The organism is Radiobacillus sp. PE A8.2, from assembly GCF_045635475.1.
In the GTDB taxonomy this organism is placed as follows: Bacteria; Bacillota; Bacilli; order Bacillales; family Amphibacillaceae; genus JBJGXI01.
The window spans coordinates 1-57,671 of record NZ_JBJGXI010000023.1 but is presented as its reverse complement, the minus strand read 5'-3'; the positions used below and the strand labels follow the sequence as shown (position 1 = coordinate 57,671).

Genomic DNA, 57,671 nt, shown 5'->3' with positions numbered 1-57,671 from the left:
GTACAACTTCTGTTGATGAGAGTGCAATATCCGGAGAAGCACTTCCTGTTGGAAAACAACAAGCAGATGGGGTATATGCCGGTACAGTAAATTTAAATGGCAGTATAACTATTGAAGTATCCAAGACTGCTAGTCAGTCATTGGTTCAAAAAATCATCCATTTAGTACAAGAAGCACAAACGGAAAAACCACAAACACAATTATTTCTAGATAAATTCGAAAAGATTTACGTAAAGGTTGTAATTTTAGCTGTCCTAATCATGATGTTCCTTCCGTATTTATTATTTGATTGGAGCCTGTCGCAAAGTATTTATCGGGCTATGATTTTACTTGTAGTTGCCTCACCGTGTGCTTTAGTGGCTTCGATTATGCCAGCGATATTGTCAGCCATATCGAATGGTGCAAGAAATGGCGTCTTATTCAAAGGCGGCGTGCATCTCGAGCATTTAGCAAATGTGCGCGTGATTGCTTTTGATAAAACAGGAACATTAACAAAAGGAAAGCCAATCGTCACCGATGCATATTTCCGAAACGAAGAAGAAGCACCTATTTTGAAAGCTGTTGCTAACATCGAAGCAGCATCGAATCATCCACTAGCAAATGCAGTTCTTGCTTACTGTCAAGAAAAGCAGATTATGCCTGATCATAAGGTGACAAATGTTAAAGAGATTAGTGGAAAAGGGGTTGTGGCTACAATCGATGGCGAAGAGTGGCGCATCGGGAATGCACAGCTAGTTGGAGAGGACGCCGCCTATTCTTTTAATAACGGAAGCTATCAACAATTAGCTGAACAAGCTAAATCACTCGTTTTTATTGCTAATTCAGATGGCATTGCTGGATTGATTGCCTTAAAAGATACGATTCGGGATGATGCCGTTAAAGCGATTCACGCGATAAAAAAATTGGGGATTCATACCATAATGCTAACTGGTGATAACAAAACAACAGCCGCTGCCATTGCTGCCGAGACAGGAGTAGACGACTATATTGCAACTTGTATACCAGAAGACAAGGTAGCCCACATCAAAAGCTTGCGTGGTCGCTATCATCATGTAGCGATGATCGGTGATGGCATTAACGATGCTCCTGCCCTTGCAAACGCAACGGTTGGGATTGCAATGGGCGCAGGAACAGATGTTGCTTTAGAGACTGCCGACATTGTATTAGTAAAGAATAAGTTAGAGAAGATTGCCAATGCCATACGATTATCTCAACGTATGAGTAGGGTTACGAAACAAAATATAATATTTTCCTTAACGATCATTTCTTTATTAGTCATTTCTAATTTTATTCAAATAATAGACCTACCTTTAGGCGTGGTTGGTCACGAGGGTAGTACAATTTTAGTAATTCTTAACGGACTACGGTTGCTAAAGTAAACAGCAGAGGCTATGTTAGCCTCTGCTGTTTACTTTTGCGCCAAATGCCGCTTTCGCATTAACGCATTTATTTCTCCACCTGTAATAATAATGACACCACTAATATAAAACCAAATCATCAGCACAATTACCCCGCCGAGGCTGCCGTATGTTGCTGTATAGTTGTTAAAGTTATTTATATAATAGGAAAAAGCAAGTGATGTTAGCTGCCACCCAATAGTGGCAAATGCTGCACCTGCAGCAACATTTTTAATATGCACTCGTTTGTTTGGTGCCATCATGTACAATGCTGTTAAAACAATGAAAAAGACAATGGATGATATAACCCAACGTAACGTATTCCAAATTTCTAAAAATCCTTCTGACAATCCAAAAAAAGAAAACAGATAAACACCAATCATTTTCCCGAATATCGGAAGTAAAAAGGCAATGATAATGACGATTAGCATCGCGACTGTTAGAACGATAGCGATTAGTCTCGATATATAAAAAGGTCGATTCTCTTTCACATCATAAGCAGCATTCATCGATCGCATGATCGCATTAATTCCGTTTGATGCTGACCAAAGTGTACCTATAATCCCTACAGATAATAGCCCCCCATTCTTATCATGCATCAGCTGACTAATGTTAGTGTTAATCATATCGACGATCTCCACAGGAGCATAATTCTTGATAAAATTCATGATGTTTACTTCTGGTATAGGAAGAAAACCGATTAAAGTAACCAAGAACAATAAAAATGGAAAAAGGGACAATAAGAAGAAATAAGCAAGCTGTGCCGAAAGTCCAAATACATCATCGTCTAGAACTCGCTTAAATAAATCTTTTACAAAAGCTAATAATTTTTGCACAATTCTCCCCCTTTAGTGAGGGTCCTGCACGCCCTCACTGCTTTTTTTGTGTGCATCGTTCTCCATTCTTTCTATTGTTTCTTCGACTTGCGACAATATAGTTAAAGCTTGATTCGTAACCTGTGACACATTATTGTTCCACGTGCTGTAGCATTCTTTCAGTTGACGAAATGAATCAGCAGGATGTTTCAAATAGTACTTCGTTGTTATACTAGAATTAATGGCTGTATTCTTTACATAATTCCTCGTCGTTGGGTCTAATAAACTTATTAAACCTCCCGCAATTGCTCCAATTACAATTCCTTGTATAAACTTAGGCTTATCCAATAGCTTTCCCTCCTACGACAGCTTGTCATTTTGTGATATATAATTCAATAAACCCTTGCATCCATCCTTCACTAACTCGTATGTGTAATCAAAATTATCAGTGAAATATGGGTCTGGTACATTTGTTTCAGCAGGGGTCGCTGCAAACTCCATTAATTTACCAACTACTACACCTTCCACTTGATCACGTATCGCTTTCATATCAGTTATATTTTGATCATCCATCGCAATAATATAATCAAATTCATCCCAATCATTATACTGTATTTGTCTTGCTTTCATGCCTTCATAGGAAATTGACAAACCATCCAACAGCTTTCTTGTCCCAATATGAGGAGGATTCCCCACATGCCACTTACCAATTCCTGCAGAATCAATAGAAATTTCATTTTCTAATCCTTGTTTACGAACCATATCTCGAAAAACAGCTTCAGCCATTGGTGACCTACAAATATTCCCTAAACATAAAAATAACACTTTAACCATAATAAACACCTTCCATCTTAATCTTCTTTTATTATACTTGAGCCTGCCAACAATATTAAGTAATCCGAATTAAATTAACCTTTACCTTATTAATTACAAGCAATAAGAAGGGCCGCACAACAACATGTTAGCGGCCTTTGCAAATGAACTATATGTATGTATTTGTTTTCATCACGTTTACAAGTTGTTCAGGTGGAAGAGGTCGACTGAATAAATAGCCTTGGTAATAATCACAGTCAAATTGCTGTAAAAAATGCAAAACTGCGGTATCTTCTACTCCCTCGGCTATTACCTTTATGGCAAAAGTGTGCCCCAACTGGATTACCGCTTTAACAATTTCTGCACTCTGCTCTTCTTTTTCAACATTTTTTATAAATGATTGATCAATTTTCAAATGGTTAATCGGAAATTTTCGTAAATAACCAAACGAGGAATATCCCGTTCCGAAATCATCAATTGATAAGGAAATCCCCATTTCCCTCAAATCGTTCATCGTCTGGATACACTCTTCCGTGTTTTGCATCACACTATTCTCAGTAATTTCTAATTCAAGCCATTCCGGACTCATATTTGTTTCATCAATGATCCGTTTTACTTTGATTAAAAAGTCACTCCGTTGCAATTCAATCGCAGAAACGTTGACAGCGATACTATAGCGCGTGCCATACTCTTCAAACCACAGTTGGTGTTGTCTACATGCTTGCCTGATTACCCATTCACCAATTGAATGAATTAAGCCAATCTCTTCTGCCAATGGAATAAATCTATCAGGAGGGATGAAGCCTTTTTCCTGATGAAACCATCGAATTAATGCCTCAAAGCCAACGATATCACCAGAATTAACATCAACTTTAGGTTGATAATATAAGATAAATTCATCGTTATTCAAGGCTTTTCGTAAATCTAATTCTAATAACAGCAATTCATTATAAGCTTCATTCATTCGCGTCGAATAAAACAAATAATTATTTCTGCCACTAACTTTACAATAATGTAATGCAATACTTGCATAATTAATGAGTTTATTGATTGAAAAGCCATCTTTGTGGGAGCGACTGATTCCAATCGAACACGTAACAAACAATTCATCGCCATCAACAACGATTGGTCGTTTCACTTCACTTTGAACACTAGATAAAAGCTGTGTTAATTCCGCTTTCGAAGCATTCTTGTAGACAACAATAATATATTCATCCCCACCAAAATGATATAATTTTATGCTATCACTCATTAATTTTTGAATGCGTTTACCAATTAATTTAATAACCTGGTCCCCAGCTGATTGTCCAGACATATCATTCACATAATTAAGTCGATCCAAATCACAATATAATATAGCAAATGGTTGGTTGTTCGTCTTACGTATGTATTGATCCAATTCTTCCTTCAACTTACTACGATTCGGCAAGTTGGTTAGTGTATCATAATAAGCAAGATATTCAACCTGCTTTTCCGCTTTTTCCAATGAAGTTATATCCATAACTGTGCCAATCAAGTGCACCACTTTATTTGATTCAACAATCGGCGAAATTGCAGCATAAAGAAAATAATCCTTTATCTTAAATTTCATCGATACTTCTTTACCAGTGAAAGCTTCATCATATTTTGCTTGAAGGAATTGTGAGCCTTCCATTCCATGCAACTGTAATAAATTCTTACCTTCTACTAATTCTGTAGTAAACCCTATTTTTTCAGCTAACTGCCCCTCAACCATTGGATAATAGTACTCATGCGTTTGCTTGTCTTTCTCCACTTTAAACACATAGTTTGCCAGATTGCTTAAAATTCTTCGATAATCATTATTTATTGCATCAAATAGCTTTTCTTCAATCTCTTTCTTTTCTGTAATATCCGTACGAAATGCAACAAAAGCAGTAATTCCCTGCTCTTCACCAAGTAATGGAACTATAGTCGTTTTCACCCAGAAATAGGAACCATCTTTTTTTTGATTCCTTATATCCCCTTCCCACACATCACCAGCTAGAATGGTCTCCCACAATTCCTTATAAAAGCTACGATTATGGAATCCAGAATTTAAAAGCCTATGACTTTGGTGCAGTAGTTCTTCTTTTGAATATCCTGTCAGTTTACAAAAGTTATCGTCAACATAAGTAATAACTCCATTTTTATTGGTAATCGTAATCGTGGTCGACTGAGCAATTGCATATTTTAACTCGTGAAAAATATTAAATTGCTCTGATATAAAGGATTTCATTTTACTGATTTGCTTCGCGGTCATAGGTACGTCTGTTTCCAATTGCTGAAATAGTTGGTTTAGTGTAGTACGATCAAATGCAGAGTCTAGGTTAAGCAGCGTCATATAATGTCACCTTTATCAGTTATTTGTGAAATCCTTTCTTTTAGTTAGTATATCTATATTTTCTGATAAACAAAAGAGTTTATTGGTTTGTTGACTTTGAATAACAGGCATATTGTAGTAAAGTGTGTTGCATTTTAAACTTTATTATTGAAATAAAATGCGACGTAGTGCTCGTGATTTCCGCTCACGCGTCTAGCTATTCCAACAGCAGAGGTATTAACCGGATTGAGCGGCCATATAAGCGCTTATTTCGCTTGAATTTTCAGTTTCGATGATTTGACGGCCACCACAGCTCTTATTTATCGATATCAACTCGTTGAAACAACAAATTCACCCAAATAAGTGCGCTGGTGGCCGCACAATTCTAATAACGCCTCTTTTGTCACAGATAAGCGCAGTCGTGGCCGTCATCGACAGTCAGTACAAGCCTCCTCTACAGCTCCTGTTTAATGTTACGTCGCATACTAGATCTATTTCGCCGTATTATATTACACTGCAAATTTCAAAAACGAGTGCATCCACAATGGATGCACTCGTCAAATTAATTTATCGAAATATAACATCATGTACAGAACCAAAATTTAACTGATATTCGCCAGTGCCAAAAGATGTTGTTGCTTGATTATTTCCTTCTGTTTCTGCCACTTCACTCGTAGCCACTTCTTCCTCCAGTAACTCATAGTCTTCATCAGGCATCGTGATGGTCACATCTGCGTGATCCGCCTCTGATAACGTTACTGTATTAGAATCTTGCACATACCAGCTGCTTTTAATTTTGCTTAAATCAAGATGCATTTCATCTACATACGTGCGCACCTCGACATTTATATCACCGGGAAGAGATAATGTCACATCATAGGCTGCGTTATAATTATCTAACAGTCCATGGCGATCAGGAGCGTCTAGTAATTGGACATACAGCGTATCGCCGACTTGTTCGAAGGTAACAATTTCATTATTATTTATCTCATCAACGTTCGTTCCGGTTTGGTATGTTCCAAACAGATGAATTGTATCTGTATCATTAGGCTCCAACGATACATTCGAATTACTCGAATTTATCACAATCTGCACAATGCTCTCATTAACCTCCTTCTCTATTGATGGCAATACTGCTTGCTTCACTTCTGCATGCACTTCATTGTTGATTAGCTGAACAAGCCCGGTAGAGATTGCGATAAATGTTACTAAGGAAACAGCACCGAGAGCAATGATAAATAAAATTGATAAAATATCATATTGTACCCGCGGTTGCTCTTGTTTCGATAAGATTATATAGACAATAATCTCTAAACCTAATGCAATTAAGACGATTGGTAACCACATCATCGATATGTTTATAATGTCTATGTTTGTAAACTGCGATAGCAAAATGAATACACCTAGCATAACTAGAGCCAACCCCATTGAGATCGAACCAACACGCCACTTCCTCATTTCTTCGCCTCCTCGTTACGGCTTGAACCTGACAACAGCTTGACGCCTCCACCAATTAGCAGCAAGCAGACGATAACAACTTGAAAATACTGTTCATAAGCCCAAATGTTAAAATCAAAGTAACTTGCAGTCATCGGAAGCACTATACTGTCTAATAGATAAAAGAGGCCGAGTACCACAAGCCCAATTCCAACCCATTTTTGATGATTAACAAAATAACTGACGATTGGAATATCTTCTAACTCCTCATATTCGGCTCTATTCACTTGCTGCAACGCATCGAAAAAGCTGAAAAACCATATAATCGGAATTAGGAATAAAAAGATTGAAAGGCGCAATACATCTAGAACATAGATTGATAATAAAAATGCTATCATCAATTGCAAGCCTCGCTTTTGTAATCCAAGGTACATGTGACCAGCGCCAGGAAACATCGATAAAATCGTTGCTAGCATTTTACTTTTTTTGCCTTCCTCACGAAACCGGTCTAAATCATCCATAATCGTGCTATCTTCAACAGTCTCTCCGTTTTGTTTTTTATTCAAAAGTTGGATTACATCAAACAAGCTGTAAATCCATATAATCGGAAGCGCCAGTAAGAAAATTAGAAAGCCACCCTGATTTGTCATAATACTAACAAAAAACACCATCGTTCCTAGACCAATAAATCCAGCCAAAAAAGTCAGACCTCGTTGGTTTAGTCCCAAGTGAAAATGACCTACACCTGGTACAAATGATAGTAATATCGTAAAGAATCGTTCGTTCTGATCGGTGGAATTTGTCCTCCCATCATCTATTTGCACCTGCGTATTATTTGATACACCATTAATGGTAGAGCCAGATAGCAATATAACCAGCATATCAAGTACGCTAATCCCCCAAATAAGTGCCGCAAGAATGAGAAAGATTAATGCTATATCCCCTTCATAAAATGTAACTAAGGCTATAAACCCTAGCCCAATCGATCCGAAAAAGCTTAAAGCATATAAAAACCCACGAACTTTTCGCCCTAAATACATGTGACCGAAGCCCGGTATTAACGCTAAGAAAAAAGCTAATAATGGTGATTTTCTCATCTATTTATCTCCCCTTTCAATTGATCTAACCAGCTGGTTGTTGTATTCATTAACTGATCAGTGATCGATACCTCATCTTTTACCGATGTTTGATCGGAAATTGTTAGTACATTTTGGAATGCACCGGTTAGCATAAGCACTACTGTTAATCCCGCTGCTAATAAATAATGCGCAAACGTCTGTTTTTTCCTCGCTTTGGATGCTGGTGGATTTGATGATTTAGCATGATAACAAGCATTTTGGTTTGTAATTTTTGCAACTGTTTCAGACGTAAATGTTTCGGATAAACCTATCTCTGGCATACTCCAATCATCTATGGCACTTACATACAACTGGAAACATATATCACAATCGTCTAAATGAGTTTCGACTAGTTTGTTTTCCGCATCTGGTAATTCTCCTTCGACAAATCGAGCTAGTTGCTCTTTACTCACGTGTTCCATTAAAAATCATCCTCCTTCCAATTTGCTTTCATCCATTTTCTAGCGCGGTACAAACGCATTTCAACATTTTTTCGTTCAAGGTTTAATTTTGCAGCTATTTGCTCATAAGATAGCTCCTCTATGTAGTAATACCAGACTACGCTCCTTAATTTATCAGGAAGTTTATCGACGGAATTTCTCACACGTATTTTTTGTTCTTTTTCGAGTAGCTGTTGCTCCGTACTTTGAGTACTTGGCAGACTATATAATTGATCACTTAAGTTTAAATCTTCTTTACTTCGTTGCTGCTTTCGTTTCGCATCAATTGCTTTATGAAACGCAATTCGGCTTAGCCACGTTTTAAATCCTTGTGATTGGTAAGATGGGAGAGCATCTACCATTTTAATAAATGTATCTTGCACAAGGTCTTCAGCTTGTTTTTGATCGCGAACGACACTATATACTACTTTAAAAACGTGGTGTTTATAACGTTCAATTAGTACCCTTAATGCTTGATTGTTACCCGCATTAATTTTTTTAATAAGTAATTCATCTGAAATAGCGCTCTCCCCCCTTCCACTATCGCTTCTATGTACTAGACGATATTTGCACTTCGTACCCCTACAAATTTTAAAAAGTTTGTTGTTTTTTACTTGGTAGTTGAAATAAAATCCGGCGTAACATAGTGCTTGTGATTTCCGCTCCAGGCAGTCGCTTTCCGCGGGCACGGCTTCAGCTAACTCAGAAGCAAAGTGGAGGGACGGAGCGGTGCACATGTATGATAAGTGAATACCTAAGCATTACGCCGGATATTAGCTAATTTCCGTAATAACAACAATCTTTAGAAAACAACCTTTTCCCAAACTAAAAGGTACCGGAATTTTGCCGATACCTCCGCAGTTATATCAATGGTGCAATACATGCTTGTCCTTCATTTTTAGACGAATTAACATAATCACTAACATCGTAGGCTTCTAATGGATCAATGTCCAATCCTTGGATAAACTGATACACCTCATTAGGATCGCGCTTAAGTGGTTCAATCCACTCATTCTCTTTTTCCTTCGGTAAGATTACCGGCATCCGGTCATGGATTGGTTGCATAAATGTATTGGCCGCTCGTGTTAAAACGGTGCACGTATACAATTCCTCCCCTTCATGTTCCCATTTATCCCATAACCCTGCGAATGCAAATAGATGACGATTTTTTAAAGCGATCCGCTTGGCTTGCTTCCCTTTATCAAGGCGTTCCCATTCGTAAAAGCTATCAGCTACAATTAAACACCGTTTCTGTGACATAAGGCGTTTGAAGCTGGGCTTTTGATGGGCTGTTTCACTTCTAGCATTGATCATCTTAAAACCAATTTTCAGGTCCTTCGACCAAGCAGGAACTAATCCCCAAGTTAAATAGCCTGCTCGCTTTTGTTTACCATCATGAATAATAGCTAACACCTTTTGTCCTGGCGCGATGTTATACCTTTGATCATAATTCGGCATCTCAGTAAGGTCATATTCTTTTAGAATTTCTAGATCTTCTGCATGTAAAGTAAACCTTCCACACATAAGAATCCTCCTTATCTTCAGTGACTAAATGCTTGATTACATATTTTTTAACGCTGTATCGACGGCTGCTTGAATTTCTTCTGCTAGCACGGTATTTTTTATATTTTCGTACTGATCCGGATAAATCGGATCACAAATTTGTACATACACTTCTGCTGCTTTTATTCTGCCATTATTTTGCTCCATTATTTTATACGTACCTTCGATTGCAATCGGCACAATTGGAACTTTAGCTTTTGTACCTAATCGTAAGCTACCTGATTTAAACGGATGCAGTGCTTGTCCTTTACTTCTTGTACCTTCTGGAAAGATAACCATTGATTGCCCTTGCTCCAGATTTTCAATTCCTTTGTTGATCACTTGAATGGCTCCCCTGCGATCGGTACGGTCGATAAACACACAATGTATGAGCTCCATCCATTTCGGTATAATAGGAAGTTTCTTAATTTCGTGTTTGGCGATAAATCCAAGTGGTTTTCCTAAATACCCAAGCAAAACAAGAATATCAAACAAACCTTGGTGATTCCCGACAAATAAAACCGGACCGGCCGGGACCTTTTCTTGACCAGTTACGTGCACATTAACACCAGCTTTTTCGATTACATTTCTCGAAACACGACTTGGTGTCTGAAAAGTTCGCTCATTTCTTTCATCTATTGAAATATCCTTTGGAAGGCGTCTAACCTTCTTCAAATCAAATGTACTTCCTAATATTTGAATAATTGCATAAGCATAAATGAACAGACTGCGCAAAATACTCTCTCCTTTGATGTAAACCGATATTACAGACTATAAACCAAAACGCTGATTAATTTTACTTCTATACTTTCTGCCTGTACCTGTAGTTAGTTTTCTTTTTTCCATCAGTAATTTATAGTGTAGCTCTTTTTCCGTTAATTTCTTTTTATAATTTTCTCGCTCACCCCCATCCTCACATGCCGCAATTAAATCTCGTAAGGAGACAAGCTCTTTGTTGAGACGCACTTCTTCTGGAAGATAGCCGGAGTTTTTCATCATATGGTAGCTCGTGCGCATGTCTTCAGGAATAGCTGACAAATCTTCTAGTTGAAGCGGCTTGCCCTTGCCAGGTAAGTGATCCAATTGCCCATCTCTAATTGCTTCCTTGATTTTTTCCTCTGCCATCGTGCTAACATAATCCACGACCATCATCCTTTCTATTGTTAGTTATCTTTAAGCATGTTAAGTTAAGTCTTTTAGTTTTGCTAACCTTTTTTCCAAAGAATTCCGTAATGATACTGCGATTTCATTGACCTGCAATATCGTTTCGATCCCTTTTCGATTTTGTTTGTCATGATGCAGGATCTTGCTAATGTAGGCAGCACTTATTTGACTTGTATTTGTTTTTACGAGCGTTAATTTATCATCTGGATTGACATTACCTTCCTGTAGCACGCGAAAATAAACGCCATTATAACCTGTTTCTGTTACTACTGCTGTAATATCCTTCAGCTCATTAATTGCCGCGATTTTATAACACGGATTACGAGGCTGTGAAACTTGGATAAGCGCCTCACCTAAACGATAGACATCTCCAATATATAAATTGTCTTCCGTTATGCCTTCGATTGTGACATTCTCCCCAAAAGCAGGGATTGTGAAAGTTTTCTCGTAACGATGCTGCCAATATGCATAATGCTCATAAGGATAGAGTAGTAATGCCTTATCTTCTCCGCCGTGATTTTTCATATCTGCTTGTCCATCGCCAGCTAAGCCGATTTTCGATAGCCATAGCGTTTCATTGACAGGATGCTTTACAAATGCCGTGTGTAATTCCTTGCCATTATGCTGATATATTTTTGGTTCACCGATGTTTAATGATTTTATTTCATATCCCACTTTTTAGACCTCCAGTAGTATTAGCAGAAATTACATGAAACACTAATTACTTCTTAATTATATATAATAAAGACATGAATGAAACAAAAATTTAATCTATCTGTCATTTAATAACTGCATGTTTCGTGTTAAAATACTTGCTGAGTATCTCTAATTCTTGGAGTGAGGATGAATAGGAATGCACGTAGATAGCAAAGGCTGGTATGTAGAGCAACTAAAACATACCTGGATTCGCCGCTTCGGAGGACGTAAGATTGAAAAATATAAAATACACGTTCTTGCAAACCTATTAGAAGAGAATCAGACTTAATTACAGTAAGTAATCAAGTCTCTTATGTCGCAAACAACTTGGCTTTTGCCTGGTCTACTGGTGAAAGCCAAGTTTTCCTTTTAATCTAAAGAATTTGGTTGTGCGCCTTATAGTATGATATAAATTTGTACAAGTACTAATAACTCAATGTCATAAATATTATTTAAAATTTGTTAATTTATGATTTCTTTCATTGTTCAATTGGGCAAACTAGACATCATAAGGAATTTGACATCACTGGAGGAACATATATGTTTTCAAATGCTGAAATTGGAATAGATTTAGGTACTGCTAATATTCTCGTATATTCTAAATCAAAAGGTATCGTATTTAATGAGCCGTCTGTCGTTGCAATTGATATCCGCACGAATCAAGTTGTCGCTGTTGGTACAGAAGCGAAAGAAATGGTCGGAAAAACGCCGAAGAACATTGTACCGATCCGTCCGCTAAAGGATGGCGTTATCGCGGACTATGATGTAACTGCTCAACTACTAAAAGAAGTGTTAAAAAAGGTGTCAAAAACAATAGGCTTATCCATGCGTAAACCTACTGTTGTTGTATGTGCCCCATCAGGTGCTACTTCAGTCGAGCGTCGTGCGATCATTAATGCAGTTAAAGGCTATGGCGCAAAAACAGTCCACTTAATTGAAGAACCTGTCGCTGCAGCAATTGGTGCTGATCTTCCTGTAGAAGAACCGATCGCTAATGTGATCGTTGACATTGGTGGTGGAACAAGTGAAGTAGGTATCATCTCGTTCGGCGGTGTCGTATCCTGCCGCTCCGTGCGTACTGGTGGAGACAAAATGGATGAAGATATTATTCAATATATCCGCAAACATTACAATATCCTAATCGGTGAACGTACTGCTGAATCACTTAAAATGGAGATTGGTTATGCCCTAATTGAACATGAAGAAGTGTCAATGGATATTCGCGGTAGAGATTTGGTAACTGGCTTACCGAAGACGATTACTGTTACGTCACAGCAAGTTCAAGAAGCAATTAAAGAATCATTAGTTTCTATTCTTGATACGATTCGTTTAACATTAGAACATTGTCCACCTGAGTTAAGTGGAGATATTGTTGACCACGGGATTACGCTTGCAGGTGGTGGAGCTTTGTTAAAAGGGATGGAACAATGGCTAAAAACAGAACTTCATGTGCCAGTTCATATCGCTCCAAACCCCTTGGAATGTGTAGCGATCGGAACAGGAAAGTCGATAAAAATGATAAACAAACTGCAAAAGGCTACACAATAATAGATAAAACCCGATCACACCTGATCGGGTTTTGTTATGTAAACTGATTGACTACTTTATATAAATATAACTGCTTATCCCATTTCGAGATTGTTTTCTCTTGAGCCATACCAATTTTCTCCGCGACCCTAATTGAAGCATGATTGTCAGGGTCAATTAAGGAAATAAGTTGCGGCACATTCAACTGTTCAAAACCATACCGCTTACAGCCTAACGCTGCTTCTGTTGCATATCCCTTTCCCCATACTTGACGTGTAAATAAATAACCAATCTCCATTTGCACCTGTCCATCAACTTTTTGTGGAACGATGCCACATTGTCCGAGAAATGCACCCGTTTGTTTGTCTTCCACAATCCAAAGACCAACACCGAACTTTCGGTAATTATTGAGCGTCCAGTTTATCCAACGTATAACTTCTTCTTGTGTTTTCGTAGAAGGATAATAGGTCATCGCAACTGGATCAGAAAAAATCTTCGATAAGTAAGCTTGATCTGACTCAAGCATCAATCGCATATTTAAGCGATCGGTTGTAATAATATAATCCATCACTTCTCCCACCTTGACTATTTTTTTAAGCTAGTAATTTACCCGACCTTATGTAAAAATAGACTCATTACAAAAAGGAGGCCTAACTAGGATGGCTAAACTATTTGATAGGATTGATACTGTATTTGTTCAAGTACATGATTTAGAGAAAGCAGTTAATTGGTATGTAGATACATTTGAGTTAACTGTACGTTTTAAGATCGATAACCAAATCGCTGCACTAAACGTAGCTGAAACTCCACTAACCTTAATTCAAACGGATGAAGTGACAACAACCCAAGTAAAACATCCTTTATTTAACTTTTATACTGCAGATATACATAAAGCACATCAAAAATTACAAACAACAACCAATGTCATTCGTTCGATTGAACAAGATGGCGAAGTAACCTTTTTTGAATTTGAAGACTTAGATGGCAACACGTTAGGGGTTTGCTCATTTTAATACTTACCTGATCCCAAACTCCTAAATTACTTGATACATCCATACGCCATGTAAGAAGCAGGTGTAACTGTAGACAACAAGGGCAGCTGCTAGTAATCCATGTAATACTCTTGTTTTAGGGAGCATGTTTTTGATTGCAAGTGTGATGAGCATAACGGAAAGGATCAATTTACTAACTAGAAATAAGTTTGGACTAATGTTATAGACCAATGCCATAAGCGGATTTGCTTCGGCAATGAATGAGTGTTCTAATCCATAATAAGTTATGAGCCCGTCAAATGCATTTAATATAGACAATATTAGGAATAAAAGTTTCATCATGATTAATCACCAAATTTACTTTTTTACCAGTTATGTCCATATCATAAGAAAATAGACTGGTGGATTCAGTCTATTTTCTTAATTATTATTAAAAATTCCACTCACTTAGCGATTGCAACATATAGGTTGATTTCTGTGGGATTGCTTGCATATGTTCCTTTGTAGTAACTCCGGTATAGACGAGTAATGAGTCGATACCTGCACGGATTCCCGCCAAAATATCAGTGTCGTAGTTGTCACCAACCATAATTGTCTCTTGTTTGGAAGTCCCTAATACTTCAAGTGCCTGCTCGACAATAATCGATTCTGGTTTGCCAATGAAAGTTGGTGTTATTCCTGTAGTAACAGCTAAAACAGAAACTAATGAACCAGCTCCCGGCAGAAATCCGCGTTCTGTAGGTAATGCAACGTCGCCATTGGTTGCAATAAACCTTGCTCCTTTGCGAATATTCAAAGCGCCTCTGGTCAACTTCTCATATGTAATTGTTCTATCCAGACCCATCACAACAAAATCAGCATTGTCTTCAACAATTTCTAGTCCTTGTTCTTCTAGTGCAGCAAGTAACCCTTCCTCACCAATAGAGTAAACGCGTGCTCCAGGATGCTGTTCTGATACGTAAGCCGCTGTCGCCATACTTGTCGTAAATACATGTTCCGTCGTTGCTGGTATTCCCATGCTGATTAAAGTATCCGCAACTTTACGTGGGGGTTTTGTTGAATTATTTGTTAAAAACAAATAAGGAATACTTCTCTTCTCCAATTCATTGATAAACTTCACCGCTTCTGGAATAACCTCCGTACCTCGATAAACAGTCCCGTCCAAATCAATTAAGTACCCATTATAGGCTTTCATAAAATTACTCCTTTCTAAATAACTATGTCCAAACCCATTTCTAAGTTTATACTTTTGAAATTTCAAATTTGTTTGTTATTTCATGTACAAGTGTTAGTATAGTATTTACACAATTCAAAGAAAAGAATTTTCCTTAAAGATTCACTTCTTAGACAATCAAAAGTTTTCTATTCGAATCGGTATCATGCTATTATTAGTAGTATGAGAATCAGAAGTAATCAAAATATTATAAAAATAAATATCGTCATTATTTAATTAAATTATTAATGCAAAGAGAGGTATCTTAAATCATGAAAACAAATAAGCCAAAATCGATTATCGTCATTTTTGGAGCAACCGGTGATTTGGCAAAACGCAAATTGTATCCATCCATTTATCGATTATATCGAAGTGGTAAGCTTTCCGATAACTTTGCGGTAGTTGGTGTAGCAAGAAGACCGTGGACAAATGCTGTTTTGCGAGATAATGTCAAAGAATCGATTGCATCATTTAAAAATGATAACATTGATCACGATGCTTTTTCATCTCACTTCCATTATCATCCGTTTGATGTAACGAATATCGAATCTTATCAAGAACTACATACATTATTAAATGACCTCGATGGTGAATATCATACGGAAGGTAACCGAATCTTCTACTTAGCAATGGCACCTAATTTCTTTGGTACAATTGCTGAAAATTTAAAATCGCAAGGACTAACATCTACGGAGGGTTGGTCTCGTTTGGTTATTGAAAAACCATTTGGCCATAATTATCCATCTGCAAAAGAATTAAACGAACAAATTCGCCAAGCCTTTACTGAAGACCAGATTTATCGTATAGATCATTATTTAGGTAAAGAGATGGTCCAAAACATAGAAGTTATACGATTTGCGAATGCAATGTTTGAACCACTTTGGAACAATCAATACATTTCCAACATTCAAATCACTTCAAGTGAAACACTAGGTGTAGAAGATCGTGGCAGATATTATGAATCCTCTGGTGCGTTACGCGATATGGTGCAAAACCATATTTTACAAATGATGGCACTTTTAGCAATGGAACCACCAATTAAACTAACACCTGAAGAAATTCGTAGTGAAAAAGTGAAGGTGCTTCGTGCTTTACGACCTATTGAAGTCGAGGATGTAAATAACTATTTCGTACGCGGTCAATACGGTCAAGGAAATGTAAGTGGTGAGGAACTAAGTGCTTACCGCGAAGCAAATGGTGTCGATCCTGAGTCAAATACAGAAACATATGTAGCAGGGAAGCTATTAATCGATAATTTCCGTTGGAAGGGTGTGCCATTCTATATCCGTACAGGAAAAAGAATGAAACAAAAATCTACTGAAATTGTGATTCAGTTTAAGGACCTGCCAATGAATCTATATTACGACAAGGCATCTAACGTCCACCCGAACTTATTAGTTATTCACATCCAGCCTGACGAGGGACTGCGCTTATATTTGAATGCGAAAAAGGGAGATCATGGTACAGTTTCGATGCCAATTGCCATGAACTACAACAATAGTAGCAAAGACAAAATGAATACACCTGAAGCCTATGAGGTACTTTTACATGACTGTATGCGTGGTGATTCAACAAACTTCACACACTGGGATGAGGTAGCCCTTTCTTGGAAATTTGTTGATATTATTTCACAAGCATGGGAAAACAGTAAAGCGAATGATTTTCCTAATTATGAGTCTGGAACAATGGGACCTAAAGCATCTGACGACATGCTGAAAGAGGATGGATACCATTGGTGGAACGTCTCCAACCGCCTAGATTAATTATTTTAGGCTCTTTTCATAGAGTTTGTTGCTTTTTATGTCATATTTGAAGTGAAATGCGACGTAGTGCTAGATGCAAAGTGGCGATAAAGCTTGATAGACAAGTTCGGTGGTTTGGCGGCCACTAGAGCGCTTATGTGTGACAAAAAGGGCATCATTTGAATTGTGCGGCCACCAGAGCCCTTATTTAACCAAAAGGCACATGAATAGAATCTATTCTTAGTAGATAAGGGCTCTCATGTCCGCTAAATCACCAAATCTGTGATTTCAGGCGAAATAAGCGCCCTGGTGTCCGCTTAGCAGACCTTTCCGGGGCCGACCACAGACCTTCGTACCACACGTTCCGGAAAAGGCGTACTATGAATGGTGCACTTGTACTTTTGAGTGGAAGCACTATCACAAGGTTACATCGCGTTCTAGGATATTTTGCGCATTAACAACAATCTATTAGAAAACAGCCTTATTTTAAGAAAAATGGCCCTGCTCAATCTGAGCGGGGCCATTTTTCTTATTTCATCCATTCTGTATGGAATATACCTTCTTTATCAACACGTTGGTACGTATGGGCACCAAAGTAATCACGTTGTGCTTGTAGCAGGTTTGCAGGTAGTGTCTCTGTACGATAGCTGTCATAGTATGCTAAAGCACTTGAGAATGCTGGTACAGGAATACCACGTTCAATTGCAACTGCAAGCACTTTACGTAATGATGCTTGGTAGCTTTCTACGATTTCTTGGAAATATGGATCTAATAACAAGTTCGCTAGTTCTGAGTCACGATCATATGCTTCTTTAATTTTTTGCAAGAACTGTGCACGGATGATACAGCCTCCACGGAAGATCATGGAAATATCCCCATAGCGTAAATTCCAATCATTTTCTTCAGATGCAGCACGCATTTGGGCAAACCCTTGTGCATATGAGCAAATTTTACTCATGTACAACGCTTTACGGATAGCCTCAACTAGTTCTGCTTTATCGCCTTGATATGCTGTTTTTCCTGCTTCTGGACCGTGTAAGATTTGGCTAGCTTTGACACGTTCTTCTTTCATCGCTGAAATGAATCGAGCAAAAACAGATTCTGTAATGATTGGCAGTGGAACACCTAAGTCTAGGGCACTTTGGCTCGTCCATTTTCCTGTTCCTTTTTGACCAGCAGTATCCAGAATCACATCAACCATTGGCTTACCTGTTTCATCATCTTTCTTCGTAAAAATATCTGCGGTGATTTCAATTAGATAGCTGTCCAGTTCACCTTTATCCCATTCGGCAAATACTTCATGAAGCTCATCTGCATCCAATCCTAGGACGTGCTTAAGAATAAAGTAGGCTTCACAAATTAATTGCATATCGCCATACTCAATACCATTGTGCACCATTTTCACATAGTGGCCTGCTCCATTAGGTCCGATGTATGTTGTACAAGCCTCTCCATCAACCTGTGCAGCAATAGCTGTTAAAATAGGTTCTACAAGGTCGTACGCTTCTTTTTGTCCGCCCGGCATAATTGAAGGTCCTTTTAACGCACCTTCTTCTCCACCAGAAACACCTGTACCAATAAAATGGATACCAGTTTCTTCTAATTCTTTGTTACGACGAATTGTATCTTCGTAGAAGGTGTTACCTCCATCAATAAGAATATCGCCTTTTTCCAAGAATGGTTTTAATTGCTCAATTGTGGCATCTGTCGGATTACCCGCTTTAACCATAAGAAGAATTTTACGCGGTTTTTCTAGTGATGCTACAAATTCTTCAATGCTGTATGTACCTGCAAAATTTTTATCTTTTGCTTCTTCTTTCAAAAAATCCTCTGTTTTTTCTGGTGAACGATTATACACAGAAACAGAATAACCTCTACTTTCAATGTTTAGCGCAAGGTTTTTACCCATAACGGCTAATCCAATAACACCTATTTGCTGTTTTGACATCATCATTCGCTCCTTATGTTTCAAATCTCTCCTATCCATCATAACGCTTTGTAGGAAAATGTCGCAACTAAATGCATAGGTTATTGCATTCATTTCTTACAATTATTTGAACATTATGACAAACTTAGCCTTTATAAAGCAGAGAGTCGAATATCCTCTTCTATAAACTTAGTATAACTATAGAATTACTGCAAGTGTTACATTCACAATCTGTTGGTGTTGTATGTCCATTAATTAGTTGTTAGGATCAAGAATCCAGTGGTTAATCGCGTTGGCTACACCATCTTCTTCATTACTTGTTGTCACCCAATCAGCCGCTCGCTTTACTTGTTCTTGGGCATTCCCCATCGCAATACCAAGACCCGCTTCTTCAATCATGCGAATATCATTTAAGCTATCTCCCATCGTCATCACATGGTCCATTGTTATATTTAAGTGCTCGCACACTTTTTCAATCGCCATAGCTTTATTTATTCCCACTGCGTTCACTTCGACATTCGTCAAACTCGAATTACTTAACTCAATTCGATTGTCTGCTGCAAGCTCCTCAATTATTTTTTGTTTTATGCTATTATCAGTTGTATCAAAGCCAAATTTTAACCATTGATAATCGGCTATATTTACAGGTGCTTCCCCTCTGAAAACCTCTTTCGTTGATGCCATCCAAGCATATGTTTGATATTTTTTATGTAACTCAACCAATGCTTCAATAATAGCGACGTCTATCACTTGACGATCTACCAGTTCTCCAGCAGCCGTCCATATTTCACTTCCATTAGCAGTAACAAAATATGAAGTGAGACCAAGTTCTTTAGCAAATTCATGTGTCGTAATGTAATGCCGTCCTGTACATAAGATCACTTCGACACCTTGCTCACGCGCTTTTTGAATTGCATTATAGTTAGCCTGAGATATCTGATTGCCCTCATTAAGCAATGTCCCATCCATATCAAGCGCAATTAGCCGAATATCTTTTTTATCTGACATAGTTGTCATCTCATCCATCTCCTTTTTTCACGGGTACACCGTTCCTATTTACCAACATTATCTTACCAACAAGTCGGAACATAGACCAGTAATCATCTTCATCTATTGACTTCACTATACTTTTCTGATATAGTTAGTAATTGCCTTCGCATTATAAGGTAATTTGACTATAAAAGAGTGATAAAAATGTTGGATTCTGCTTTTGTTAAAAAGAATTCGCTTAATCACACTGGATCGGCTTCGGAGTCGTAAGGATGTAAGAGAGGTAGGGCTTACGTCGTTTAGGCTAGTAAAAAGATTAAGGTAGAAGTACCGCGGCAATATTAATTAAAAAAAATATACGTACATGAACTTACTTTTTATATACAAGTTACCAAGGGAGTATCCAATTCGGATACTCCCTTTTTCATTCATTAACTGATAAGGGATTTGTAATAAACACTATTAGACTTTTATCCCTGTCGAAATCCCAATCGACAAATATATCATGCACACTTGTACCTAGATTCTCCTCAAAATGACTGTTACTGTGAAAGTGTGTTTTTTCCATTTTACGCTTAGTAAGCTTCAGTTTCTCCTGTAGACCATCCCGAATTAATTCCTTCTCAATACTAACTAAAATCCCTTGCCTGATTACCAATAACGTTCTAGAATTGAGGAAAAAGGATTCAATATAGTCGGGAGTCTTTTGAACCGTACGACTAATATGAACTACTTCTTTTTCAAGATTCATTTTACCGGGATAGTGTTGTGTTACTGGATAGTCACTTTTTGTTTCTTCACTTGTGACTGCAACAAATATAGCTGATTTATTATGTAAGTCCCAGTCATAGTAAAATTCTTGCACCTCCATCTTACACATATGAAGGATATTCGCTTTGATTTCCGGAATTAAATCCTGCATTACTAAATCTCGTGTTTCTTGTAATAAGCTATCCTGCCGTTTTCTTAATAGTATCTTTTCAGTTGGAGACATGAACTTTCGCACATGAAAGGTAATATACTTATTTGCAATTGACACATATACACCTTCTGGCCCTTTGCCAAAATTATCCCGCAATAACTTGCTTAGAAAATTACTTAATGCTGCTGTTTTATCTTTCAGCTCCTCCATTTTTTCCACCTATCTAAAAATTAAATTTTGTATCCTTTTATCTAGTCTTTACATGTTTCGGGAAATTATTGGTAATATTTTTCACTTGTTCAAATACAGATTGTTTCAATATACTGTATATAGGTGAAAGGTAAGAATGCCATTCACTTAGAGGAGAATACTTTTATGAAATTTATTAACGATGAATTGTTGGTGGAAGTGTTTGTTAAAGCTATAACATTGGAATACAATAAAGATGTAATCGATTTACTTGAGAATGAGATTATTGAGAGGAAAATAGATGTTTACGAGGTTTTGGAAGGTAATAATATAGGGTACTAGTAACACAACAGACGTTTCACTTAACTTCGCAACCTTTTACTAAATCACTTTTAGTCCACGGTCAGCTATTTCTTTTTCTAACAAAATAATAAAATCATGATCAAGTCCTAAATGTACAGCCTGTTCATAGGCGTCGATTAAATTTGCATCTGATAGACTATCAAACATAGTTATCACCCTTTTCTTACTTAATTATAAATGAAAATGGCACCCTAGCTTTTGAGAGGGATGTCATTTAAATCAAACATTCAATGGGCTACTATTGCAGTCCATTTCGAAATAAAGTAATTTTATAATTAACGCTTACATATAAAAGACTTACTAGTTAAATATAACATTAATATTTATAGTATTTCAATTATAATCAATTAATATTTATTGTATCTTCGAATGTTTCTTGATTCAAGGTATATTTATTAAGTCAGAGGTGAAAATGAAATGCCCAAACACGAAATAGCAAAAGTACTAGGTGAACGAATTCGAAAACTAAGAAAAGCAAAAGGAATAACCCAAGAAGAGCTTGCACATATGGCTTGCTTACATTCGACATATATTGGTCAATTGGAACGTGGAGAAAAAAATGCCACGTTAGATTCCATCAATAAGGTAGCAAGAGCACTTGATATATCACTAGAGGAACTATTTCGCTTTTCTATCTTTTCTGATAAAAAACAAGAAACAATGAGCCAACTGCTAAGTGAACTCGAAAACATAGAGGAAGAGGATCGTTCTAACCTATTTATGATTATGAATATTTTAATAGATTGGAATAAACAAACTACGTTAAAGAAAAAAACAACTCCGGAATGATACATGAATGGACTTTGCAAGGATCAGTTGCTCTATTTGTTGTATTTGAAGACCATTATCACTATTAATTCGACAGTTAACAATCCATTTAGATTACATATGTCTCTTTAATGAAAATTAATATCTCACTCCGCTTTACAATCCGTGCAGATCAGAATCTGATAATTTCCATCTCAATCGTAAAGCGTACCAAATCCAGTTAAGGCTATTGCTAATTACAAAGTGAAATTCTATTGACGTTAGTCAGTAGAGCTGATAAACTCACCTTATTAAAATGGATGCTTTGATTGTTATCGGTAATACTATTTCCAGTATAGCTTCTATAGACTGTAATAAGTAGCACCGATCTTCACAATACAATCATAGGCAACCACACAGATGTTTTACATACTACCTAGATTGGATGCCATGCTTCCAATCTTTTTCATTTCTAAGAACGTGAGGTGATGAACATGAAAAAACGCGCAGTTGTTAGTGTAATTGGTAAAGATCAAATTGGGATTATTGCAAGCGTCACAACTGTTCTTGCAGACAACAACATAAACATTCTCGACATCAGTCAAACAATTTTACAAGATTTCTTTACGATGATCATGGTTATTGAAGTGGATGATGCCACCAATTTGGAGCCGTTACAACAAAAATTCGCACCAATCGAAGAGAACATGCATTTGAAAATAAGTATCCAATTAGAGGATATATTCCAAGCAATGCACCGGGTTTAATAGGAGGGATATGGATGGGAATTGCTTTTACAGAAGTTCAAGAAACGATTCGCATGGTACAAATGGAAAGCTTAGACATTCGAACTGTGACAATGGGAATTAGTCTTAGCGACTGCGCTAATGCCGATTTTGAGTTATTAAATAAAGCTGTGTATAACAAAATCACAACCTATGCCCGTGATTTAAAGACAGTCGCAGAGCAAGTTGAACGAGAATATGGAATACCTATTATTAATAAGCGGATAGCCGTGTCGCCAATCGCCGACTTATTAGGACATGCAACTACTAGTCAAGCAATTCAACTAGCTAAAACGTTAGATAAAGCAGCTCAAAAGCTTGGTGTTGATTTTATAGGTGGTTATTCTGCACTTGTACATAAAGGAATTAATAAAGGAGAACAAACCTTACTGGAGGCATTGCCAAAAGCATTGGCTTCAACAGAAAGGGTCTGTTCATCCGTGTCAATCGCAACAACAAGAACTGGTATTAATATGGATGCAGTACATCTAATGGGTAAAATAATTAAAAATGCGGCACAACTAACAAAAGACAACAACGGTATAGCTTGTGCGAAACTGGTGGTATTTTGCAATCCAGTCGAAGATAATCCATTTATGGCTGGTGCCTTTCATGGAGCTGGTGAAGGCGAAGCAGTTATTAGCGTTGGTGTAAGCGGACCTGGCGTAGTATTAAACGCACTCAAACGCTATCCCGATGCTGACTTAGGTCAAGTTGCAGATATCATTAAAAAAACAGCTTTTAAAATTACCCGCGCTGGTGAGCTGATTGGACGTGTCGTTGCTGAACGCTTAGCCATACCATTTGGAATTATGGACTTATCCCTTGCACCAACGAACGCCATGAACGATAGTGTCGCAGAAATCCTTGAAGAAATTGGCTTAGAGCGCATTGGCACACATGGTACGATTGCCGCCCTGGCACTTATGAATGATGCAGTTAAAAAAGGTGGAGCGATGGCAAGCTCCTATGTTGGTGGCCTTAGCGGTGCCTTTATTCCTGTTAGCGAAGACAATGGCATGATCCGTGGTATTGAGGATAATGCACTAACGTTATCGAAGCTAAAAGCAATGACTTGTGTATGTTCTGTTGGACTCGATATGATTGCTTTGACCGGGAATGTTTCTGCCGAAACGTTAGCAGCAATCATTGCTGACGAGGCAGCTATAGGTATGATCAACAAAAAAACGACCGCCGTTCGCGTCATCCCTGTACCAGGTAAAGCTGAAGGTGATATTGTTGAGTTCGGCGGGCTGCTCGGTCGAGCTCCTGTTATGGGCGTGAACCCATACAACTCGGATAAATTTATAAGACGCGGCGGTCGGATCCCCGCACCTATTCAAGCATTAACAAACTAAATACTTCGTGAAGGCTGTGTCATTATAATATTAGCTAAGGTACATGAACTTTTGTTCATGTACCTTTTTTATTACCCTATGTCTTAGGGCTTAGTATAAATACATCTTAAGATCATTTTGGGTTGCTTGAAATAACTATATGATAACATATGGAAAAAGGAGGAAATGGATAAAGACATTAGAGGTTGCCAAAAAAGATGCATGAATAGATACTTTTGAACTTATAAATCAGAATTCATTTTATTACGTAAAATAACTTTTATGCCACGTAACCTTGGGATAGTGCTTCCACCCAAAAGCACAAGTGCAACATCTACTCAATCAAAGCGCCCATCATAGTACGCCCTTTCCGTCACAATGTGGTATGAAGGTCGTCGAGTACATAAAAGGATTTAAGCGGACACCAGGGCGCTTATTTTGCTTAAAATTACAGATTTGATGATTTAACGGACATGAGAGCCCTTAACTACTAAGAATAGATTTTATTCATGTGCCTTTTGGTTAAATAAGCACGCTGGTGGCCGCACAATTCAAATGACGCCCTTTTTGTCCCAAATAAGGGCGCTAGTGCCCGCCATGAACCACCTTACTTGTCTTTCATTTGTCGCCACATGGCATCAATTTCACTTCAATCATGAAGTTAAAAAAGCCACAGACTTTACGAAAAGAGCATTATGAAAGACGAAATTTTACACTATTTTAACTCTCGATTGTTCATTTTCTGTTATGCTGAAAAAAACAGATTTAATTTAAGGGGGACGTTACGTGCCAAACATTATTAATTATGCACATAGAGGTGCATCTGCCTACTATCCAGAAAATACGTTGATTGCTTTTGAAAAAGCAATAGAATTAGGTGCCACTGGTATTGAAACAGACGTTCAAATGACACGTGACGGAGAGCTCGTCCTCATCCATGACGAATCATTACAACGAACTACTGGTATAAACTCGTTAGTGAAGGATATTTCCTATGATCTAATAAAAGATGCGGATGCGGGATCTTGGTTTCATCAAGATTTTTCAACAGTACGGATTCCTAAGTTAGCCGAATTATTAGAACTCGTGAAAGATACAAATGTAACGATCAACATTGAATTAAAAAATGGGATATTATTTTATCCAACTCTAGAGGAAAAAGTAATTGAACTCATTCGTACTTATGGGATAACAGATCGTGTTATCCTATCAAGCTTTAACCATTATTCACTTGTAAAAGTAAAAGAGATTGCTCCTGAAATAACAACTGGTGTACTGTTTATGGAGGGACTTTATCAACCATGGAATTATGCCAAGCAGCTTGGAGCCACAGCATTGCATGCAATTACATATGCCACCCAACCAGAGCTAGTTGCAGAGGCTAGAAACTATGGGATTATTTATAATACGTTTACCGTAAATAATAAAATACAAATGGAGCAACTTATTTCAGGTGGCGTCGCAGGGATTATTACCGACTATCCAGATCGTCTCGCTGAAGTATTGGGTTCTAAAGAGGATATTAAATAGAATAGGTTGAATTGGGGCTATTAGTAATAGTAATTCACATTTATGCTAACTTAGCCCCATCGTGTTTTTAATACGATATATATTTTTCTTATTGTCCCACGTTTCATCCTTTAGAATATCAATACTTGCTTCGACGTTAGATAATTGCTCTTTTATCTGTCCGAATTCCTTTGCATTTTCTATTCTCATCCCATCAATCTCTGCTTTTAAGGATTCTTGACCTGTTCTCAAGGAGGATAAGATCTGTCCATGTTCTTTAAAAGTTTCGGTGTGGGAATTCAGAATATCACCTTGTTCTTTAAACTTCTCCGTGTGCGAATTCAGAATATCTCCTTGTTCTGTAAACTTCTCCGTGTGCGAATTCAGAATATCTCCATGTTCTGTAAACTTCTCCGTGTGCGAATTTAATATATCACCATGTTCTTGTAGTGTTTTACTATGTGCTTTCAATATTCCGCTATGTTCGTTTAGCAATTCAGTGTGCGACTTCAATATTCCACTATGTTCGTTTAGCAATACAGTGTGCGATTTCAATATTTCTCCATGAGCGTCTAGTTGCTCACTATGCTTGTCTAATTTCCCGTTAATTTCCTTTAATATCTCTAAAATTTGATTCTCCACCTTTAATCACCTCCTTCATGTCTTAAGTATAACATCGTAACTAACGATTATCGACAGAAACTTTCACAAAACAATCCCCACAACTTTTTAGGTCGCAGGGATTGTTATTAGATTATAAACCGCCACAGCCTTTTTGGGTTTGTTGTTTGATAATTCTGTATCGTTTTCCACCATCTTACAATTCCTCAGAGAATTGATGTTCTTTTTGACTGGGCTTTTTATCTTGTTTCTTTATTTGATTATTCATCACCATTCATCTCTCGTCCACTTATGAAGCTATTCTCTTCGGGGGCGAATCGAACGTTTTGTAAACTCCATTCTTCTTGTCCAGGGTGCACGGTATGGTGCTCTATTTCTTTACTATCAGGTTGTTCAATTTCAACCGTTTGTTCATTCTTTTTATTGTTTTTCATCATGATCATCCTATCCTTTAGAACCTAGACCGTCTTTCGGTCGGTTATGATTACTTCGATTAAATAGTTGGTGTCCATCTGGTAAGCTTTCCTTTGGTGTTTTATTATTCGTTAATGCAGCTTGATTTTGACTTTTTCTTTTACGCATAAACTCATCTCCTTTACCAAGCTTATAAATAGTTTATGACGAAATAGTCTATCTAACATAGGTAAAATATGTCTCACACATAATCTGTAGAAACTAAGGGAAAATAAGGACATAAAAAACTGGAGGGATAAAGAATGGAAAACAACCGCAAGAATATTAACGAAAAGAAAGAGCATAAAGGATTTGAAAACGAAGCACTTACTGATTTTGAAGAAGAAATTGTAGAAAATAACGTTGAAGGCAAAACATGGAACACAACAGATAGAGAATAATCTCGATTAATCAATTTGGTGCATTTCACAATAGTCTTCAACTAGATCTTCAATCTTACTTAGTTCAGGATATTTTCCTGAGAAATCAAACTTTATTTCTTCAATAACCTTGTTTGTATACTTGAATCGCTCCATTTTGGTTGATCACACTATAATCCGGTTCAAAGCGATAATCGTTTCGTTGAATAGGTCCCATTAAATACAACTCCTTTTCAATTTTGAATTAGTATGCCCTGTTATCGTTATAAGTTCAAACAGATTTGTAAGAGTAAACCTAGGTGCTCTATCATGCAGAATTGATTAAAGTACGGCGTTTGAGTAAAGAGATATCACCGCGGCAAAATACGTCCCTTTCCACTGGGAACCACGGAGCGGTTTTCAAGCTATAGAAGTGAGTAATCGTTCAAGGGATATCTGCCGATAGTGAGCCTCTTTCGACAGTTTTGATTATCCAGCCGGACTCTAAAGTTCTTATATACCAATCACCGCACACTGATGGCCGTCAGCGAATCATCGGTCACGCAGAAAAGGCTTATTTTTCACAGCAACAGATAAATTTATTCTTCGTACTTTATTTTAAATAAGCTAGCGGACAATCTAGCCCGCTAGCCATTTATTCTAAATCCAATTCAATCCTAATCTTATCATCTGGAAAGATCGTTTTATTGTAGGATTCCATTTGAATTTCTTTTGGTACAGGAATTTCATCTTCATTCGTTGGTTCTAGAAAGATCCCGCTCACCGTCGAAAAGAATCGTACTTTTTTAGTAAGAAATTCTGTATAATCGTAAAAATCCTCAGGTTGATAGGTATTACCCTGATCATCTACGTACATACCATCCTGTGAAAACCCCATACCCATTCTACCTTCTGGCATTTCGGGCTCCGTGATCACAGTAAAATTTAACGATTCAAACATACGGTCTTCACTCCATGGTTGCTTTAAAACATACGATACAGGCTGTTGCTGTTGTTCGTCCTTCTCTAATGTTAATTCGGTCCCTAGAAAAGTAAACGTCTGTGGCTCATCCAGTTTAGGATCCAATTTAAATGTGTCATTGACAGGTATTGTTTCTTGAATACGGTTGACAGACACCTCAAAATATTCGGGTGGTGCATAATACATCGACTCAAATACAACCCGTTCTGCATACAGTTCATCTCCTATATAATTTCTACCATAAGGAGAAATGGATTGATCTTGTTTAAAGATCGCCTCTTCACTTTGTAATTGGTCAAAAATCATATAAAAATCAGGAGAAGCAAAATCTGCAGTATTTATCTGATATTCCAAATATGTAGCTGTTGGGGCTAATACTATCTTACTAAATGTTATCGGATAACCTGCAATTTCAGCTTCCACATCTAGCTCTTTTTCAACGACCATTTCTTTTTTCACAGGAATGCTTACACTCCATTCTCCTCGAATAGGTTTAAGTTCATAGTTATCCCTTGGAATCATAAAATTCGAGGACCCTTCTGCAACAACTTCGATTAGCTTATCTACTCTAAGTTCAAGTGTCGTTTCGTCCTCACTTAATTCACGAAATGAAAGTCGACCTTTATATTTATTCGATTCCTCTGCTGGAATATCTGAAAGCATATCAATATTCATATGAACACCTGAACTGTCTGTTGTAATCGTCGGTTGGGCGGCATGATCCATCCTAAGCTTTCTGTCCTCATTCAAATCTTCAATTTCATAATAAATAAAGGTTTGCATTTCATCAGCAACAGCATGGGTTACTGTTAATTTTATTCCATTACTTTCTGATGATACGTTTAACGTGTTGCCAATCCCAAATTTCCTTATCTCCTCCAGGCTTTCCTGATCAGCCATACTCATGCCGTTCCACCAGTCAACAGCTTTCCCTACTGTACCTGTAGCAAACAAAATACCTATAACAATAACGAATGAAACAGCAATAGACAGCCAGGCCTTGGGTGATATGCGTTTAATCAAAGAAAAACTAGATGACTCCTGAAGTTCAGTTAATTCCCTCCGACAATCCTCACACCAAAGAAGATGCTCCTCCATCGCCTTGGTTTCTTCTTCTGTTAACTGCTGGTTCAAAAAGGCCTGCATTTTGCTTTTACATTGCTGACAATCCATCGTGTACACCTACTTTTTAATTTTTAGAATCTACCTACTTGAGTCAATTTCATTTCTCGATTATTTTCGTATGGTTTGGTTGCTTTTTCAGAATTCATAATCTAATATGCGTCGTAACTTGGAGAGTGCTTGCACCGCTGCGGAACTTCTGCTTTTAACGCACTACCTGCCATTAGAAAACCTATGCCAGTGGAGGCAGAATACTTCGACTCCTGCGGGAAAAAAGAGCAGGGACGAGACCCCGCAGAACGCAGTTCGAGGAGGCTCGTCGCTCCCCGCGGAAAGCGAAGTATTCTGACGGAACGGTGTCAAAGCACGCACCTTTATTATTACGTTACGACGGATATTACTTCATTTCCGCTATAACAACAGTCTTTAAAAATAGCCATTTTTTATAATTCAAACTCATACTCATCCTTAAGATACAAATAAACGACTAAAATAACATTTTCTAAATCTTCCACACTTCTCCCTGCTATATCCAGGCCGATTTTCGGAAAAATTATAGATGCTACTTGTCTTGTCATTCTATTTCGCTCTAATATTGGCAAACCGAGTAGCCGGTCTGTATACGTTCTTATAAGTTTCCAATCCTTTGGTTGCATTTGATTGATCGTCCACTCTTCCAGTTGCAGGTCTTGTTTAGATAAGCCACGGCGCTCTATTTCTTTCGCGAGTGCAGAAAGCTTCTTCTTTTGTTTTGCTCTTCTTTCATGGACCACAACCGTTCCCGCTACAATATCACCAAGACGTTTGTGCTTGGAATGGAAAAAAATCAGTGCAATCCCTAGTAAATAATTAGCAGGTAATTGATCAATAATGCGCAGCAAATTGCGAATAAAGCTTGATAATAGCGTGATGCTATGACCGTTATCTTGGATTACGCGGATACCAATTACTCGTTTCCCGATCGTTTTTCCACCGAAGAAATATTCTAAAATAAAAAAGTAGCCCCAGTTAATTAGAAATAAGACGAGTATTGATATTCCAATAACAAATGAATTCATTTCATACAAAAAAATCTGTGACCATTGCCCGCTCATAATGATAGACAAAACAACGACAAAGAGAATGTTTGCAACCATAACAATGCCTTGGTCTATGAGAAATGCCGCCGATCTACTACCCAACCCTGCTGATTTAAAGCGCAGCGACACATATTCTGGTGTTTTAATATCTAACTGTTCTTGGTCCATTGAGCTTTCCCACCTTTCGAGATGAATTTTAGCGATCTGAATCCATTTTTTACTGCCTTAGAAATGATTGGGCTAAAACTCAGTATTGTGAAATTGACTAATCTATTTCTATTTTTCCATAAAGCTACTATAATAATAAATAGATAATATCCAAATTTTGAGATAATAATAGATATTACATAAAAAGAAGGTGACAAAATGAATGTAAAGCAATTTATCAAGCAACACCGCACAGATTGGAATCAGCTTGAACAGTTGATTACGCTTCTACAAAAAAGTAAGCATCACTATAACGGGCGTGATATTAACAACTTTGATCGTCTTTATCAAAAAGTTGCTCAGCATTTATCTTACAGTCAAACGTACTTTTCAAATGAAGAAGTTACCAGTTATTTGAATGGTCTTGTTTCCAAATCTCATAATCTATTATACAAGGACCAGGTATCGAGCATGAAGCAAATCCAGCACTTTTTTGCTAGTAAATTTGTTGGATTACTACTTGAACAATGGAAATTTATCGTTATTGCATTTGTTCTATTTACACTAGGCGGTGTTGGAAGCTTCTTAGCGGTCATGGACGATCCATTACACCTACATACCATATTACCCGCAAATATTGCTCAAGGGGTAGATCCGGATCGGCTTGGTGAAAATCATGATGCGATTGATTCGTCTGTTATGTCTGCATCAATTATGACCAATAATATGCAAGTGGCGATCCTCGCTTTTGCTGGTGGGATAACGTTTGGTTTGTTGACAGTATACTTACTAATCTACAATGGGATTATTATTGGAGCCCTTGCAGCATTGTTTATGACATACGATAAATCATATGAATTCTGGGCCTATATTGTCCCTCACGGAATGATTGAGCTAACAGCGATATTTATCGCGGGTGGAGCTGGACTGCTCATGGGTTACAAACTGTTTGTCCCTGGTGCTTATTCACGAGGATTCCAATTAAAACAGCAAGCGAAGCGCTCCGTTCAGCTGTTACTTGGAACGCTTCCTTTATTTGTGATTGCAGGTGTTATCGAAGGATTCATAACCCCGGCACAGCTGTCTTTAGAAGCGAAATATGTCTTTGCCTTGATCACTGTGTTCGGATTAATGCTGTATATGGTTACTGGAAAACTGCTGCTAGGTAAAAAATCCTTACAAAAGACCACGGTTTAGCATGTTGATGTAATACGATACAGCTGCTGCGGCGAGGTGCTCTTCTGGCACCTCGACCATTTGCAATCCTTGTGCTTCCCATTTAGCCTTTTCTCTTTTCTTAATGACCAGCTGTTGTTGCGCGATTGTTTTCGTCATTGCTGCTTGTACACCAGTTGGTTTTCTTTTTGTTTGCACGACTAACTCTTTATCTTCTACGCCAATCATGAAAAATACATGGCGTTGTCTTAACCTTCTTACATACAGCAACGCACTTTCTTCATGCAAAAAAGAGCGCACATCACTAAATAATAATAATAGACTACGTTTCTTTTGCATCGTCTGCACATAATGAAGCACGGCAGCATAATTGGATTCTACTGGATCAACATCGAGTTCATAAATCGAATGTAAAATCGTCTGTAAGTGTGCCATTCCTTTGGCTGCTGGGACAAACACTTTTACATCCTTTGAAAATCCTAACACGGACACGTAGTCGCCGTTTTTTAATGCGGCAGCCGCCACCGTTATTGCTGATTCTAACGCTCTTTCTAAGCGGTTCCCTGTTTCAAGTTCTGCACCCATCATGCGACCACAGTCAATTAAGATTGTTATATATTTACCATGCTCTGGTTCATATTCATTCGTCATAACAGATTGAAGCTTCGCTGTCTGACGCCAATTTATCTTTCTTGGGTCATCTCCAACTACATAGCTTCTTATCTTTGCGAATTCACCTGCACCACTTTGCTGTTTTCGGATTTTAACTCCTTCATAAAGCAAAAATTGCTGGGCATTTTCTAAGAAATGCTTTGTATCCGACAAATCAGGGATGACTTTTACTGTATCCTCAGCCGTAATCGTTGTTTGCTTTTCCCACAAACCTAGCAAGCTCGTATAGCGAACATAAATCTTTTTTATATCATATCTACCTCTTACCGGTGCAACTGTCTCATAATTGATATCTGTTGTCGTTTGTTTGGCAACAGTACCACGCTTAGGAAAAGGGCGTCCAAACGATTGAGGTAGATCATCGACAATACGAAAGTGAGTCGGATATTCTGAGTCATTTTTCAATTCGAGATGTACTGGATAAGGTAAACCTCTCTCTAATTCAGCTGCGATTTTCCTACTTGCATGTAATTGCCCTTTCTTCGGAGAAAACAGCAAGTCAATAAAGCTAAAAACAATCACTAAACTATTGACTATAATTACTACACCCCAAGAAGCACCTAAGTAAGCGCCCAAAAGCAAGCTTACTGAAATGATCATATAGACAAACACGAAGCGCTTTGTCGGTAAGATTCCTCTATCTCGGAATAGTAACCGACCCCACAAGTTCTTCAATGATCTGGTCAACGCTTGATCCCTCCAATTCTACGTGAGGGGATAATTGAATTCGGTGTCTTAATGCTGGTTTTGCAACGATTTTAATATCATCCGGAGTCACATAATCCCGATCCGCTAAATACGCCCACGCTTGTGCAGACTTGCCAATACTAATAGCCGCTCTAGTACTCGCCCCGTAACGAATGGATTCGGTTTCTCTCGTCTTGCGTACAATTTCCATAATATAACGAAGAACACTATCACTTATCGTAATTTGTTCAATTTCTTTTCGTATCGTTAAAAATGTATCAATATCAAGCTCTGGATCTACTAGGCTAGCATCATAACTATTGGTAACAACTTGTTTTAACACAAGTTGTTCTTCTTCAAAAGCAGGGAAATCAATCGTTAGTTTAAATAAAAAACGATCTTGCTGTGCTTCAGGTAATGGATACGTACCTTCAAATTCAATTGGATTCTGTGTCGCAACAACAAAGAACACATCTGACAAAGGATATGTCTCTCCTTGAATCGTTACTTGTTTTTCTTCCATTGCTTCCAATAGTGCTGCTTGTGTCTTAGCAGGTGTACGATTGATCTCATCTGCCAACAGAATGTTAGTGAAAATTGGACCTTTTAATGTTTGAAAACTGCTATCTTTCATATTGTAAATCGTACTACCTGTTATATCACTCGGTAATAAATCTGGGGTGAATTGGATTCGTTGAAACGCTCCGCCGATTAAGCTGGCGAGTGTGCGTACCATTTGCGTTTTACCAGTACCAGGTACACCTTCAATTAATACATGCCCCCCAGAAAGAATTGCTGCCATTAACAATTTCACATTCGTGCGTTGCCCTAAAATGCGTTGTTCATATTTTTCTATCAAGGATGCTAGCTGTGTATTCATCCTTCCTCCACCTCTTTCCTTAATCGATCCAACCGTTTTGTCCATAGTAGATATTCCTGCTTGCTTACTTTTTCTTTCGTTAACACAATAGTTAAGTCATTTACCCAGGAACGAATTTCTTCTTCCGACATTTGCTTCCATTTACGATCAAGTTGGTCAACAAGCTCTCTCCACTGTTTACTGTAAGCAAGTCCCCATCGTTCTTGAAGAACTACTCTTAAATAATCAGATTGAATTTGCAAAGCCTCTTGATACCGGCGACCTCGAAGATACCAAGCACCTATTGCAGAAAGCCGTTCATTACTATATCGCACCGTTTCTTCTCTTGCCACAAGTACAGGTCCAAACCTTCTGCCCTTGTACCAAAGCCACAATAGTGTCACCAATATCCCCTGCAACATCAGCACTAAAAACGCTTTTGGATAAACAGTTAACAAGGAAAATGCTTGTCCACCTTTATGACTGTATTCATCAAACAATATCTGTTCATCTGTTGATTGATTTAAAAGCGATAACAACAGTGGAATATTGTCGTCATCTAATACATTCTGGTTCATTAGCCATTCAGGCGTAACACTTACAATTAAATGCCCATTGCCGAAAGAACGACTAACCGCAATTGCACCATGGTCATCAGACAGTAAAATCTCGTCATCCGCATCCGTGTTAATACGAACAGTAGAAGCTACGGTTGCCTGATATTCTGCATCATTCTTACTAGTAATCTCCGAACTCTCCATAATATCTTCGAGAACCGGAGTTGTTTTTATCCCAAACATATCTTGCGGATTTTGTCGCAAAAGCAAAATGGTATTACCAGCTTCCATAAATGCTTCATATGCTTCCATCTCGTCGGTGTTTTGGATAAATGATGGTTGTATCATGAAGAGTAATTGACCTTGATCTTCTTGCGCTAAAAGATCCGGACGATGTTTCCACCTGTCTACTTCTCCTTGCTGGTCCAAATATGTATACAATGCTTTTGTACCGGTAGGAGCTGGAGATTCCGATACGTAGCTAGGATAATCCTTCGGTTGCTGAAGGTCTATGATATAAGTGATGATGATAAACATACTCAACACCACACCAAACCATATTATTGTTCGTTTATTTGATTTAGAATTCAACCGCCCAGCCCCCTTTCTTACTGTTTCTCATCTTCGTGAACTAGTTGAGTACTTTCGAGCCAATCCATTGCTTCCATGCGTATATCACTGTATTCTTGCTCTTTCATAACACGGTCACCATACGTCACTTGATCAAACACTAATGCAAGGTGATGGAAGTGCTGCGCCGCTTGCTGATTGACACGTAACAATTCTTCATAATACTCCCAATTCGTCTTTGAAATTCTCGCCTCAAGCCAATCTTTTTCATGAAAATATAACAATACAGCGAGAAACAGGTGACGTGTTGATAATGTATAATCAGCCTGAGCCTCGTATTTGTTCGCCTCTTCTACGTGCCTTTGATACGACCAACGCATCTCATCAGCCGATTGAAGTGGTGGATGATCCCGAAACATTCGTTTCCGTCTTCCTGACTGAACCGAAAGCGCAATGACGAGTAACACGATCACAAAAACAACTGCAAGGATGGCGAATAAAAGTCCACCCGCCACACTTGTTGAAGGTGTGATTGAAAACAAACTTTCTAAAAGCTCGCTAAACCACTCCCATAGTCGATCCCAAATGTTTAGCAGCCAGTTTTGTGAGTCATTGTAATATGCTGTATATTCATTCTTAGACAAGATATCTTCTAGTTCTGTTCTTGTCTGATTCGCATTCGCCATCTCTTATCACCTTGCTTTCCGAACCCTTTTTTTACTTATCGTAGTTATCGATTATATTTTGTAAATCATCTGCACCTTCTCTTGCTTTAATATCAAAGAACATAACAGCTAAACCAACAGTAAAAATCATTGTTGTGAATAAAGTACAGAGATTAGAGATGATTGATAATAATACACTGTTCCCTAGTAACAACGTAAACGTTGCTTCTACTGCCAGGGTGATCGCACCAGTGATTAGCATGAAAATGATATACAGTCCAAAGAACGTCCAAGCACGTTTGCGAGTAGCCTCCCAGCTTCTTGTCAAACCAATCGATTCTTTATCGATCACAACGTACCCGATAAAAAAGCTCCAACGTACTAATAAATAACCAAGTCCTGCACCCGCACCTAACAGTAAGCAAAATGCAAAAATCAGACCACCAATTCCACCTAGAACTGCCACCAACGTAATGATAATAAGCGGAATAATAATTAGTCCAATAGTAATAAGTGCAAAGAGTATATTACTTCCGATGATCGCCCAGAAACGTGAAAATGCTTCCTTAATAACCGAAACAGCTGTGTAGGATTCTTCATTTTTCATATGATAGATTGCGAGAATAATAGCCCCCTCTGCCACTGCCGTTGCTGCAAGGGTAACGATGCCAATCAATGTTAAAACAAAATCAGCTCCTGGATTCGAACTGAAAACATCCTCATTTGCTTGTTGATCAAAAGTTGTGGCTAATTGCTGCAACCACGTACCATCACCAGAAAATTCTCTAAAAAAACTCGTTCCAGTAAGTAATTGAACAAAAGCTGTTAACAAAATCATTGGTCCTACTAAGATAAGTAAAATCATAAAAAAATCTGAAAAGCGATTCTTCACTAATTGGAAGGTGTGATCTAAAATTTCTCCAAACCCTTTGGGCTTTGTAAACTGATCATTCATTCTATTTCCTCCTAAATAATTCCTAATATGTATAAAGCTTATTTTATCATTTTTTTATTATGATTTGATGTTTTTTTGTAATTTAATGTAAAGTGGCATTTTTCAGATATTTTGCGCCAAACGGGCTTACATGAATGTGGGCGATTTTCAATGTGTTTAAAATCGCCCTATTACTTTTATTTCGATTTATTTAAAAATGTTTTAGGAAGGTCGGATGAAAAACGTAATAATTTACCACTTGTGGGATGGTGAAATGCGATTACCTGTGCGTGCAGTCCAAGTCTGTTAATATCGTTTCTAGTTGAGCCATATTTTTTATCTCCAATAATCGGATGACCAATATCCTGCATATGCACACGTATTTGATTTTTTCGTCCCGTCTCCAGTTGTACTTCTAACAAGGAACAGTCTTGATTCGATTGGATGACTTTATAATGCGTTACAGCGTGTTGGCCGTCATTCGCTTTCGGACTGGAATACATTTTAAACGTACTCGTTTCCTTTAACCATGATGAAATAGTGCCCTCTCGCTTTTGTACCTTTCCTTCCACTAAGGCAGCATATGTCCGCTCTTTCACCATTTCCTTCCATGCATTTTGCAATTTTTGTTTCGCATACTCATTTTTAGCAAACATCATCACACCGGAAGTATCACGATCAAGGCGATGCACGATAAAAACTCTGTTCTTTGGATCGGTTTGGCGAACATAATCTGATAATTGTCGATATGCCGTTACCGCTTTTTCTTTTGGAGAAGAAATCGATAGTAAACCTGCCTCTTTATCAATCACAACCACATCAGCATCTTCATGTAAAATAGATAATCCTGTGAAATTACGAGCCTTCGCTACCTTATTTTTCATAATCACAACTGTTTGTCCTGGCTTTAATGGATGGTCATGCTTGGTGATTACTTGATCATTAATCGAAACTTGACCACGGGTGAGTATTGATTTTACAGCATTGCGGCTACGATCAGTTAATACTTCGAACAAAAATGGTAACAACTCGATTGGTTCTTTTACGGTATACTGCATAAAATTGTTTCGTTTTTGCTCTGTTTTTTTATTTCTTTTTTGCATGTATAATAAACCCCTTTTGATTTTAGTCCTCGTCTTTAATATCGATATCTTCTGGGATCGGCTCATTTAGATATGCTTGCATATCTGCTTTCAGTTTATCGATTTGTTGCTTATACGTCGTAAATTGTTGTTTATTAATTAAATATTGGTCCCCATCATGAATCGCTCTGATTCGATTTTGCAAAACTAACGCTCTTACGTCAGACTCTTGTAGAGCTAAATGTTCAGCAGTTTCTTTAATTGTTAAATACACAGGAAGTTCCTCCCAGCTACAATAGTCGTCTCCATTGTATCAATATGTATGGTTGAGGTGCAATTTCAGATACGTTTATATACTTTATTTCGTTCTAACACATTACATCCATTTGCAGAAAATGTTTTAATCATCGGTTTGTTTTTAATACTAGTAGCACCTATATAGATGGATGCATTAAAATCTTGCTTTAACATATGTAGCGCTTCTTTGTGAATTTGTTTACTTTTCCCTTTACCACGTTGACTAGGAATAATACCAAAATAAAATAATCTTCCTTCACTTTTCGTACCGGCTTCAATATGAGGCATTACCACACCAATTGGCGATTGCTTTTCATAAACCACGATACACGAATCTTTATAGCTTGCGCCTAATTCGATTTCGACACTCTTCATTTGGTCATCGATATTTAATATGGAAGCATTCGGAGATCCTTCGATACACTGTGCCCATACATTTTTAAATTCCTTTATAGAAATCTTCTCTAAGGATTGATAAGCATATTGATAAGGCATATTTGTTTTTTCTTGTTCTAAAATCTTTTCAAAAATAATTAATTCATCATGCAATTGAAAATGATGTTGTTGTGAAAATTGGTCAACGCGACTAGAAAACTTATCGTTCACTAAAATAGAGAGATTAGGCAATTCTTTATATGCTGGATGGTTTGCATAGGATGCAATTATTGCTAGCAATTCTTCTTCGGTGAGGACTTTTGTGTTTTCGATTGTTGCAAATTTCTCACCCACAACTATTTTTACCTTCTCGTATAATTGATCTTGCATCTTGCATCAGCTCCTATAAATAATAATCGCATACGGACAAGCAGATGGGAATAGGATGGTGTTAGGTAAGGAGGGATTTTAGATGACGAATTATGTGAGTAAATGTTTACCCGGTCTAACTGAATATACAGTAAAAGAAAATGAAAATATATATCAAGTTGTCCAGCAATTCCGAATTCCTTTAGCAGCAATCAAGGCTGCCAATCCTAGAACAGACGTGGAAAACGTTAACGTTGGGGATACCCTTTGTCTCCCGATGCAACAAAACTTTCCAGCATGTGAAAATGGGAAATTTTATTTTATTCAAGCAGGTGACTCCTACTACCAGCTAGCTGTATATTTTTCACTTTCAGTCAAGCAATTAATGCAGGCAAATCCAAATACAGACCCTAATAATTTGCAAATCGGTCAAGCGATTTGCATACCTGTTCACGCTTCTTACTCGAATTGTACTGCTAACGCCACACCTTATCAACTCAAACAAGGAGATAGCTTTTACCATCTATCAAAGGTATTCCAAGTACCACTTGAAGCTATTATCCAACTTAATCCACATGTGAATCCGAACCAGTTAAGTGTCGGACAATTTATATGTCTACCGGTAAAATGGAACTATTATTTTAATCAATATTATCATGTTGCCTTCCGTTATCCATCCGATTGGCAACAAACTTCTTACTTCCCGGTACGCTATCAAGGAGAATCTGGCTATTTTGAAGTGAAGAGTATTATTGCTGCTCGGCCATCAAATCCATCACAGGTAACTTCTATAGGTGATTTAGCAAACAGCTATGCCACCAATCAAAATAATCCTTATGGGAAAAATCCTACCGTTGAGCAGGGTACGATTAATGGGCAATCTGCTGCTATAATTATACCCTCAAATGATCAAGCAGAGGATTTCAATGGTAGATCCGCATTAATCTTACAATATCCAAGGCCATATCCTATTGGTGACGGTATAAGTCATTATTTGCTTATTTACACTAACAAACAATATGTAAAAGGGATTGCTAGTACATTGAAGTTGTTAAACGTCGATACTAATCAGCGATTAATCAAGGAGCAAGCAGCAGGTCTACTGCGAAGGGCATTACGACTGACGGGTCAGCCAGAAGTACATGTTGACTATGACCACACCGAAAATGGCCAGTACGTTATTCATGTGTATGATATCGTGAATAACCATACAGCTACAAGAGGCTGGTATCTTGTTGATCCAATCACAGGAGAGATAACTGATTATATGTAAAGAGAAGCCTGCTCAACTACCCGAGCAGGCTCCCATAAATTTGTACAAGTGTCTAGCTCCGAGCGCCAGAAACTAGGCGACTTCACGAATCGCCTTACGATAAGTCATCATCGATTCGCTCCAGTCGCTACGTTTCTAAGCGGCGCTCTGCGCTTTTCTTAGTGTGGCATATTGCCTTGTGGTGCTTTTGTATAAGCTTGCAGCATAATGTTCATATCTTGTTGATTTAACTGTGGTACTTGGTAGTAACCATTTTTGTTTTGGTACAAGAACAGCTCATAACTCATTTCAATCATGTTTGGTACACTATCCGCTATAATGCGGCGTAATACCGGATTGTTCATCTCTACCCCAGCCATCGTAAGTGCTGAAGCAATGGATTTCGTTTGGCAAAGCATGAATGAAGAATAGCATTCATCCGTTAATTCATTAACCGACTGCTTCGGTTTTTTCGGCTGGCCCGCTTGTAAACCATACGTTACTTCATTGCTTTGCTTCATTTTATATTGCTGTGTTGGTGTTGATGGATCTTGACCAGTTTGGAAACTTTCTACAATCGTATTGTACATTTGTGTAGCAAATGATGATTGACGGTTTAGAATATCCTTTAACTCCTGATCTTGGATATGTTGATCATAAAGTTGATACTGTTCAAGCATTCCGATCATACCACCGATTAACTCATGAGAGTCAAGCAGTTCATGTGCACCATGATTATGACTGATTTGATTTGTTGGCATATTTTGTGGCATTTGATTACCTTGCATTTGGTTTTGATTTGGCAATGTGAAATCCTCCTCATAATTCAGATTCACTTCTATAATCTCCTCAGCAGGCACATTTATGTAAAGAAAAATCCACCTCATTTAACAGGTGAATTTTCCGTAAAGTTTATTACACTACTCCGGATTCTAATATACGAAACGCTTTATCTTCGCATTCAATTTCAGCCATCGCACCATAGGGAATGGTGAACATTGGAGCTGTATGGCCGAAGCTCATATTGAACATAATAGGAATATCTAGCTTTAACTCATCTCTTACAACTTTCACGATTACGTTTTTATATTCCTGATAATATTGATTATCATATGGTTTTCCAAAAATGATTGCTTTTGCTTTTTGTAAAATACCTATTGAACCATAATTACGCAGCCAATACTCTACATAAGATGGATCAGTCTTTTCTTCCGATGTTTCGAAAAACAGAATACTGTTCTCCCATGTTTCAAGTGGTGGCCACACCTCGGTGCCCTTCAACATTTCCAGCACTTCAATACAACCACCGATTAAGCTTCCCTGCACAACACCTTTTCCTTGTAACAATTCATAATCGGTATTTTCATTAACAGTCCTTTGGGTCGCTTTGTTCTTTTGTTCCCAAGCTAAAAATTGGCTCGTCCACACCGGTGAAGGTTCAATGCTGCCAATAGGATCAGACTGGAATAACACGTTGCGAACAGACTGCTTCGTATAGTCAAACATGCTTACATTCTCCGCAAATTCGGCTAAGATAGATGGGCCATAAAAACTCGAAATTCCTGCTTTTAAGCAAATAAAATGCGTGACGGTACTATCCGAATACCCGACAAAAATCTTTGGGTTATCTCGAATTACTTGATAATCTATGTACGGCAATAATCTTACGCTCTCGTTACCACCAATACACGAAAAAATTGCTTTAATCGATGGATCCTTAAATGCGAGCATTAGATCCTCCGCTCTTTTTTCAGGATGATCATACAGGAAATCTGATCCACTAAGCGTATGTGGCATTTCGACTACTTGCAAACCAAATTCAGATTGCAGCCGTTGTTTACCAACCTCATATCGCCAGCGTATCTGCTCATCCCCAGCACCACCCCAAGATAAACTAATTGTTGCTACTTTATCTCCAGGTTGTAGTTTATTTGGTTTTATTAGTTTCATGACGCTTCCCCCTGACTGTAATTATTAGAGCTATATTATAGATTATTGAGGAAAATAGCAACACCCTCAGCTTTTAAATCAGCGCTAAGAGCGTGGGTGCACCCTCTAATAAATTGGAAATATTCCAGACAACAGCTGGAATATTATGTTAACATTAGCTTATTAGGAAAAATGGGAGGGTACCAATAATGGTTAGAAAATTGCTTTTAGGTCTCATTTTATTAGTGTTTTTACTAGGATGTAACTCTAAAGATGAGGTTGACTCTCCAATTTACAAAGGAAAATTCTTGGACATTGGTGTAATAGGTGAATCACCTGATGTTAGAGAACAGAATGTCAATTTCCAAAGAATAACTTTTGATAAATTAAAATCAACTACCCCTACTGATCATGATGCGATTTTCATTATGAAGGAATATCTGGAACAAGCAGGAGAAAATCAATATGCACACGTATATAAACAATTAGACATACCTGTTTTCTTTATTCAATCCACGCAAGCATACCTCCCATTTATACTGGATGATTTGACCTATAAAGAGTCTACTTTTAACGTTGATCAAACGTATGCAACAGGCATTATCAGTCAAGATGATGGATTTAATACTTGGGGATACGGCTTATACAATGATACAGAAAATGAAACGAATGTAAGAGATGTATATACGCGGATATTTACAACGATCGAGGCAGAGTTAAGATAGAACTGGTTCATATGCTCATTGAACTTTCAGCGATAACACCTTTCGAATTTATAACCAACAAAACACTTGGATACATCCAAGTGTCTTGTATTCCCATTATAGTCAGCTACTTACCAACATCTTCTCAATAACCTTCAAAGAAACAAGTGCATCTTTACCTGTAACGATCGGGTCTTTATCCTGAATAATCGCTTCAACAAATGCATCAATCACGCCTGTGTTGGTTTGATTATCGTTCGTTTGGATTGGCTCTAATTGGTATTTAATCACTGTGCCGTCTTTCATTTCGACGATAAGTTGATCTTCTGGATGATGGTAGATTTTGATTATGCCATATTGACAATAAATCGTCGTTGTATTATCTTCCGCACCATAATACGTCCATGAAAAAGATGCTGTTCCTATGCGACCTTTTTTTGTCTTTAGTGCGCAAACAACATTATCACATACTTCAATTGGTTGGCCATTTTCATCAACCTTATCCAGTGCCCCATGGAAGGCATGCACATCTTCTACCTCATCACTTAATAAATAATGAATAAGATCTATTTTATGAATGCCGAGATCTCCAGCAACTCCTGAATGGGAACGTTCTTTTTTAAAGAACCATGTCGCATTTGATTTGTCTACTCCCCAGCTTTCAGGCCCTTGGTGTCCAAAGGAGGTTTTAAAGGTTAACACTTCACCTAATTCTTTTTTATCGATAAGCTCTTTTGCTTTTTTATGTGCTTTTGTTAACCGTTGATTATGATCAACCATTAATTTTTTACCTGATTTACGTTGTGCTTCTAGTATCTCTTCTGCATATGCAATGCTTACTGCTAACGGCTTTTCACAAAGCACGTGCTTGCCGTTTAACAATGCATTGGTAGAATTGATATGATGCGTTTCATTGGATGAACAGTCACTAATTGCTACAATCGTTGGATCGTTGTACAGCTCTTCCACTGTTTCCACTGCACGACCACCAAACTCTGCGGCAAGTTGTTTTGCTCTTTCAAAATTACGATCAAAGAAAACGATCTCATCTACATAAGGATTTGCTTTATATTCTGGAGCATGGCGGAATTTGGTTATAGAACCACATCCGATAATGCCAACATTGATGTTCTTCACAAGATCTCCTCCCTAATCTCTTTTTTGGAATAATACTGCGATAACAATGATTAGTCCCTTTACTAAGCCTTGTAAGTGGGGAGAAATATTCATTAAGTTCATCATGTTATTTAAAACACCCAATAATAATACCCCAAAGAACGTTCCAACTATTTTCCCTTTACCACCTGTCATGCGCGTACCGCCAATAATAACAGCAGCTATCGCGTCAAGCTCATATAAATTACCAGAGCTGGATGAGGAAATAGAATTTAAACGTGAGGTCTCAATTAATGCTGCAATACCAACCATAAAACCACAAAGCGTGTATACGCCTATTTTAATTCGATCCACACGAATCGCCGATAACAGCGCCGCTTTTTCATTACTTCCTAATGCATATACATATCGCCCAAATCTTGTTTTTTGCATGAGAATATACATCGCAAACGTTAAAAACAAGAAAATTATGATAGGTAAATCGATCATACCTAATTCTGTATTTGCGATGTTCGTGAACCCTTGGACATCCCCAGAAATACTACCTCCATCAGCGGTATATAAGGCAATCGAACGGGCGGCTGCCATCATCCCGAGGGTCGCGATAAAGGATGCTATTTTCCCTTTTGCTACTAGTAGACCGTTCATTAAACCTACTACCGCACCGACTGCTAAAGCTGTTAATAATCCTACGAATATACTTCCCGATGCATTTAAGGAAAGCACAGAAAATACACCTACCATAGCAAGCACTGAACCAACTGAAAGGTCAATACCACCTGATACCATGACGACGGTCATCCCTAGTGCAATAATTCCTATCGTAGATACTTGCATAAAAATATTTATGAGGTTTTGTGGATACAGGAAGCGATCATTCATCAGTGCTGCTACGATAAAAATAATTACGAAAGCAATAATGACACTATAGTCACTCCAAATCCATTTTAGATTGAATCCTCGTTTTGTTGTTTGATTTTCATTTGTTTGTAAATTAGCCAACGTTTTCTGCCTCCCTTTTTGCACCAGTAGCATATTCCATTATTATTTCTTCCGTTAAATCTTCTCGGTTAAATCGGCCTGTTATTTCCCCATGAAACATAATATTTATTTTTTCACACACACGAAGTACTTCAGGTGCTTCAGAAGAAAGAATGATAATTGCTTTACCTTGTTCAGCTAAACTCATGATATGTTGATATATTTCATTTTTCGCGCCAACATCAATTCCTTGTGTTGGGTTATCAAAAATTATCACGTCACTATTTACTTCTAACCATTTAGCAATAACAACTTTTTGTTGATTCCCACCACTAAGTGAATCAATCGTTACCTTTGGATCATGTACTTTTATGTTTAATTGGTCCTTATAATGCTGAAATTTCGCTTGCTCACTTTTAGAGCTAATTAATCCTTGTTTCTCAAAGTGGCCCATGGATGATAGACTCATATTTTCGATCACATTTAAATCTTTGATGATGGCATTTTCTTTTCGGTTTTTTGGTAAAAGACCAATACCGGCTTTTACTGCCTTCTGCGGATGATTTATTTTGACAGGCTGCCCATTCACTTCAATGACACCCCTGTATTTTTTTCGGAATCCAAAAATACTCTCAAATAGTTCGGTTCTACCGTCTCCAGCTAGCCCTGTAAAACCAACTACTTCACCTTTTGCTATTGAAAAATTAATATTTTTAAAGAGACCATCAGATGTTAAGTTTTTCACTGCTAACACAGGTTCTCCTTTATCGCCTTTATGATAAAACGCAGCTGTTGAAACAGACTTCCCTACCATTAACTGTGCTATTTTAGCTAAATCTGTGTCTTTCATATTTCCATTTTCAATAAAATGTCCATCCCGCAATACGGTATATCGGTCACATACAGCTTGAATTTCTTTTAATTTATGAGAAATATAAATGATAGATACTCCGGAATCTTTTAACGATCGCATAATATCAAACAGTCGCTCTACTTCATTGTCCGTTAAAGAAGTTGTCGGTTCATCCATGATGATAATTTTCGAATCTCTCAAGAGTGCTTTTGCGATTTCAATCATTTGTTTAAAAGATGCTTCTAATTCACTAACAAGCGTCTTTGGATCAACATTCATACCTAGCTTGGCTAGGACATCACTCGTTTGTCTGCACATTTCCTTTACGTCAAGAAATCCCCATTTAGTGCGGATTTCTGAGCCGAGAAACATATTTTCATAGATAGTCAGATCTGTGACAACATTGAGCTCTTGGTGAATAAAACTAACGCCTTGTTCCTGTGATATGCGGGGGTTTTCCATTTTTATTGTCTCGCCATTCAGCTTAATTTGGCCATCGTCAGGCTGGTGTACACCTCCTAAGATGTTCATGAGGGTTGATTTTCCAGCTCCATTTTCTCCAAGCAATGCATGAATTTCACCTTTTTTCAATGTTAAGTGCACACCATGTAGCACCTCAACTTGATTAAAGGATTTTTTTATACCATTCATATCCAAAATGATATCTTGCTCCATTGATTTCTACCCCCTTAATAAATGATAAGCAACAGTTTGCTCTCACCTCTGTTAAAGAAGGTGAGAGCACCACTGCACATATAGTATAGTCAAAGTCGGAAATACGATAAATGCTTAGCACCTATCGTATTTCTTTGTAACATCCTTATTTTAAAATGCTGCTTCTGGATCGTAATGATCTTCAACGTTATCCATTGTAATTGGTTCAGCTGGAATAACTACCATTTCATTTTCTGCTTCTTCACCATTAGCTAAATCTGCCCCAATTTCTACAGCATCGATAACCATTAATGGCGAATACAAGAAAGTTGCTTTAATTACACCATCTTCTTGAATGATTTCATAAACTTCTTTACTACCGCCAGCACCCGTTACGAACTGAATGTCAGTACGGTTAGCTTCTTTAATTGCTTGGATAACACCTAGTGCCATTCCATCATCTTGTGTATAAACGGCGTCAATTTCAGATTGCGCTGTTAAAACGTTTTCCATTACTTGTAAAGAAGTTTCTGTTGAAAATTCACCATTCTGAGAAGCGATGATTTCAATGTCTGAACCTTCAATAGCCTCACGGAAACCTTCACTACGTTGATTTGTAACTGAGCTTGGTGGCCCTGCGATTTCTACTACTTTACCACTTCCACCTAATTGCTCAACAAAATATTCCCCTGCGTTCGTACCAATTCCTGTGTTATCCCCTTTAACTACGACTGTTGCAGCGTCATTCGTAAGCTCACGGTCAACAATTACAAGTGGAATACCTTCATCTGCAATTTTTTGACCTGCTGGAGATAATGCTTCCGATTCGATTGGTAGCATAACAATAGCATCTACACCTTGTGCAATTAAATCATCAACATTGTTCGCTTGGTCTGCTGTACTGTCAGCTGTTGTAAATACATAATCGTCAATCGTACCTGCTTCAACAAGTGCCTTTGCCTCATTTTCAGCGTTTTGGATTAATGCACCCATCCAACCATGTGTTGCTGAGGGCAATGCTAGACCTAATACAACTTCATCATCCGATCCACCGTTTGAACAACCCACAACACCTACTGCAAAAATACCTACTAATAATAAAGATAAGAAACGTTTCATCCTTAATTTTCCCCCTTATTTTGGAATAAGATTAATTAACCCCGGGTAACCGTTTTCAACCTGAGGCTAACTGACCGGCATTAAAATAGGTTTCAATGTCGGTTCGCTAGTCTCAGTCGGTTACCCCATTGTTGATTCACGAATTACTAATTCATGATCTAATAAAATGCTTTCCACTTCATTTCCTTTAATGCTGTTAATTAACATATTTGCAGCCGTAATTCCCATTTTGTACATGGGTTGTGCAATCGTAGTTAATGTTGGGTTTGTCATGTTCGAAAAAGTGATCTTATCAAACCCTACAACAGCAATATCCTCTGGTACACTTAATCCATTTGCGTTTATCTCTTTTAATACGCCGATTGCCAACGTATCCGAGACAGCAAACACAGCTGTTGGTCGTTCCTTTAATTTCAGAAGCCTTCTCATTGATTGAATGCCATATTCAAATTCCAATTGCTCGGTATGGCAAATAAAATCTTTATTGATAGGTAGTTGAAACTCTTTTAACGCTTTCTCATAACCTTGTCGGCGCTGACGAGCATATAAGAACTTCTCATCTGAATTAATCAGTGCAATTTTTTGATGCCCTATCTTGATCAAGTGTTTGACTGCATTGTAAGCCGCAAGCTCGTTATTAATCGTCACATAAGGAATACAGCCACCTTCTGTGTATTCACTACATTGAACGATTGGATATTGTTCAGCTAGTTCATTCAGCTTTTGCATATTTACTGCTGGATCCATGGAAATGATCCCATCCGCTAGCTTGTTTTTCACCATATTAAAATAAATATTTTCTCGCTGCGGGTTTGAATCTGTCTCACATAAAAGAATGTTGTATTTGTTACTAATCGCCGTATTTTCGATCCCATTAATGATTTCCGTATAAAATGGATTTGCAATACTCGGAATTAATACGAGCAACAAACGGCTTTCCGAATTTCGTAAATTCCGACCTAGCATACTAGGTTCATAGTTTAATTCCTTAATTGCGGTTTCAACTTTAATGCGGGTTTTCGGTGAAACTGTTGCATTGCTATTTAGAACTCTTGAAACCGTTGCAACGGAAACACCAGCTTTGTGCGCAACCTGTTGTATATTTGCCATGAAGTTTCCTTCTTCCAACGAATGTTTAGGCTGTTGAATTAATCTGTAATCGATTACAATTCCAATTATAGTTATTGCGCTTTTATTTGTCAACTGGTAATTTGAAAACGCTTATTTAATTATAATCCAATGTATAATCATTGATTTTATTTCATATTTTATTTATGATTGTATGTAACGGATTACATTAAGCGTTTTCATTAAATAGGGGGAATTATGATGAAATTAGGAGTTTTTACTGTACTATTTGCTGATAAAAATTTAGATGATATGTTAGAACATGTCGCTGCGAAAGGAATCGAGGCTGTCGAATTAGGAACGGGTGGTTATCCTGGTGACGCCCATTGTAAAGTAGATGAATTATTAGAAAGTGAGCAAAAGCAAAAAGAATTTATGGAAAAGATCACAAGTCGAGGATTAATCGTAAGTGCATTAAGCTGCCATGCTAACCCGCTTCACCCGCAAAAGCATATTTCAGACGACGCTGATCAATTATTCAATAAAACCGTACAGTTAGCGAGCAAGCTAGGAATTCCAGTCGTAAACACCTTCTCAGGGTGCCCTGGTGATCATGAAGATGCCATGCATCCTAACTGGCCAGTTGCTCCATGGCCTAACGATTTCCAAGAAATATTAACGTGGCAGTGGGAGAAGAAAATTATTCCTTATTGGAAAGAGAAAGCTGCACTAGCTGAAAAATATAATGTAAAAATTGGACTGGAGCTGCATGGTGGATTTTCCGTTCATACGCCTGCAAACATGCTTCGGTTAAGAGAGGCATGTGGCCCAGCGATTGGTGCAAACTTGGACCCAAGCCATATGTGGTGGCAAGGTATTGATCCTGTAGAATCTATTAAAATCTTAGGTCGTGAAAATGCGATTCACCACTTCCATGCAAAAGATACGATTATTGATCAACCGAATATGAATCGAAACGGCTTAACTGATATGACCCCTTACGGTGATATGAAAGATCGCGCATGGTATTTTCGTACAGTTGGATTCGGTCATGATACAAAGGTTTGGGCAGACATGATTAGTGCTTTGCGTCTATACGGTTATGACTATGTGGTTAGTATTGAACACGAAGATGGACTCATGTCGATAGATGAAGGGTTTACGAAGGCCGTTGAAAACCTTAAACCGGTTATGGTAAAAGAATCTGTTGGAGAAATGTGGTGGGCTTAATTACAAAAGCGTGTGCGCACGTATAGCGCCATATAGTTTGGAGGAAACATGACCTTTTCCTTTTATAGGGTATGAATTTTTGTAAGTAGTTCCTTTTCAGTGAAGACCATACGATATAGTACTCTTTTATTAACAGACCAAATCGATTGATTTGGTCTGTTTCTATGTCTTTGTTCATTTAGAAAGTTGTAAATACTACTTGTGATATATATTAAAGATATACGGTGTGTGAAGTTTATATAATCTAAACTGTCATCAAACTTATCAAAATAGTATTCGGATAATGGTATATATTTTGCTTGATCTATATTAATTTTGAAACTAATCTGCTTTGATTTCGTATGTATTTTAAGATACTTAAATACGTAACTCATGAGGGGGGATTTTATGGCTGAAGGATTCTTTTTGCTACTAATTGTGTTAATAACTGTTGTAATTATCGGTAAAAGAAATAAGAAAAAATAATGAGTGACATGATCGTCGATATATATAACTTGGTTACTTTATAATCATTTTCTATTCCCTCCCTCTAATACTCGATGGAAATTCATTATAATTTTTATCAATTTCAACCTGAAAAATCTAGCATCTTCCTCCCAAGCGTTTAATACTTCAGCCTTAGGTTACAGAGAGAAAAGTCTTATAGACACAAAACACTCCCGATTTAGCAGACAAATTAATCTGCCTACTAAATCGGAAGCATTTCAAAATCCAAACGTTCGATTTACTATTTTTAATGTTACTTGAGGTGCTAAACACCTGTGTTTCAGTATAATATTCACGATTTTTTTGCTCTTTTCAGCCTACCTTAACCCTTGTTCTTTTAACACCTGAAGAAGCAGTTCTGGTCGGTCTGTCATAATCCCATCTACTCCCAATTTAACAAGCTCTCGCATCTGTTCTTTATCATTAATGGTCCAATAATAGACTGCCATATTTCGTTTATGGGCATCTCTTAGGATTGCTTTGGTCGTTAAATCGATATCCACTCCTTTAATCGTATAGCCTAAAGGAATGTGTAACATTTCAAAGGATGCTAGATTATTAAAAACAGGAAGCCCTAATCGATGAAAAGCATAAAACGGGTACATTTCTCCTTCACTGGCAGCTGTAATAACTTGATTATCAGAAAGCTCCCGCAACGCTTGTAGTGTACCCTTATCAAAACTAGCAACTACAATCTGATCTTGCATATCATACTGCTCTACTAGATTCCAAAATACCCTTGCACTATTTTTGCCATCTTCCCCTGAATCTTTAAGCTCGATCACCATTTTTTTATCACCATACTTTGTGAAAATCTCCTCCAAGTTAGGGATATAGGCACCGCTTTCGATATAAGGATTATTTTGTTGGTCGCGTATTGGTTGTCCATTTTCATCTTCTAGACCATATCCAGCATTCAAGGCTTTGATTTCATTGTACGTTTTTTCTCTTACTTTTCCCGTACCATTCGTATTCCGATCGACTGTTAGGTCATGGATTGTTATAAGTTGATCATCTTTTGTTATTGCGACATCAAATTCCAAAATATCAACACCAATTTCGACTGTGTGCTCGAATGCTAAGTTGGTGGAAGATGGCCGTTCCTGATTACCAGCTTGATGGGCGATTACTAGCGGCCCCTGTTGTTCGCTTGGGAACCATGATGCGTCAAGATTCGTATTTGTTCTCGGTAGCACTAAGTTTACTAAATATAAAATGATGATAATTGCTAAAACTCTAATGATTTTACTCGTTTTTAAGAAGTTCTTCATACTCGTCTCCTTTGAATGAATGCTAGTGCACTGCTTTAACAGTTTTTATTTTAAAGATGAAATAATAATGCTTATAAATTGCTGCCAAAACTAAAATAATTCTTATCCACATATAGTCTACAATTACAATGGACATAATAATCGCAGTATCCGCAACGAGGTTAATCCAAATTTTCTGTACCAGCGTCATTTCCTTATTTTTCAAAAAGCCAAGTAAATGCTTTTGGTAAAGCGTTGTTCCTTTAAACCATCGATCCAACCTTTCTGATCCTCTTACAAAGCATACAGATGCAATGAACAAGAATGGGATGCTAGGTAACAACGGTAACACGATGCCTAGCGTACCAATACCTAAGAAAACTAAACCAACTATTATGTACATGACTTTAATAACCGTCTTTATGCCCCTCAGCTCCTCTTACCTTTGCAAGATTATTGCTACTTCCTTAGTTTATCAAGACGTGAATGAAATTGTAATAATTTTTGCTTGTTTCACAAATAAATCTAATTTTGATACTGCTTGATAGTTTTCACATCACCTATTTGCTCTTTAATTGAACTAAAATCAACGGTTGAGAAAAGAATATAGTATACTATTTTTACCAACTATTTAGAGGTGATGATATGTGGAATATTTCAAAAGAAGCAAAAGAAAAGTTTGAAAAAAATAACCGCCTCCCCATCCACGAATCAGATGAAGAATGGGAGATTGTATTAAGAGAAGCACAAGAAGAAGGCGAAGATGTCATTGCCCGATTACGTGATGAGCTTGAAGAAGAAAAATTGGAATTGCTGCAGATCTTACCAAAGCGGTTTATCCCATATATTGAAAATGGTACATTAAATCAACCAACATTACCGAAAACCGTACGTGAGGATTATTTATCATGGATGCGTAACGCAGACAAGGAATTTGAACAAGTGTTAGATGCGGCATATGAGCATACAAAACATGCTGTTACATTTTTACCAACTACTGTGCAGGATGTTTTCTTGGAAAGTTTACATGACGCAACCATCGAACGAATCGAACGAGCAAAGGATACACTACACCTTTATATAAATACAGATGGTGGATTTTCAACTAAGTCAATCATCCATCTTACTTTTAAAGGGATTAGGTCTGAAGAAACTGATGAACCAATTCAAATTGGACAATCGTTTATTTATGATGAATTACAGAAAACCGAAGATGGGTTTGCGTTTCGTGTATTATTTGAATGTCCAACAAACCAGTGGACAATTGAAATGAAGAAGCTAGATGCCCGCTATTTTTATCGTCCAAAGGAATATACGCAATTACGAGACGAAGACAAGCTTGAAAATACCTCTATAAAGGCATATATTGCAATGTTGAATCCAGAGAATCGCCATTGGTTTATTACACCAGACATAGAGTGCCCTATTACATCATTATCAAATAACATCACAATTGCGAACGGGTCAATCGAGTTTGCATGTAATGAAATGGTCGTTACAATCGGGGACGAACATTTTTCATATGATTTAAATGAATACAATCCAATTGCTTTTATATACACCGACATTTTTGAAGACCCTTATGCACAATTTAATGAACCGATAGCAACAGAAGAAATTGAGGCAGCAGCATTAAGTGATAACTTAGAATTACAAGTACGCGCGTGGAATACGATGTATACAACCCCTGAATCACTAGTCGATATCATCAACGCCGTACTATCAAAAGTTGCAATTACGGAAGAAAATGAAATAATGATTAGTGTTTATGTAAATCATTTTTACAAGGAAGACATTTTGACAGAAGCAATCATTGAAAAGTATCGTCCGTTGATTGATTAATAGATTCTCTATGCTAACGGAGTCAATTTCATATTTGAACTAAAATGCGACGTAGTACTTAAGTGCTCAAAACTTTGGGTGTGCACCGCTCCGTCCCTACACTTCATAATAGGTGTAACAGTACCCTAAAGCTGTGGAAAAATACGCCACTCCAGCGGAAAAGGAACAGTCTGAAGACCCCGCAGTGAGCGCTCTTTGCGAGGGAGGAGGCTGAAGCGTTCCCCGCGGAAAGGGCGTATTTTTCCACAGCGTCTGCTTAGCACTAAGTTACGACGTAGTTTAGGTATTCTACGCAAGAACAGCAATCTTTCTAAATTAGAAGAAGGGTGACCACTTGGCCACCCTTCTTCTAATTAATTTCATTACTTATGCTTCTGTTTTTTTCCTTCTAATTACAAACCCAGTCGTAGCCGCTGCTACAATCAAAAATCCAGTAAGCATCCAAGCCCATTCCATGTTTTGTTGCGCGGAAGTATTTACTAGACCTGTTTTTGGCATATCGCTTGGCATTTGGTTAGCAAACTCTTCTGGAGATTGTGCAACAATACCACCTGACAATGCTTTCGCGGAACCATACATGTGTCCATATGCATTTCTAATAGTTTCATATGCTTTTTCATAGTCTTCATCCACATAGCTATTAAATGCGCCAATAAGTTGGTTGACGTGTTCTTGTAATCCTTCTGACAATGCAGATGCTGGAACTTCTCCACCTGTTGCATTTTCAATAAATGCTGAGAAATCAGCTCTGTATTGCTCTAATTCATCTAATGCAGCTTGTTTTGCTTCTTCATCATCCGCACCAGTTGCTTTTACATAATCTACAAAGTAGCTAATGTGTGCTGACCACATCTCTTTAAACGCTTGCCCTGCTTCTTCACCATACACTGAAGTGATCGCCGCTGCGAGATCATCTGTATTTGCACTCAACGCATTAGCAGACGCTTCGAAATCTTCTGAACCGTCAATGCCATTTTGCATTGCCATCATTGCTAATCCTGCGTGTTCGGATAACAAGTGATTCAATGTAGCTCTTAAGTCTCCAGCTGGTGTGACTGCTTTTGTGTTATTGAATTTTTCCGGGAACTGATCGGTAATTGCACTAGATAAACCTTTCGCTACCATATGCAAGTGACCAATAGCTTCTCTTTCATATTCATACGCTTTATCAAAATCACCAGCAACATAACTATCAAATGCGCCAATGAGTTGGTTCACATGCATTTGAAGTCCGTCAGCTAGCGCACCCGCTTCTAGTCGCTCTTCAGTTGCTGTTTCTAAGAATTGAGAGAAATCTTTTCTATACTGAGACAATTCATCTAATGCCATTTGTTTGGCGTCTTCATCATTGGCACCGGTTGCTTTCACATAATCAACAAAATAACCGATGTGTGCACTCCACATTTCCTTAAAAGATGCTCCAGCATCATCTCCGTATACAGAAGCAATTGCATTTGATAGATCTTCCGTATTAGCAGCTAATGCATTGGTTGAAGCTTCAAAATCCGCGGAACCTTGGGCACCTTTTCTCATCGCTTCAATTGCTAAATAACCGTGTTCACTCATTAAATGACCTAGTGTAGAACGCAATTCCACTCCAGCTGTTGCTACCGATGGCTCATCGTCATTCGTTGCTGCACTTACCATACCGCCTGCCGTTGGTATGATTAAAGCGAAACTTAATGTTGCTGCCATTAACCCTTTCATCCAATTGATTTTTTTCATAACTTAACCTCTCCTTTAATTGTGTTGTATTTCTTTCTTTTTGTTAACTACTTAGCTAACGTCGTAAGAAATAAAATAGATCACTTTAAAATAACTTTTTTAAAATTACATTTTGTTAAATAAGGAACACTCCCTTTGTGATTTTCATAAAGCTTACGATTGATAAATAAATTTGGATCAGTAATTTCAGAAAAAAATTTTAATTCTTTACTAGTTCTGTAAAAACTACTAATCTATCTGCCCTTTCAGTAGTTTCATCGTTATAATCCCCCGTGCAAGTAATTAAGTTCAACATACTACGATACGTAAATCCAAACACGTCTTCTAATGGAGCATCCTGACGTGGGTAGACCTCTTTATTTCTCACAACAAAAGTTAGTTTTTTTCCATCTTGCGCAGTAACGTAGATTTTGTCTCCTTGTTCTAATTTGTGTAAATTATAAAACACTGCAGGATTTACAAGATCATCCACATGTCCTGCAATAACGGAATTTCCCGGTTCACCTGGCTTAGGACCCGGTTCAAACCAAGCAACATTCTCACTTCCCTCAGGAACACCCATTTGCCCGTTCTCTAACAAACCTACCTTCTCCACTTCTGCTTTTACATCAATAGCGGGGATCTCAAGGGTGGCTGGATTAATACCTTCTCGATCATCCCGAATAATCTCAGGGCTTGTTATCGTGTTATTTGTTTGTTTAGTTGCTGATGCTGTTGAAGATGTGTCTTCACTTGACTTATCTGGTTCACTACTTTCCATTTCGACTGTATCATCTTCTTTTACCGTACCTTCTGTCTCTTCTCCAGCGCATCCGGTGAGGATGACAGCTAATAAGAGAACTGCTATCATGATTATCCACGTTTTCATATACATCGCTCCTTATCTTACTGTTTCATGTGATCACCATCTAAACGAATCATAGGGCGATTCAATATTTATAAGCATACGAATAAAAACTGCATATGGATCACAAAAAAATGAAACTTAAAGCAACCAAAAATACACAAAGAAAACAGGAGAGGACGTTTATCCACTCCTGTTTCCTTTGCGTATTCAACTTTGGATTTTCGTTCAAAACCATCCAACCTATAATTCTGAACTTAGGATGATATCTCCTTGCGGTAGCTCACTGTCTGCTGTTGGTTCTAGTGTAATGGCAACTGTATCCCATTGGTGCTCACCAGCATAATCAACCGTATAAGAAACTGCTCCTACTCCGTCTTGGTTAGGTACAAATGTACCTGCTCGATATGGTTTTCCATCCTCTAGTAACCAAACTTGATATGTTTGCGTTCCTTCTAATGCTTGTAAGGCACTGGCCTGAACGACAAGGTCCATTCTATTATCTTTTTCAATCATCGATGCAACAGCTTCTGAATTAACTGTATCCGAGGGATTCAGCCTCACTGTTTTGAAAAGTTGATCCGTACTTTCCGTCAAAATAGAATCCTCAGGTGAAGGACTTTCATTATTAAAAAGCTGAAATCCATTACCAATTAACGAAAACAATAAGGAAGCTGCTAGTAGTGGTGTAACCCAACTTTTCTTTGATTGAATAACCTTTTTCTTTGGCTTCTCTTGTTTATCATCAAAAGTCTTACTACTTTCTGTTTCTGTAGAAAATACATTGTCTAATATTCTATCTTTCATTCCACTTGGTGGTGTGATTGGTTCCGAAGCATAAGGAAGGTCTGCTGTTAGTGAATGAAGTTCTGCAAGTTCTTCTTTGCAACTTTCGCATTGCTCCAAATGCTCTTCATATTTTTTAAATGTTACATCATCCAATTCACCATTAAAGTAATCTATTAAAAGTTCACAATTAACATGTCGCATAGCTTCACACCTTCCTTTCATTATGATGTGATAGGTTTCTTTTAAGGTGCTGCAACGCTAACCGGACTCGCCCTTTTACTGTCCCGAGTGGGATTTGGCAGTTATCGGCAATTTTTTGCTGTGATAGTCCCTTAAAATAAAACATATCAACAATCTCTTGTTGATCTTTTCCTAGCTGTGACACTGCTTCTCTAAGACGCGTTCCTTCTTCTTTCCATTCAACAATATCTTCAGGCGAAGGGTCATTACTGTTTAGTGAATCTCGTTCCTCTAAAGTATATGTAGACTCCTTCTTTTTCCGCATAATATCTATTCCTGTATTGCGGGCAACGGTCAATAACCAAGAAGAAAATTTACCCTTCTTTTCATTGTAGATTCCTTTTTTCGTCCAGACCTTAATAAACACTTCTTGTACCACTTCCTCCGATAATTCCCTGTTTCCAGTTAATTTATAAGAAAAAGAGAACAGCAGCTTTTCATAACAATCATAAAGCTGTTCAAGTGCATGTTTATCATCTTGTTGAATCCGATAATAGAGTTCTACATCTTTTTCACTCATATATATCTCCTTTACATAGATATTTAATTACTAATATCATAGCATAATTCATCTATTAAGCGCATAAGAGCGGATTCA

61 protein-coding genes and 1 pseudogene (1 of these 62 running past the window's edge) are annotated in these 57,671 nt (G+C 37.7%); 16 read left to right on the top strand and 46 right to left on the bottom strand.

Going from position 1 to position 57,671, the window contains the following annotated elements; translation table 11 throughout:
* Positions 1–1,379, top strand: the 3' portion of a protein-coding gene (locus ACI6MV_RS13520) for a heavy metal translocating P-type ATPase (RefSeq protein WP_407270838.1). 553 nt of this gene lie to the left of the window's left edge; the window shows 1,379 of its 1,932 coding nt (coding positions 554–1,932); its start codon lies beyond the left edge, outside the window; its stop codon occupies positions 1,377–1,379.
* A 29-nt stretch (positions 1,380–1,408) separates the two neighbouring features.
* On the opposite strand, the gene ACI6MV_RS13515 is transcribed toward ACI6MV_RS13520, so the two are convergent.
* From ACI6MV_RS13515 to ACI6MV_RS13460, 12 genes are all read right to left on the bottom strand, one after another.
* Positions 1,409–2,233, bottom strand: a complete 825-nt coding sequence (locus ACI6MV_RS13515) for a YihY/virulence factor BrkB family protein (protein WP_407270837.1) — start codon at positions 2,231–2,233, stop codon at positions 1,409–1,411.
* 12 nt (positions 2,234–2,245) lie between these two features.
* Entirely contained in the window at positions 2,246–2,560 is a 315-nt protein-coding gene (locus ACI6MV_RS13510; RefSeq protein WP_407270836.1) for a hypothetical protein, read from the bottom strand.
* Between the two features lie 12 nt (positions 2,561–2,572).
* Positions 2,573–3,046: a low molecular weight protein-tyrosine-phosphatase gene (locus ACI6MV_RS13505; protein ID WP_407270835.1), complete on the bottom strand. Its 474-nt coding sequence runs from the start codon at positions 3,044–3,046 to the stop codon at positions 2,573–2,575.
* Positions 3,047–3,194: 148 nt separating this feature from the next.
* Positions 3,195–5,366, bottom strand: coding sequence for a sensor domain-containing protein (locus tag ACI6MV_RS13500; protein WP_407270834.1), 2,172 nt, complete (start codon positions 5,364–5,366; stop codon positions 3,195–3,197).
* A gap of 546 nt (positions 5,367–5,912) precedes the next feature.
* Complete coding sequence (locus ACI6MV_RS13495; RefSeq protein ID WP_407270833.1) at positions 5,913–6,803, bottom strand: hypothetical protein; 891 nt, start codon at positions 6,801–6,803, stop codon at positions 5,913–5,915.
* Positions 6,800–7,879: a hypothetical protein gene (locus ACI6MV_RS13490; RefSeq protein WP_407270832.1), complete on the bottom strand. Its 1,080-nt coding sequence runs from the start codon at positions 7,877–7,879 to the stop codon at positions 6,800–6,802. Before ACI6MV_RS13490 ends, ACI6MV_RS13495 begins: the two co-directional genes overlap by 4 nt.
* Positions 7,876–8,322 carry a zf-HC2 domain-containing protein gene (locus ACI6MV_RS13485; protein ID WP_407270831.1) on the bottom strand — a complete coding sequence of 149 codons (447 nt, stop codon included), beginning with the start codon at positions 8,320–8,322 and terminating at the stop codon, positions 7,876–7,878. The genes ACI6MV_RS13490 and ACI6MV_RS13485 overlap by 4 nt, the downstream gene beginning before the upstream one ends.
* Positions 8,322–9,077: an RNA polymerase sigma factor gene (locus ACI6MV_RS13480; RefSeq protein WP_407270830.1), complete on the bottom strand. Its 756-nt coding sequence runs from the start codon at positions 9,075–9,077 to the stop codon at positions 8,322–8,324. Before ACI6MV_RS13480 ends, ACI6MV_RS13485 begins: the two co-directional genes overlap by 1 nt.
* 124 nt (positions 9,078–9,201) lie before the next feature.
* On the bottom strand, positions 9,202–9,864 hold the full coding sequence (locus ACI6MV_RS13475; RefSeq protein WP_407270829.1) for an SOS response-associated peptidase: 663 nt from the start codon (positions 9,862–9,864) through the stop codon (positions 9,202–9,204).
* A 36-nt stretch (positions 9,865–9,900) separates the two neighbouring features.
* Positions 9,901–10,617, bottom strand: coding sequence for a lysophospholipid acyltransferase family protein (locus ACI6MV_RS13470; protein ID WP_407270828.1), 717 nt, complete (start codon positions 10,615–10,617; stop codon positions 9,901–9,903).
* Between the two features lie 36 nt (positions 10,618–10,653).
* Positions 10,654–11,007, bottom strand: a complete 354-nt coding sequence (locus ACI6MV_RS13465; RefSeq protein WP_407270827.1) for a DnaJ family domain-containing protein — start codon at positions 11,005–11,007, stop codon at positions 10,654–10,656.
* Positions 11,008–11,064: 57 nt separating this feature from the next.
* A complete protein-coding gene (locus ACI6MV_RS13460) occupies positions 11,065–11,721 on the bottom strand; it encodes an MOSC domain-containing protein (RefSeq protein ID WP_407270826.1) in 657 nt (218 codons plus the stop codon).
* Between the two features lie 178 nt (positions 11,722–11,899).
* On the opposite strand from ACI6MV_RS13460, the gene ACI6MV_RS13455 reads away from it, so the two are divergent.
* A complete protein-coding gene (locus ACI6MV_RS13455; RefSeq protein WP_407270825.1) occupies positions 11,900–12,031 on the top strand; it encodes a DUF2639 domain-containing protein in 132 nt (43 codons plus the stop codon).
* A gap of 251 nt (positions 12,032–12,282) precedes the next feature.
* Positions 12,283–13,290, top strand: coding sequence for a rod-share determining protein MreBH (gene mreBH, locus ACI6MV_RS13450; protein WP_407270824.1), 1,008 nt, complete (start codon positions 12,283–12,285; stop codon positions 13,288–13,290).
* 34 nt (positions 13,291–13,324) lie between these two features.
* Here mreBH and ACI6MV_RS13445 read toward each other — a convergent pair whose 3' ends face one another.
* The gene (locus tag ACI6MV_RS13445) at positions 13,325–13,837 is read right to left on the bottom strand and encodes a GNAT family N-acetyltransferase (RefSeq protein WP_407270823.1); all 513 of its coding nucleotides are present in this window, start codon (positions 13,835–13,837) and stop codon (positions 13,325–13,327) included.
* A gap of 91 nt (positions 13,838–13,928) precedes the next feature.
* Here ACI6MV_RS13445 and ACI6MV_RS13440 point away from each other — a divergent pair, with 91 nt between their 5' ends.
* Positions 13,929–14,282, top strand: coding sequence for a VOC family protein (locus ACI6MV_RS13440; RefSeq protein WP_407270822.1), 354 nt, complete (start codon positions 13,929–13,931; stop codon positions 14,280–14,282).
* Between the two features lie 21 nt (positions 14,283–14,303).
* Here the strand turns inward: ACI6MV_RS13440 and ACI6MV_RS13435 are convergent, their stop codons facing one another.
* Together ACI6MV_RS13435 and ACI6MV_RS13430 are read right to left on the bottom strand one after the other, a co-directional pair.
* Complete coding sequence (locus tag ACI6MV_RS13435; RefSeq protein WP_407270821.1) at positions 14,304–14,603, bottom strand: DUF5658 family protein; 300 nt, start codon at positions 14,601–14,603, stop codon at positions 14,304–14,306.
* 88 nt (positions 14,604–14,691) lie between these two features.
* The gene (locus tag ACI6MV_RS13430) at positions 14,692–15,456 is read right to left on the bottom strand and encodes a TIGR01457 family HAD-type hydrolase (protein ID WP_407270820.1); all 765 of its coding nucleotides are present in this window, start codon (positions 15,454–15,456) and stop codon (positions 14,692–14,694) included.
* 290 nt (positions 15,457–15,746) lie between these two features.
* Here ACI6MV_RS13430 and zwf point away from each other — a divergent pair, with 290 nt between their 5' ends.
* Positions 15,747–17,237, top strand: a complete 1,491-nt coding sequence (gene zwf, locus ACI6MV_RS13425; RefSeq protein ID WP_407270819.1) for a glucose-6-phosphate dehydrogenase — start codon at positions 15,747–15,749, stop codon at positions 17,235–17,237.
* A 508-nt stretch (positions 17,238–17,745) separates the two neighbouring features.
* Here zwf and gndA read toward each other — a convergent pair.
* The 3 genes from gndA to ACI6MV_RS13410 all read right to left on the bottom strand — a co-directional run bounded on the left by gndA (position 17,746) and on the right by ACI6MV_RS13410 (position 21,265).
* Positions 17,746–19,164 (bottom strand): NADP-dependent phosphogluconate dehydrogenase, encoded by a 1,419-nt coding sequence (gndA, locus tag ACI6MV_RS13420; protein WP_407270818.1) that lies wholly within the window; start codon positions 19,162–19,164, stop codon positions 17,746–17,748.
* Positions 19,165–19,398: 234 nt separating this feature from the next.
* The gene (locus tag ACI6MV_RS13415) at positions 19,399–20,160 is read right to left on the bottom strand and encodes a Cof-type HAD-IIB family hydrolase (protein ID WP_407270817.1); all 762 of its coding nucleotides are present in this window, start codon (positions 20,158–20,160) and stop codon (positions 19,399–19,401) included.
* Between the two features lie 397 nt (positions 20,161–20,557).
* The gene (locus ACI6MV_RS13410; RefSeq protein ID WP_407270816.1) at positions 20,558–21,265 is read right to left on the bottom strand and encodes a Na-translocating system protein MpsC family protein; all 708 of its coding nucleotides are present in this window, start codon (positions 21,263–21,265) and stop codon (positions 20,558–20,560) included.
* Between the two features lie 165 nt (positions 21,266–21,430).
* On the opposite strand from ACI6MV_RS13410, the gene sda (ACI6MV_RS13405) reads away from it, so the two are divergent.
* On the top strand, positions 21,431–21,586 hold the full coding sequence (sda, locus tag ACI6MV_RS13405; protein ID WP_407270815.1) for a sporulation histidine kinase inhibitor Sda: 156 nt from the start codon (positions 21,431–21,433) through the stop codon (positions 21,584–21,586).
* Positions 21,587–21,625: 39 nt separating this feature from the next.
* Here the strand turns inward: sda (ACI6MV_RS13405) and sda (ACI6MV_RS13400) are convergent, their stop codons facing one another.
* Positions 21,626–21,754: a sporulation histidine kinase inhibitor Sda gene (gene sda, locus ACI6MV_RS13400; RefSeq protein WP_407270814.1), complete on the bottom strand. Its 129-nt coding sequence runs from the start codon at positions 21,752–21,754 to the stop codon at positions 21,626–21,628.
* Between the two features lie 270 nt (positions 21,755–22,024).
* Between sda (ACI6MV_RS13400) and ACI6MV_RS13395 the strand changes: the two genes are divergently transcribed.
* The 4 genes from ACI6MV_RS13395 (at position 22,025) to ACI6MV_RS13380 (ending at position 26,006) form a co-directional block, all read left to right on the top strand.
* Complete coding sequence (locus ACI6MV_RS13395; protein WP_407270813.1) at positions 22,025–22,396, top strand: helix-turn-helix domain-containing protein; 372 nt, start codon at positions 22,025–22,027, stop codon at positions 22,394–22,396.
* A gap of 452 nt (positions 22,397–22,848) precedes the next feature.
* On the top strand, positions 22,849–23,121 hold the full coding sequence (locus ACI6MV_RS13390) for an ACT domain-containing protein (protein ID WP_407270812.1): 273 nt from the start codon (positions 22,849–22,851) through the stop codon (positions 23,119–23,121).
* Positions 23,122–23,135: 14 nt separating this feature from the next.
* Positions 23,136–24,497 carry a PFL family protein gene (locus ACI6MV_RS13385; RefSeq protein WP_407270811.1) on the top strand — a complete coding sequence of 454 codons (1,362 nt, stop codon included), beginning with the start codon at positions 23,136–23,138 and terminating at the stop codon, positions 24,495–24,497.
* A 765-nt stretch (positions 24,498–25,262) separates the two neighbouring features.
* Positions 25,263–26,006 (top strand): glycerophosphodiester phosphodiesterase, encoded by a 744-nt coding sequence (locus ACI6MV_RS13380; protein WP_407270810.1) that lies wholly within the window; start codon positions 25,263–25,265, stop codon positions 26,004–26,006.
* Positions 26,007–26,051: 45 nt separating this feature from the next.
* Here ACI6MV_RS13380 and ACI6MV_RS13375 read toward each other — a convergent pair whose 3' ends face one another.
* The 3 genes from ACI6MV_RS13375 to ACI6MV_RS13365 form a co-directional block, all read right to left on the bottom strand.
* Positions 26,052–26,627 carry a hypothetical protein gene (locus ACI6MV_RS13375; RefSeq protein WP_407270809.1) on the bottom strand — a complete coding sequence of 192 codons (576 nt, stop codon included), beginning with the start codon at positions 26,625–26,627 and terminating at the stop codon, positions 26,052–26,054.
* 239 nt (positions 26,628–26,866) lie between these two features.
* Positions 26,867–27,040 (bottom strand): hypothetical protein, encoded by a 174-nt coding sequence (locus ACI6MV_RS13370; protein WP_407270808.1) that lies wholly within the window; start codon positions 27,038–27,040, stop codon positions 26,867–26,869.
* Positions 27,041–27,050: 10 nt separating this feature from the next.
* On the bottom strand, positions 27,051–27,188 hold the full coding sequence (locus tag ACI6MV_RS13365; protein WP_407270807.1) for a hypothetical protein: 138 nt from the start codon (positions 27,186–27,188) through the stop codon (positions 27,051–27,053).
* Positions 27,189–27,322: 134 nt separating this feature from the next.
* Here ACI6MV_RS13365 and ACI6MV_RS13360 point away from each other — a divergent pair, with 134 nt between their 5' ends.
* Entirely contained in the window at positions 27,323–27,460 is a 138-nt protein-coding gene (locus ACI6MV_RS13360) for a hypothetical protein (RefSeq protein WP_407270806.1), read from the top strand.
* 6 nt (positions 27,461–27,466) lie between these two features.
* Here the strand turns inward: ACI6MV_RS13360 and ACI6MV_RS13355 are convergent.
* The 3 genes and pseudogenes from ACI6MV_RS13355 to ACI6MV_RS13345 form a co-directional block, all read right to left on the bottom strand.
* Positions 27,467–27,656, bottom strand: a pseudogene (locus ACI6MV_RS13355) (YbxH family protein).
* A 417-nt stretch (positions 27,657–28,073) separates the two neighbouring features.
* Positions 28,074–29,573, bottom strand: a complete 1,500-nt coding sequence (locus ACI6MV_RS13350) for a DUF4179 domain-containing protein (RefSeq protein WP_407270805.1) — start codon at positions 29,571–29,573, stop codon at positions 28,074–28,076.
* 392 nt (positions 29,574–29,965) lie between these two features.
* Positions 29,966–30,769 (bottom strand): RDD family protein, encoded by an 804-nt coding sequence (locus tag ACI6MV_RS13345; protein ID WP_407270804.1) that lies wholly within the window; start codon positions 30,767–30,769, stop codon positions 29,966–29,968.
* Positions 30,770–30,967: 198 nt separating this feature from the next.
* Here ACI6MV_RS13345 and ACI6MV_RS13340 point away from each other — a divergent pair, with 198 nt between their 5' ends.
* Positions 30,968–31,945 (top strand): stage II sporulation protein M, encoded by a 978-nt coding sequence (locus ACI6MV_RS13340; RefSeq protein WP_407270803.1) that lies wholly within the window; start codon positions 30,968–30,970, stop codon positions 31,943–31,945.
* Here ACI6MV_RS13340 and ACI6MV_RS13335 read toward each other — a convergent pair.
* From ACI6MV_RS13335 to ACI6MV_RS13300, 8 genes are all read right to left on the bottom strand, one after another.
* Complete coding sequence (locus tag ACI6MV_RS13335; protein WP_407270802.1) at positions 31,925–33,283, bottom strand: DUF58 domain-containing protein; 1,359 nt, start codon at positions 33,281–33,283, stop codon at positions 31,925–31,927. The genes ACI6MV_RS13340 and ACI6MV_RS13335 overlap by 21 nt on opposite strands.
* The gene (locus tag ACI6MV_RS13330; protein ID WP_407270801.1) at positions 33,234–34,163 is read right to left on the bottom strand and encodes an AAA family ATPase; all 930 of its coding nucleotides are present in this window, start codon (positions 34,161–34,163) and stop codon (positions 33,234–33,236) included. Before ACI6MV_RS13330 ends, ACI6MV_RS13335 begins: the two co-directional genes overlap by 50 nt.
* Positions 34,160–35,290: a DUF4350 domain-containing protein gene (locus tag ACI6MV_RS13325; RefSeq protein ID WP_407270800.1), complete on the bottom strand. Its 1,131-nt coding sequence runs from the start codon at positions 35,288–35,290 to the stop codon at positions 34,160–34,162. Before ACI6MV_RS13325 ends, ACI6MV_RS13330 begins: the two co-directional genes overlap by 4 nt.
* 17 nt (positions 35,291–35,307) lie before the next feature.
* Positions 35,308–35,955 (bottom strand): DUF4129 domain-containing protein, encoded by a 648-nt coding sequence (locus ACI6MV_RS13320; protein ID WP_407270799.1) that lies wholly within the window; start codon positions 35,953–35,955, stop codon positions 35,308–35,310.
* A 31-nt stretch (positions 35,956–35,986) separates the two neighbouring features.
* Complete coding sequence (locus tag ACI6MV_RS13315) at positions 35,987–36,889, bottom strand: hypothetical protein (RefSeq protein ID WP_407270798.1); 903 nt, start codon at positions 36,887–36,889, stop codon at positions 35,987–35,989.
* 176 nt (positions 36,890–37,065) lie between these two features.
* Positions 37,066–37,971, bottom strand: coding sequence for an RluA family pseudouridine synthase (locus ACI6MV_RS13310; protein WP_407270797.1), 906 nt, complete (start codon positions 37,969–37,971; stop codon positions 37,066–37,068).
* 22 nt (positions 37,972–37,993) lie between these two features.
* Positions 37,994–38,224, bottom strand: a complete 231-nt coding sequence (locus ACI6MV_RS13305; protein WP_407270796.1) for an excisionase family DNA-binding protein — start codon at positions 38,222–38,224, stop codon at positions 37,994–37,996.
* A 65-nt stretch (positions 38,225–38,289) separates the two neighbouring features.
* Positions 38,290–39,012, bottom strand: a complete 723-nt coding sequence (locus tag ACI6MV_RS13300; protein WP_407270795.1) for a GNAT family N-acetyltransferase — start codon at positions 39,010–39,012, stop codon at positions 38,290–38,292.
* Between the two features lie 82 nt (positions 39,013–39,094).
* Here ACI6MV_RS13300 and ACI6MV_RS13295 point away from each other — a divergent pair, with 82 nt between their 5' ends.
* The gene (locus ACI6MV_RS13295) at positions 39,095–40,264 is read left to right on the top strand and encodes a LysM peptidoglycan-binding domain-containing protein (protein WP_407270794.1); all 1,170 of its coding nucleotides are present in this window, start codon (positions 39,095–39,097) and stop codon (positions 40,262–40,264) included.
* Positions 40,265–40,422: 158 nt separating this feature from the next.
* On the opposite strand, the gene ACI6MV_RS13290 is transcribed toward ACI6MV_RS13295, so the two are convergent.
* Together ACI6MV_RS13290 and ACI6MV_RS13285 are read right to left on the bottom strand one after the other, a co-directional pair.
* Positions 40,423–41,049 (bottom strand): spore coat protein, encoded by a 627-nt coding sequence (locus ACI6MV_RS13290; protein ID WP_407270793.1) that lies wholly within the window; start codon positions 41,047–41,049, stop codon positions 40,423–40,425.
* 109 nt (positions 41,050–41,158) lie between these two features.
* Complete coding sequence (locus tag ACI6MV_RS13285) at positions 41,159–42,193, bottom strand: S66 family peptidase (protein WP_407270792.1); 1,035 nt, start codon at positions 42,191–42,193, stop codon at positions 41,159–41,161.
* Positions 42,194–42,381: 188 nt separating this feature from the next.
* On the opposite strand from ACI6MV_RS13285, the gene ACI6MV_RS13280 reads away from it, so the two are divergent.
* Positions 42,382–42,897 (top strand): hypothetical protein, encoded by a 516-nt coding sequence (locus ACI6MV_RS13280; protein WP_407270791.1) that lies wholly within the window; start codon positions 42,382–42,384, stop codon positions 42,895–42,897.
* A gap of 102 nt (positions 42,898–42,999) precedes the next feature.
* On the opposite strand, the gene ACI6MV_RS13275 is transcribed toward ACI6MV_RS13280, so the two are convergent.
* From ACI6MV_RS13275 to ACI6MV_RS13255, 5 genes are all read right to left on the bottom strand, one after another.
* A complete protein-coding gene (locus ACI6MV_RS13275; protein ID WP_407270790.1) occupies positions 43,000–44,013 on the bottom strand; it encodes a Gfo/Idh/MocA family protein in 1,014 nt (337 codons plus the stop codon).
* Positions 44,014–44,025: 12 nt separating this feature from the next.
* Positions 44,026–44,994, bottom strand: a complete 969-nt coding sequence (locus ACI6MV_RS13270) for an ABC transporter permease (protein WP_407270789.1) — start codon at positions 44,992–44,994, stop codon at positions 44,026–44,028.
* A complete protein-coding gene (locus ACI6MV_RS13265) occupies positions 44,987–46,501 on the bottom strand; it encodes a sugar ABC transporter ATP-binding protein (protein ID WP_407270788.1) in 1,515 nt (504 codons plus the stop codon). Before ACI6MV_RS13265 ends, ACI6MV_RS13270 begins: the two co-directional genes overlap by 8 nt.
* Before the next feature lie 150 nt (positions 46,502–46,651).
* On the bottom strand, positions 46,652–47,599 hold the full coding sequence (locus ACI6MV_RS13260; protein ID WP_407270787.1) for a substrate-binding domain-containing protein: 948 nt from the start codon (positions 47,597–47,599) through the stop codon (positions 46,652–46,654).
* Between the two features lie 120 nt (positions 47,600–47,719).
* Positions 47,720–48,709, bottom strand: coding sequence for a LacI family DNA-binding transcriptional regulator (locus ACI6MV_RS13255; RefSeq protein ID WP_407270786.1), 990 nt, complete (start codon positions 48,707–48,709; stop codon positions 47,720–47,722).
* A 219-nt stretch (positions 48,710–48,928) separates the two neighbouring features.
* Here ACI6MV_RS13255 and ACI6MV_RS13250 point away from each other — a divergent pair, with 219 nt between their 5' ends.
* Positions 48,929–49,897: a sugar phosphate isomerase/epimerase family protein gene (locus tag ACI6MV_RS13250; protein WP_407270785.1), complete on the top strand. Its 969-nt coding sequence runs from the start codon at positions 48,929–48,931 to the stop codon at positions 49,895–49,897.
* 803 nt (positions 49,898–50,700) lie between these two features.
* On the opposite strand, the gene ACI6MV_RS13245 is transcribed toward ACI6MV_RS13250, so the two are convergent.
* Together ACI6MV_RS13245 and ACI6MV_RS13240 are read right to left on the bottom strand one after the other, a co-directional pair.
* Positions 50,701–51,654, bottom strand: a complete 954-nt coding sequence (locus ACI6MV_RS13245) for a glycerophosphodiester phosphodiesterase family protein (protein WP_407270784.1) — start codon at positions 51,652–51,654, stop codon at positions 50,701–50,703.
* Between the two features lie 22 nt (positions 51,655–51,676).
* Entirely contained in the window at positions 51,677–52,036 is a 360-nt protein-coding gene (locus ACI6MV_RS13240) for a YbaN family protein (protein WP_407270783.1), read from the bottom strand.
* A gap of 242 nt (positions 52,037–52,278) precedes the next feature.
* Here ACI6MV_RS13240 and ACI6MV_RS13235 point away from each other — a divergent pair, with 242 nt between their 5' ends.
* The gene (locus ACI6MV_RS13235; RefSeq protein WP_407270782.1) at positions 52,279–53,475 is read left to right on the top strand and encodes a DUF4085 family protein; all 1,197 of its coding nucleotides are present in this window, start codon (positions 52,279–52,281) and stop codon (positions 53,473–53,475) included.
* A gap of 366 nt (positions 53,476–53,841) precedes the next feature.
* Here ACI6MV_RS13235 and ACI6MV_RS13230 read toward each other — a convergent pair whose 3' ends face one another.
* The 4 genes from ACI6MV_RS13230 to ACI6MV_RS13215 all read right to left on the bottom strand — a co-directional run bounded on the left by ACI6MV_RS13230 (position 53,842) and on the right by ACI6MV_RS13215 (position 57,593).
* Complete coding sequence (locus ACI6MV_RS13230; RefSeq protein WP_407270854.1) at positions 53,842–55,191, bottom strand: copper amine oxidase; 1,350 nt, start codon at positions 55,189–55,191, stop codon at positions 53,842–53,844.
* 208 nt (positions 55,192–55,399) lie between these two features.
* Complete coding sequence (locus tag ACI6MV_RS13225; protein WP_407270781.1) at positions 55,400–56,068, bottom strand: class F sortase; 669 nt, start codon at positions 56,066–56,068, stop codon at positions 55,400–55,402.
* A gap of 219 nt (positions 56,069–56,287) precedes the next feature.
* Positions 56,288–57,034 (bottom strand): anti-sigma factor domain-containing protein, encoded by a 747-nt coding sequence (locus ACI6MV_RS13220; protein WP_407270780.1) that lies wholly within the window; start codon positions 57,032–57,034, stop codon positions 56,288–56,290.
* A 4-nt stretch (positions 57,035–57,038) separates the two neighbouring features.
* Complete coding sequence (locus tag ACI6MV_RS13215) at positions 57,039–57,593, bottom strand: RNA polymerase sigma factor (RefSeq protein ID WP_407270779.1); 555 nt, start codon at positions 57,591–57,593, stop codon at positions 57,039–57,041.
* Positions 57,594–57,671 lie beyond the last annotated feature (78 nt).

Coding starts and splice junctions, on each gene's coding strand:
- ACI6MV_RS13415 (WP_407270817.1), bottom strand. CDS start 20,160: ATGACAACTATGTCAGATAAAAAAGATATTCGGCTAATTGCGCTTGAT.
- ACI6MV_RS13410 (WP_407270816.1), bottom strand. CDS start 21,265: ATGGAGGAGCTGAAAGATAAAACAGCAGCATTAAGTAATTTTCTAAGC.
- ACI6MV_RS13350 (WP_407270805.1), bottom strand. CDS start 29,573: ATGGATTGTCAGCAATGTAAAAGCAAAATGCAGGCCTTTTTGAACCAG.
- ACI6MV_RS13370 (WP_407270808.1), bottom strand. CDS start 27,040: ATGAAAAACAATAAAAAGAATGAACAAACGGTTGAAATTGAACAACCT.
- ACI6MV_RS13330 (WP_407270801.1), bottom strand. CDS start 34,163: ATGAATACACAGCTAGCATCCTTGATAGAAAAATATGAACAACGCATT.
- ACI6MV_RS13245 (WP_407270784.1), bottom strand. CDS start 51,654: ATGAAGAACTTCTTAAAAACGAGTAAAATCATTAGAGTTTTAGCAATT.
- sda (WP_407270814.1), bottom strand. CDS start 21,754: ATGTTTGATAGTCTATCAGATGCAAATTTAATCGACGCCTATGAACAG.
- ACI6MV_RS13295 (WP_407270794.1), top strand. CDS start 39,095: ATGACGAATTATGTGAGTAAATGTTTACCCGGTCTAACTGAATATACA.
- ACI6MV_RS13440 (WP_407270822.1), top strand. CDS start 13,929: ATGGCTAAACTATTTGATAGGATTGATACTGTATTTGTTCAAGTACAT.
- ACI6MV_RS13495 (WP_407270833.1), bottom strand. CDS start 6,803: ATGAGGAAGTGGCGTGTTGGTTCGATCTCAATGGGGTTGGCTCTAGTT.
- ACI6MV_RS13385 (WP_407270811.1), top strand. CDS start 23,136: ATGGGAATTGCTTTTACAGAAGTTCAAGAAACGATTCGCATGGTACAA.
- ACI6MV_RS13365 (WP_407270807.1), bottom strand. CDS start 27,188: ATGCGTAAAAGAAAAAGTCAAAATCAAGCTGCATTAACGAATAATAAA.
- gndA (WP_407270818.1), bottom strand. CDS start 19,164: ATGTCAAAACAGCAAATAGGTGTTATTGGATTAGCCGTTATGGGTAAA.
- zwf (WP_407270819.1), top strand. CDS start 15,747: ATGAAAACAAATAAGCCAAAATCGATTATCGTCATTTTTGGAGCAACC.
- ACI6MV_RS13395 (WP_407270813.1), top strand. CDS start 22,025: ATGCCCAAACACGAAATAGCAAAAGTACTAGGTGAACGAATTCGAAAA.
- ACI6MV_RS13390 (WP_407270812.1), top strand. CDS start 22,849: ATGAAAAAACGCGCAGTTGTTAGTGTAATTGGTAAAGATCAAATTGGG.
- ACI6MV_RS13485 (WP_407270831.1), bottom strand. CDS start 8,322: ATGGAACACGTGAGTAAAGAGCAACTAGCTCGATTTGTCGAAGGAGAA.
- ACI6MV_RS13280 (WP_407270791.1), top strand. CDS start 42,382: ATGGTTAGAAAATTGCTTTTAGGTCTCATTTTATTAGTGTTTTTACTA.
- ACI6MV_RS13260 (WP_407270787.1), bottom strand. CDS start 47,599: ATGAAACGTTTCTTATCTTTATTATTAGTAGGTATTTTTGCAGTAGGT.
- ACI6MV_RS13240 (WP_407270783.1), bottom strand. CDS start 52,036: ATGTACATAATAGTTGGTTTAGTTTTCTTAGGTATTGGTACGCTAGGC.
- ACI6MV_RS13215 (WP_407270779.1), bottom strand. CDS start 57,593: ATGAGTGAAAAAGATGTAGAACTCTATTATCGGATTCAACAAGATGAT.
- ACI6MV_RS13265 (WP_407270788.1), bottom strand. CDS start 46,501: ATGGAGCAAGATATCATTTTGGATATGAATGGTATAAAAAAATCCTTT.
- ACI6MV_RS13435 (WP_407270821.1), bottom strand. CDS start 14,603: ATGATGAAACTTTTATTCCTAATATTGTCTATATTAAATGCATTTGAC.
- ACI6MV_RS13500 (WP_407270834.1), bottom strand. CDS start 5,366: ATGACGCTGCTTAACCTAGACTCTGCATTTGATCGTACTACACTAAAC.
- ACI6MV_RS13250 (WP_407270785.1), top strand. CDS start 48,929: ATGAAATTAGGAGTTTTTACTGTACTATTTGCTGATAAAAATTTAGAT.
- ACI6MV_RS13255 (WP_407270786.1), bottom strand. CDS start 48,709: ATGGCAAATATACAACAGGTTGCGCACAAAGCTGGTGTTTCCGTTGCA.
- ACI6MV_RS13320 (WP_407270799.1), bottom strand. CDS start 35,955: ATGGCGAATGCGAATCAGACAAGAACAGAACTAGAAGATATCTTGTCT.
- ACI6MV_RS13345 (WP_407270804.1), bottom strand. CDS start 30,769: ATGGACCAAGAACAGTTAGATATTAAAACACCAGAATATGTGTCGCTG.
- ACI6MV_RS13430 (WP_407270820.1), bottom strand. CDS start 15,456: ATGAAAGCCTATAATGGGTACTTAATTGATTTGGACGGGACTGTTTAT.
- ACI6MV_RS13315 (WP_407270798.1), bottom strand. CDS start 36,889: ATGAATGATCAGTTTACAAAGCCCAAAGGGTTTGGAGAAATTTTAGAT.
- ACI6MV_RS13235 (WP_407270782.1), top strand. CDS start 52,279: ATGTGGAATATTTCAAAAGAAGCAAAAGAAAAGTTTGAAAAAAATAAC.
- ACI6MV_RS13455 (WP_407270825.1), top strand. CDS start 11,900: ATGCACGTAGATAGCAAAGGCTGGTATGTAGAGCAACTAAAACATACC.
- ACI6MV_RS13285 (WP_407270792.1), bottom strand. CDS start 42,193: ATGAAACTAATAAAACCAAATAAACTACAACCTGGAGATAAAGTAGCA.
- ACI6MV_RS13445 (WP_407270823.1), bottom strand. CDS start 13,837: ATGGATTATATTATTACAACCGATCGCTTAAATATGCGATTGATGCTT.
- ACI6MV_RS13310 (WP_407270797.1), bottom strand. CDS start 37,971: ATGCAAAAAAGAAATAAAAAAACAGAGCAAAAACGAAACAATTTTATG.
- ACI6MV_RS13480 (WP_407270830.1), bottom strand. CDS start 9,077: ATGTGCACCGCTCCGTCCCTCCACTTTGCTTCTGAGTTAGCTGAAGCC.
- ACI6MV_RS13465 (WP_407270827.1), bottom strand. CDS start 11,007: ATGGCAGAGGAAAAAATCAAGGAAGCAATTAGAGATGGGCAATTGGAT.
- ACI6MV_RS13300 (WP_407270795.1), bottom strand. CDS start 39,012: ATGCAAGATCAATTATACGAGAAGGTAAAAATAGTTGTGGGTGAGAAA.
- ACI6MV_RS13340 (WP_407270803.1), top strand. CDS start 30,968: ATGAATGTAAAGCAATTTATCAAGCAACACCGCACAGATTGGAATCAG.
- ACI6MV_RS13225 (WP_407270781.1), bottom strand. CDS start 56,068: ATGAAAACGTGGATAATCATGATAGCAGTTCTCTTATTAGCTGTCATC.
- ACI6MV_RS13505 (WP_407270835.1), bottom strand. CDS start 3,046: ATGGTTAAAGTGTTATTTTTATGTTTAGGGAATATTTGTAGGTCACCA.
- sda (WP_407270815.1), top strand. CDS start 21,431: ATGAAATTTATTAACGATGAATTGTTGGTGGAAGTGTTTGTTAAAGCT.
- ACI6MV_RS13360 (WP_407270806.1), top strand. CDS start 27,323: ATGGAAAACAACCGCAAGAATATTAACGAAAAGAAAGAGCATAAAGGA.
- mreBH (WP_407270824.1), top strand. CDS start 12,283: ATGTTTTCAAATGCTGAAATTGGAATAGATTTAGGTACTGCTAATATT.
- ACI6MV_RS13490 (WP_407270832.1), bottom strand. CDS start 7,879: ATGAGAAAATCACCATTATTAGCTTTTTTCTTAGCGTTAATACCGGGC.
- ACI6MV_RS13220 (WP_407270780.1), bottom strand. CDS start 57,034: ATGCGACATGTTAATTGTGAACTTTTAATAGATTACTTTAATGGTGAA.
- ACI6MV_RS13475 (WP_407270829.1), bottom strand. CDS start 9,864: ATGTGTGGAAGGTTTACTTTACATGCAGAAGATCTAGAAATTCTAAAA.